Below are 56,499 nucleotides of genomic sequence, written 5' to 3' on the forward strand. Positions count from 1 at the left end.
CTCCCGAGAACCAGCACGCATCCCATCGCGACCACGGACCAGTCCATGAACCGCAGCATCACATCTCCCTCGAGAACGGGGCTGCACGTTGGTCGGACGCGAGGACCGCGGCCATCCCGCACATCATGAAGATACCGCCGATGAAGCGGGCGAAGCCCAGAGGCACGGACTGTGCTCGGGCGGCTTCAGAGGCTGCACCGGCAGTAAAGATGGGCGCCCGTCAACCGCGCCCGGACCGCCAGGGTCGACCTCCTCGATCTGGTACCACTGGGCCGCCACCATCGGGACGGCGTCCACAGGAAGGGCGGCGAGGATGTCCCGCCAACGATCGGGGAGTTGCTGGAGGATCAGGCCCGTGCCCCAGGGGGAGTCGGGGGCGGTGGGCTCGCCCTGGGGGTACGGCGGTTCGGGCCAGATCAGTGTCGGCGCGTCCTGCTGATCGGTGAAGGGGATGCCCTTGGCGTAGGCGACCAGTTGGCCCAGGACGACGTTCGGGTCCAGGCACTTTGCGTCGATCCAGTCCGCGCCCGTCTCCTCCAGCGACGTCCCGCGGAGCCAGTCGCCGTCGGGTCCAATGGCCTGGTTCACCGCCGTGGTGTGGTCGGTCGCGTGGAAGTAGTCGTACAGCACACCCATGTCGGTCTCCGTCGTTCACCGGGTCCTGGGCACAAGTAGAACAGGCCACACTGACACCAGGCCGGAGGAGCCGTATCCCCTCGCTCGCGGCCTGGTTGAGAACCAGCTGCGCTGAGTCCGAACCCTGGCGCCCAGAGACGGCCCGGACTTCCCTTTCCGGACCGTACGACCGCTGTTCGTCGACGCTGTCACGCGGTTACCCACGCACTGCCCCGGCACGTCAGTTGCCTGCTGCGCGACTTGGCCAGGCGTGTCCATCGGGAGATTGGTCCGCAGGTCGGCCCGCTTGAACAAAGTCGCCGTATTCGTCCTGGACCACGCTCGCATTGACCCACCTCTCCCGCACTGCGCCTGTGGCCTCCTCCGCGGCGGTCAGTGCGGTAGACGGGTCCTCGGCCGTGGCAACGACACCCTGCAACCCTACCCAGCCCGTCCGGCCTGCGGTGCTCGCCAAACTCGCAGCTTGGGAGGCTGAGGTGATCCAGGGCTCGCTGCGGTGATGACCCGCGACGGTAGGCCCCGGGAGCATGGCAGGCAAGTTCCTTGACTCCCCGCCGTTCCCCGTGGCTCCCCGCAGGATCTGGCGCGCGTCTGGCACGACGGATCCCTCAGTCTCCTCGACCTCCGTCACCCGATGGCCTGAGAAAACCAACGGTGTTGCGCCTTGCCCGTGTCTCGGAGCAGAAGAGCAAGGGCCCGGCATCGGACGACTCCGAGAGGCCGGCAAAGCGCAACACCGCTCACGGGCCTGGCTGATACCGCCTTGCGTGACGTGTGGGTGAGTCTGGGAGGGCGCTCAGTCGTCGTGCGGCAGGGACGTCCTGAACTCCGTGAGTGCCGTGAAGTCGGGCTCGCGCAGCCCGAGCCGGGGGCTCACGTGGTGCAGCAGGGCGGGGCCGGGATGGTGGGTGCGGACGTACACCGTGTCCGCCGGGCTCTGCTCGTCGTCCACCCAGGCGAACGGCCGACCGTCGGCGTACGCCACGATCGCCTCGGTCTTCCAGTGGACCCCGTCCGGCCGCTCCGCCAGCAGCCCCCGGCCGAAGTCGACGTACGGCAGCTCGGGGAGCCCGACGACGGGTGCGATCCAGCGGTTGGCCTCGGCCATCCAGGTGGTCGCCCAGCACAGGTCGTAGCCGAGGGCGAGCAGCGCCGGTCCGTGGTCCGGGTTCAGCCAGACCCGCAGGGGGCGGCCGGGGCGCACGGTCGCCCGGATCGTCGTATAGCCCTCGGGGCGCCGCTCCGGCTTCGCCGCGTACGGGTTGAGGGGGCCGTCGACGTCCAGGAACAGCAGGGGGCGGCTCACGGGGACAACGTACGGCAGCGGGCGGGCGGGGCACCGGTGAATATTTTCCGTGCCGGACAGGCATAGTGGCGCCCCTGCGCACGCGTCACCACGGGTACAGGGCCCGGACACGAGGTGGGCCCGGGGAAAGTGAAGGTGACGGTGACTCCGCCCACGCGTAGACGCGCGGGCTTCCGGCGTCGGTGGCTAGGCCACGTCGCAGAGGGCCAGCCCGGCCCTGTTGAGGATGTTCGTCGCGCCGACGTGGTCCGCGTTTGCCGTGTACCCGCACGCCGTGCACTGGAACTTCGCTTGGGTGACGCGGTTCTCCTTCGCAGCGTGCCCGCAGTCGGGGCACGTGCGGGAGGTGTTGCGCGCGTCCACGGGGATCGTGAGGCGACCGGCACTCTCAGCCTTGTCTGCCAGGATCCCGAGGAACTGCGTCCAACCCGCGTCGAGGATGCTGCGGTTGAGTCCGGCCTTCGCGGCGGCGCCGTTGGGCAGGAAGCTGCGGGGCGACGCCGGGGCGGCCCGGGGGGTGGGTGCCTTGGTCATGCCCGCCGTGTTGAGCCGCTCGTGCGCGATGAGGCCGTGGTCGTCCACCAGCGCGCGGGCGGTCTTGTGGTGGAAGTCGAGTCGCTGCCGCCGGATCCTGGCGTGCAGCTTGGCAACCTTCCGAACGGCGGCCCGATGTTTCTTGGTGCGCTGTCGGCTCCGCTTCGGGAACGTCGCAAGATGACGCTGCGCCTCAGCCAGTTCCTTAGCCACAGCATCGAGGAATCGCGGATTTGCCACGTGTTCGCCGTTCGACGTGGTCAGGAAGTACACGATGCCCATGTCGATACCGACGATTGAGTCGGTGGGTGGTAGTTCCTCGGCGGGTACGTTGTCGCATGCGAGGATCACATACCAGCGGCGTCCTTCGCGTTTGACGGTGATTGTCCTGACGCGGCCCTGCACGGGCCGGTGCTGGTGCACGCGGACGTGCCCGACACCCTGGAGACGGACGCGTGTCTGTCGGTCGTGCGGGGCGGAGCCCCAGCGGCAGCCGTCGCCGTTCTTCGGGAACATCACGCTGTCGTAGCGGATTGTCGACTTCGAGGCGTGCCGGTAGGCGTCCCGGCGCTCTTGGAGGGCGCCGTTGTACAGCGAGCGGTGGTCGGCCAGCATCTCCTGAAGGGCCTGCTCTTGGCGGACGGTGGGGCGCAAGAGGAACCTGTACGCGCGAATCATGAGCCGTCCCCTTTCCTCTTCCGCCGAAGGTGCTCGCACTGAGTGTTGATGTCTCGCTGCCCCAGCGGAGCACTTGCCGTGCCGACGTTGGCTGAGAGGTCCGACGACGATCACGAAGCCACAGGCATCGAGCGCAAGCTCGGGAACTCCTCCCGAAGCGTGCCGGGCAGGTACACGTGGTCAGGCATCATTTCCACGCCACGATTCCCCACTCCCGTTCGGCGGGCGGCCTTGGGCCGGATCGGATTCTCCGGCGATTCCTTGGCAAGCCGTAGCCGGTGGTCTCTTGCTGGGAGATCTGATGGACACTGCCTGGATACCGCTGGATCCAGACCCCTGAGCTGCGACCATATGCGCGGAAGGCGCAAGCTCGTGCTCAAAGAGCGCCGTAATCACCCCAACCGGCGAGTGTAGGAATGGGTGTTCAACTTCGTTGAATGTTGATGTTGGCGTTGTCAAGCAGTCATGAGGTGCTCATGCACCGCCCGCAGCCCGTCGGCCGTCTCCCGGCCGGCGGGTCGCAGTGGGGAGCGCACCGGTCCCGCCGGCAGGCCGAGTCCGGTGAGCAGGGCCTTCGACGTGACCGTGCCCGGCAGGCCCGCCGCCGTCATTGCCTCGATCAACGGGGTCGCGCGCAGCTGGAGTTCGGCCGCCCCGGCCGTGTCCCCCGCGTCGAACGCGTCGAGGATCGCGGCCACCCGTCCCGGCACGACGTTCGCCACCGTGCTCACACAGCCGGCCGCGCCCACCGCGTACAGCGCGAGGATGTGCTCGTCACAGCCCGCGTAGTACGCCAGCTCCGTGCGGGCCAGCACCTTCTGGGTGCCGAGGAAGTCGTACGAGCAGTCCTTCACGGCCACGATCCGGGGGTGCGCGGCGAGCCGGATCACCGTCTCCGGCTCGATCCGGGTGCCGGTGCGGCCCGGGATGTCGTACAGCATCACCGGCAGCCCGCTCGCCTCCGCCACCTCCAGGAAGTACGCCTCCAGCGCGTCCTGCGGCGGCCTGCTGTAGTACGGCGACACCACCAGGACGCCGTCCGCGCCCGCCTTCTCCGCCGCCAGCGCCAGCTCGACGGTGTGCCGGGTGTCCGCCGTGCCCACGCCCGCCACCAGCGGCACCCGCGCGCCCACCGCCTCCCGGACGGCCGTGATCAGCTCCGCCTTCTCCGCGTCCGAGGTGGTCGGCGACTCGCCGGTCGTGCCGTTGAGGACCAGCCCGTCACAGCCCTCCGCGACCAGATGCGCGGCCAGCCGCCGGGCACCGACGAGGTCCAGGGCCCCCGAGTCGGTGAAGGGCGTGACCATCGCGCAGAGGGTGCGGCCGAAGGGGCGGGGCGGGCGGGCGGTGTCGCGTGGGTTCGTCATGGGGGTAGTCTCGGCAGCGCGACAGCTTAGCTCCACTTAATTATCCTAAGGGGTATGTCTTAGGGGCGCTAAGTTGTCATTGGCCGCCACGCCGACGCCCTGTGTCCAACTCGGCCCCTCATGGGTCACTATGGGCCGGAGGGTCACCGACGGCAGGTCATGGGAGGCGCCATGAAGCTCGGCAAGGCACTGGCCACCGGGGTCGCTGAGGAGCGGCCGCCGCTCGTCCACGACGAAGAACCCGCGATCCCCGAAGACATCCACGAACCCCAGGCCGTCTCCGTGCCCGAAGAGGCTCCGGCCGGCCGATGAGACTGCGGCTCCCGGCGGAACGCCCGACGGAGCCGCCGACCGGCTACAAGATCGCCCACCCGATGCTGTCCCAGGACGGCAGCCGGGCCGGGTTCACCGGTGTGTCGCTGGGCGGCGCGCTGCCGTACGGAGTGCTGGACGACGCGTCCTGCGTCTACGGCCGACGGCACCGCCCGCCCGCGCGGCTGTGCGACTGCGGCTTCCACTGCGTGCACGAACGCGAGGCCGCCGAGGCCCTGCTGTGCACCGCCGAGCACCGGGCGGCCGTACTCCTCGAGGTCTCCGTCCTCGGCGCCTACATCCGCTTCGAACGCGGCTTCCGCTACGCCCGGCAGCGGGTGCGCACGGCCACCGTCGGGCCCTGCGCCTGCGGTGCGCCGGCCGTCGCGCTCGCCGACGCGGGCTGGGGCAGGCCCGGTTGGCGCGCCCTGGCGGCCGCCTGCGCGGGCTGCGTCCGCGCGCGTGCGTCCGTCTCGCTCGCCGGGTTCGCCCGGCTGGCCGGGCAGGGGCTGCGGGTCGTCGCCGGGGACGGAGGCGGGGGCGTCGGCGGGCCGGTGCCGGCCGGGGACTTCGGGGTGCCCGAACTCGTCGCGGAGGCCGCCCTGTTGCAGGCCCGCCTCGACTGGTTCCAGACCCAGCTCGCCCGGCTCGGGGAGCCCGGCGGCGGGGAGCGGAAGGGGCGCTCCTGACGGTTCGGACGCGGAGGCTCGCCGACAAATTCACTCGCCTGGACAAAAAAAGTTTTCGGTGAGACGGTGGAGCCATGCTGGACGTGACCGTGATCGAGGACCCCGAGGCGGCAGCCGTATCACTGGACCCCATACGGGCCAGGCTGCTCGCCGAACTGGCCGCCGAGCCCGCGTCGGCCGCGATGCTGGCCGGCAAGGTCGGGCTGCCCAGGCAGAAGGTGAACTACCACCTGAAGGCGCTGGAGCGGCACGGCCTGGTCGAGCTGGCGGGAGAGCGGCGCAAGGGCAATGTCACCGAGCGGCTGATGCGCGCGACCGCAGCGTCGTACGTCATCTCGCCCGCCGCCCTGCCCGCCGTGCAACCGGACCCGGACCGTTTCCGGGACCAGCTCTCCGCGCGCTGGCTGCTCGCGCTCGGCGCCCGCCTGGTGCGCGACGTCGGCGCGCTGGTCACCGGTGCGACCAAGGCCCGCAAGCGGCTGGCGACCTACGCGCTGGACGGTGAGGTCCGCTTCGCCTCCGCCGCCGACCGCGCGGCCTTCGTGCAGGAGCTGACGGCGGGCGTGAGCACGCTCATCCGCAAGTACGACACGCCCGACGCGGAGGACGGCCGGGACCACCGGATCGTCGTCGCGCTGCACCCCACGGTCAAGGACCAGCCCACCCCCGAACCGGATCAGTAGGCAGCAGGAGCCCCACCATGTCCAAGGAATTCGAGATCGCCCGCGAGTTCGAGGTCGACGCCACCCCGGAGGAGGTGTGGGAGGCGATCACCAACGGCACCGGCGGCTACCTGTGGCCGATGCAGCCGCCCGAGCCCCGGGTCGGCGGTTCGGCGGCCTTCGGCTCGACCGTCGCCGCGTACGACCCGCCGCACCACCTGATCACCCGCAGCGAGGACGTCGGCTTCCCGACCCAGAGCGCCAACCAGCTGGAGCACGTCATCGAGGAGCGCGAGGGCGGCCGTCGCGCCTGGGTGCGCTACGTGCACAGCGGGATCTTCACCGACGACTGGGACAACCAGTACGACGGCGCGAGCCGGCACACCGACTTCTATCTGCACACCCTGCGCGAGTACCTCACCCACTTCGCGCCCCGCCCGGTCTCCTTCGCCCAGCTCAACGGGCCGGAGGCGTCCCAGGCGCCGGACGCCTTCGCCGCCGTCGGCCGCGCCCTCGGCCTGCCGGACGACCTGGCCGAGGGAGTGAAGACGAGCGTCCACGGGCCGGGCGGGCGGGCCCTGGACGTGGTGGTCGACTACCGCAACCCCTACTTCATCGGGCTGCGCACCGACGACGCCCTCGTCCGGTTCTTCGGACGCAACCACTGGGGCGCCCCGGTCGGCATCAGCGTCCACGACTTCGCGCCGGACGCCGACGCCGAGGCGAACGAGACCGCCTGGCAGGACTGGCTGAACGGCGTGTTCAGCCGGTCCTGAACAGAAGGCGTCACGGACGGAAGCGCAGCACCTGCGGGTCGTGGTCGCTGATCTGGTCGTGGAACTCCGAGTTGATGTGCACGCTGTCGTACTCGAAGTCGCAGCCGCGCCGGATCGCCGGGCTGATCAGGATCTGGTCCAGGACCTGCTCGTTGCCCTGGTAGTCGTAGGTGTAGCGCTCGCTCCTGGGCAGCGACTGGATCGCCGACCACAGTTCGCCGTCACCCTGGAGGATCTTGGTGGTGTCGGAGAAGTCGAAGTCGTTCATGTCGCCGAGCGCGATGACGTTCGCGTTCTTCTGAACGTCGAGGATGCTCTTGACGAACGCGTTGACCAGCGTCGCCTGCGCGTGGCGCTGGGTCTCCGAGCTGCGCGTCGGGGGCTGGTACTGCGCGGTCAGCCCCTGGTCGCCGCCCTTGGAGTTCAGGTGGTTGGCGATCACGAAGACCGTCTTGCCGCGGAAGACGAACTCACCGGCCAGCGGCTTGCGGCTGCTCGTCCAGGCGGAGTCCGACGGGTCGACACGGCCCGGGGAGGCCGTCAGCTGGGCCTTGCCGTGCACCTTGGTGACGCCCACCGCGGTGGTGGAGTCGCCACCCGCGCGGTCCACGAAGGACACCCGCTCGGGGTTGAAGAGGAAGACCTGGCGGATGTTGCCGCCGGGCTCGCCGCCGTCCTGGTCGTTGACCGGGTTGATCGAGCGCCAGTCGTACTTCGGGCCGCCGGCCGCGACGATCGCGTCGATCAGCTTGTTCACGGTCACGCTCGCGTCGACCGTGCCGTCGTCCGTCGCGCCGTTGTCGTCCTGGATCTCCTCCAGGGACACGATGTCGGGCGACTGCAGGTTGTTCACGATCGCGGCGGCGTGCGCGTCGAACGTGCTGTCCGACGGGTCGAGGTTCTCGACGTTGTAGGTCGCGACCGCCAGCTCGCCGCGCGACTGCTTCTTCGTCGTCTCGCGCTCCAGGCCGCCGCTCTTCAGCGTGCCCAGCTGGCTCGCGACGAGGGTGTAGCCGCCGTACTGGTTGTAGTCCATCGGGCCGGTCGTGGTGCCGGTCAGCGTGTCGCCGACGTTCGCCACCGGGAAGTCGGCGGTCGAACCGAGCGACTGGATCTGCAGCCGGCCGGTGTTCTGGTCGGCGTAGGAGGCGTAGAGGGAGCCGCCGCGGCGGGTGCGGTTCTCGTGCGGCTTCACCGTGACCCACAGCTCGCTGTACGGGTCGGTGGCGGTGACCACACGGGTGTCCGCGACCTGGACGTTCATGCCCTCCAGGGACTCGTAGTAGTCCAGGGCGTACTTCGACGGCTCCAGGGTCAGACCGTTGACCGAGCCGCTCGCGGCCGTGTCACCCGCCGGGGCGTACTCGGCCGGCACGGACTTCGCGTCGATCACGACCGGCGCCGGCACCGCGTTGCCGGTGGAGACGGTGGTGACCGTCGGCTTGGTGATCTCGGTCAGCGACTGGTTGCCGGTGGAGGCGCCGCCCGGGACGTACTCGGAGACCGTGCCGCTCACGGTGACCGAGTCGCCGACGGCGACCTTCGGGGTGGAGCTGGTGAAGACGAAGACGCCCTCGCTGGTGGCCGGGTTGTCGTCCGGCGTCGGATCCTGGAGCCAGAAACCTCTGGAGGAGCCGTAGGTGCGGGTGGCCGTGACGATGCCGGGGACGTCGGTCACCTTCTGGCCGGCGTACGGCGATATGCGCGTGGTGCCCTGGATGTCGTGGATGCGCAGTCCGTCGGCCTGCGCCGGAGAGGTGAGGGCGACGGTGGACGCCACGCTGCAGACGGCGGCGACGGTGAGCGCGGCGAGACGCGCGGAAGACCTGCTCGGCAAGGGAATCCCTCCGGGGACATGCGGAAGTGCCGGGACGAGGGTGGACGTAAATATGAAGCGCGCATGACATATGAATGTCCTGCGGGTGACGCGGATGTGACACGCGTAGAAAGAGAGTGAACAGTTGTCCCCCCAACTTCTACGCGCGTCAATCTCCTGCCTGCTCGGGGGAGTTGTCAAGGTTTCAGCCATGCACGGGGCCCGGCCGGGAGATGAACCGGGCGGCATGGGTGGAAATCCGTCTAGGCTGAGCGGCTGAGCCGTACGGCGACCCGGGTGGTGGTCGTACGGTCGTCCGTACGGCGTCCCTGTCGCCGTACGACCGCCCAGGCGTCCGAGGAGAACCAGCCGATGTCAGACAGCGCCCCCCTGCCGCCGGTGCGGTTGCGTCCCGAAGCGGAGCTGGCGCACGCCGCGCTGTCCACACCGTTGCTCTCCCGGGCCGCCCGGCTCGCCCGCTGGGCCGGCCCCGACACCCGCGTCGACGCAGGTGGCGAACTGGTCGAGGAACAGCTCCCGGCCGCCGCCGAACTGCTCGGCCTCACCGGGGACGACGCCGCCGCGTACGCCGGCGAGGCCTGGCGGGTCGCCCTGGACGCCGGGCTCGTCGAGATCGCCGACGAGGACGCCGGGGCCGTGGCCGCGGGGGAGGAGCTGACGCTGCTCACCGGGGGCTCCCCGCATGACGTCCTCGCGGTCTGGCAGGCCGCGCTGGAGACCGTGATCGCCGACGCGAGCGTGCCCGACCTGGACGGAATTGTCGACGCGCTCGACGAGGGCGGCGAGGTCGATTTCTCGTCACTCGGCTGGGACCCCGAGGGGGAGGCCGACTTCCTCGACGGCGTCCTCGGCAACCTCTACCTGCTGACCGTGAGCGAGGGCGGCCCCGGCGAGGCGCCGGTGCCGCTGCCCGCGCTCGCCGCGTCGATGATCGTGCCCAGCGACATGGGCGAGCCGACCAATGACGTCCTCGAACAGGTCTCCGACGCGATGATGCGGCTCGACGACCAGTTCCGGGCGCTGGAGCCGATCGGCCTGGTCGAGTACCAGCCGGTCGACGAGACGCTCATGGCCGACGTGGAGGAGGAGCCGGCGGCGGGACCGGTCGACGAGGCCGACGTCGCCCGGTACGGCATGGTGCGGCTCACCCCGCTCGGCGCGTACGGACTGCGGGCGCGGCTGCTGGAGGCGGGCTTCGTGGCGCCGGCGGTCGGGGAACTCGCCGACAAGGGCGCGGACGCGCTGCTCGACGGGACGGCCGCGTTCCCGCAGGGCGCCGCGCAGGCCGAGACCGAGCAGTGGCTGGCGAGCCGCGAATCGCTGTCCGCGGCACGGGAGTTGCTGGCGGCCGCGCGCGGTGAGGACGCCGGAGCGCCGCTGCGCCGGCTCCGCTGCCAGCAGGCGCTGTCCCTGGTCGGCCCCGAGGCCGAACCGGCGCTCCGCGAGGTCCTCGACGACCCCGAACTGGGGGGCCTGGCCCGGGTCTGGCTGGCCGAGGGCGGCGCCGCCGACGTACCGGCGCCCTCCCAGGACATGATCTTCTGGCTGACCATCGACACGGTGGCCGCGCAGCTGGCCGCCGAAGGGAACTCGGAGGAACTCCAGGCCCTGGTCGAGGGGCTGGCCCAGCAGCACGCCGGGTTCTTCGCCGAGGCATGGCGGGTGGACCACCCGGACACGGCCGACGTCCTGGAGGCGATGGGCCGCCTGCACCCGGACAAGAAGGTGGCGAAGGAGGCCCGGAAGGCGGCCTTCAAGGCGCGGTCGCAGCACGGGGGGTAGTGGCGGGTGAGTCCCGTGGGGAAAACGTTGCCCTCTATGGTGCGTTCTTGGGCGGGACTTTGGGTTTCTGCGGGGCGGTGTAGACGGGTTCATGGAACAACCGACATCGATGTAGCCCTGCGTTCAACCGGTGTTCAACGGTGGCCGGGAGCGTGTGCGCCGACTCGAGGTCCGCCACCCTCCACGGCACGCCCACCGTCACAGGAGACACCATGTCGCTCACCCGCAGGGACTTTGCCGGCAAAACCGCGCTCACCGGGGCCGGTGTCGCGCTGGCGGGCAGCGTCGGCGCCCTCGCCACCGCCCCGAACGCCCTCGCCGCCACCGAGTCCGCCGACGCCGCGTCGGCCGACGCACACGGCGGGGTCGGCTACGGCCCGCTGGTCGCCGACCCCGACGGCATCCTCGCGCTCCCCGCCCACTTCACGTACGAGATCATCACGTACAGCGGGAAGACCCGGCTGGAGTCGGGCGAGTTCACCCCCTCCAACCACGACGGCACCTCCACCTTCGACGGCCCCCGCGGCGCCACCCTCCTCGTCAACAACCACGAGCTGAAGGGCCCGCGGTCCGCCTGGGCCCACCCCGTTCCGCTCACGGAGGGCCTCGTCTACGACCCCGCCGCCTCCGGTGGCTGCACGGTCGTCGAGGTCCGCCCCGGCGGCCATGTCGCCGAGTGGGTCGGCATCGCCGGCACCTCCACCAACTGCGCGGGCGGCAACACCCCTTGGGACACCTGGCTCACCTGCGAGGAGACCGAGGACAAGGCCGGCGCCAACGGCATGACCAAGGACCACGGCTACGTGTTCGAGGTCGACCCCGAGGACCGCCGGGCCAACCGCGACCCCAAGCCGGTCAAGGCGCTGGGCCGGTACGCCCACGAGGCCGTCGTCGTCGACCCCAAGCGCGGCCACCTCTACCTCACCGAGGACGCCTCCGGCCCCAACGGCCTGCTCTACCGCTGGACCCCGCCGGAGGGCTTCCACCACGGCCGCGGCAGGCTGCGCACCCTCGCCGACGACGCGGGCACCCTCCAGGCCTTCAAGTGCTTCGACTCCGGCGGCCAGTTCGTCGACGACCTCTCCCGCGCCACGAAGACCGGCACCGTCTACGGCGTCGACTGGGTGGACGTCCCCGACCGCGACGCGCGCACGACCTCCGTCCGCAAGCAGTTCACCGCCGGCCAGGTCACCCGCGCCCGCAAGCTGGAGGGCATGTGGTGGGGCGACGGCGGCGCCTACATCGTCTCCTCCTACGCCCGTGACGAGAGCCCCGTCCAGCACGACGGCGCGGTCTGGTTCTACGACCCCAAGCGCCGCACCCTCACCCTGAAGGTCCTCATCGGCGTCAACCCGGACCCGTCCGCGGAAGGCAACTTCGACGGCCCCGACAACATCACCGTCTCCCCGTACGGCGGCCTGGTCATCGCCGAGGACGGCGAGGGCCTCCAGCACCTGTTCGGCGCCACCGACACCGGCCGCACCTACCCCATCGCCCGCAACGAACTGAACATCGGCACCGAGGAGGAGCCGGAGTACAGCGAGTTCACCGGCGTCACCTTCTCGCCCGACGGCAGGACCCTGTACGCCAACATCCAGGAGCCCGGCATCATGCTCGCGATCACGGGGCCGTGGAAGCGGCAGCGACCCTGATGAGGCGGAGTCGCTCGAACGAGTGACCTTGATCCGATTTGCTGAATCCACCCCCGCCTCGAAATAACGTTTACATCTCGCGCTGGTTGTCGATCGAGGCGGGGGACGGTTATGGGTGCGGAATCACATGGAGGAATCGCAGAGGGCTCCCAAGTGTGGCTTCCGGATGGCTTGCCCCGCCCGATCGAAGAAGTCGTCGCGCGACGCCTCTCCGTGCTTTCCTTCAGTAAAGAGTGGGATACCAGGCCGGTCCGGTACGGGGCGAATCAGGGTCCGCGAGATCATTCGGTCGGCGAGCTTGTTCCAGTTGCTCCCGGCGGCTGGTTCGACGGCGGCATGCGAGAAGTGTGCCGTATCGCCTTCGTTTCCGGTCGCGTGATCGAAGCTGCAATTGATCACCGGTGGGTGACCCAAAGGCGAACGGGGCGGCAAGCATGGGAATGGAAACGATCCGATGCTCTCGTTCCAGGTGATCGAGTACCGTTCTCATTGGCTGCTGGTTACTTTGGAGCGGGCGGGCAGGAGCGTGAAGGATATTTCGTCGGTGCCATGCTCGGCGACGGGGGCATGACGTCCTGCACTCCCGAGTTCCATGGGGATCCGTTCGGTGGCGCCGTGCAGTTCATGCGTGAGTTCGCGGTGGAACATGGATGTGGTGTACGTGAGATTCCGCAGGGTTCAATCGTACGTCTGCGGTTTCCGTTCCGAGCGGGGCATCGCAATCCGCTCACAGACTGCCTCCGTCGCTTCAAGGTGTGGGGGCAACGGTGCGACGAAAAGCGGCTTCCCGATGTCCCGCTGAGTCGTGACTTCTGGGCCGGCTGTCTTTCAGGGCTCATTGATACCGACGGTTGTGTTCGTCAGCGAGTGAATCCTCGGGGTACTCTGCACGGTTCTGTCGAGTTCGCCACCGTGTCACCCGTGCTGGCGATGCAGGTGTCTGATGGCCTCCTGCGCTTCGGCGTTGGCAACAGGGTCCGCGTCGATCAGAGAACGCATAAGCCGAGCCACTCGATCAATGGTCATGCCGTCGTGAGTCGGCGACCAATCCATATCGTGGAGGTTTCACGAGCCACCGCACTTGCCCGCCTCGGTGGCATCCTGGATCTTCGCATTGGCTACAAGGCATCCAGGCTGAAGCAACTGGTGACCGCTGTCGGGCACGTTCCTCCAGCGCGCAGCGAAATGCATGGGTACGACCAGTCTGTGGCGCTGGATCGCGTGAAAAGTATTTCTCCGGCCGAGCCTCAACGTGTGTACGGCGTAATGACAAGCCCCTCCGGCCTGTTCGTGGTGAATGGTCTTGTTGTCGGTGCCGACTTACTGTCCTTTCCAGCGGTGCCGCTGGAAAGGACAGTAAGTGGAACCTCACAGTGAGGTGATGTGCGGCCCGCTGGTTACTTCCTGCTGCGGATCCACCCAAGGATTGCCTTGGAGAGCGCCTTCCGGCAGCAGAACGCTGCCGTGATCAGCATGACGATGAGGTATGCCACGTTTCCGGAAGCGTTGACGTGAACTTCGAGCATGGGTCCCGTCCAGATGTGTTGGAGGAGGGCCTCATGTCTGAGATCAGGACGAGCTCGCCAGCTCACGCACCAGGCATAGAGGTGAAGATCAAGCTACATAAAAAGATAGGCGTTGCCACACCGTAGCAGATATTCCGTCGCTAGCCTCAATACCGGTAACTTAGGGGCAATTCGGTCGTTGTTGGTGTGGCAAGAGCGGGTCAACTGAAGTCATCTGGTGAGCGGTTGTCGGACCGGGTCGCGGTCGGGGTGCTGACCAGGCGTTTCCCCAGTCGTTCGTGGATGAGGTGCTGGCGGAGAGGGGCGGGTGCAGCGGCGGAACCGGCTGTTGCCGGCCCGACTGGTGGTCTACTTCGTGTTGGCGATGTGTCTGTTCTCCGGGCAGAGCTATGAGGAGGTCGCGCGAATGCTGACCGCGGGTCTGCAGGATGCTCGGCGTTGGCGTACGTCGTGGGTGGTGCCGAGTGCGGCGGCGATCTGGAAGCCAGGTCCCGGCTGGGGGTGGCGCCGCTGCGGGAGCTGTTCGTGCGGGTGTGCCGTCCTGTTGCCGCGCCGGACACTCAGGGCGCCTTCTACCGCGACTGACGGCTGGCCGCGATCGACGGCACCACGTTCGACCTGCCCGACACGAAGTCGAACGTGGAGGCGTTCGGCCGCCCACCTCGCTCCGGGCGCGGTGAACAGGACGTCGGCTACCCGCAGTTGCGCATGGTGGGCCTGGTGGAGTGCGGTACCCACGCCGTCTTCGGTGCTGCGATCGGAGCTCTGCGCACCGGAGAGCAGGCTCTGGCCCGGGCGGTCCTGGTGTCCTTGCGGCCGGGGATGCTGCTGCTGGCCGACCGCGGCTTCTGCAGCGTGGACCTGTGGCGCGCAGCCGCGGCCACGGGGGCGGACCTTCTGTGGCGAGTACGCAAAGACCTCGTGCTGCCGGTGGTCGAGCAACTGCCGGACGGCTCCTACCTCACCGAGATCTTCGACCTCAGCGACATCCACCACACCCGTCGCGGGGTGTCCGTACGTGCGGTGGAGTACACCATCGCCGGCCGTGAGGGCGTCTACCGGCTCCTGACCACGATCCTCGACCCGCGCATGGCCCCGGCCGCGGAACTGGCCGCCCTTTATGCTCAGCGATGGGAGTTCGAGTCCACCCTGGACGAAATCAAGACCCACCTCGGCGGGCCGCACCTGGTACTGCGTTCGCAGCACCCTGAAGGGGCCGAACAGGAACTTTACGGCTTCCTGCTCGTCCACCATGCCATGCGGCACCTGATGCACCAGGCCGCACGGCAAGCCGACCGGGATCCCGACCGGATCTCCTTCGCCCGCTCACTGCGGGTTGTGCGCCGCCAGGTCACCTACCAGGCGGCGTTTCCCCCAGCCGACTCCTCCGCGCCGTCAAAGCCACCCACGCTGAACTCCTGGAACGCCTCCTGCCACGACGACGCCACCGGGCCAACCCTCGCGTGATCAAACGCAAAGTCGCCGGCTGGCCCCTCGAACGTGCCGTCCACCGAGCCGCAGATCGCCCACCCACCACGGCCATCACCCTCATTGGCGCCACCAAACCCAAACGGGTCAAGCGAACACCAAAGCTCCAAGTTACCGGTATTGGGGCAAGCCCGAATGGTTGCAGGCCCGGCGCCTGCATCGTCTCATCGGACGGGGCGTTGCCGCACCGGCCCGGAAGCCAGCCTCAGACGATCTTGAAACGCACGTGGGGCTTGCGATATCGTCGAGATCGTTCATCCGGAAATCCGAATTTGCTGAACCTCGAATAGGGGATCATTTATGAATCGGAAATTCAAGAAGGTGCTCCAGGTCGCCATCACGACAGGCGCGGCCATGGCCGTCAGTGCAGGGCTGTTCGCACCCACTGCAAGCGCGACCGGCGATAACACCTATGTAAAGGACTACTGGTACGGTCGGTGCATAACCGGCAATAGCAATCTCTCCGTGTCTTTTATTCCATGTGGCCAAGACTACGAAAATCAGCTGTGGGACCGAGTGGGGGCCAATATCGTAAAGGCCTACACGCATCAGTGCCTCGACAGCAACTCATCCGGCGACGTGTACTATCTGGAATGCAACGGTGGTAATTACCAGAATTGGGATTACACTGACGCGGGCAATGGCTATGTTTACGTGCAGGATCGGCAGACCGGCAGATGGTTGAACGCCCATCTTGCGAACGACGGGACCACCTACGTGACGACCGATTCTAGCAGCACGTCGAAGTGGTCCTTCTACGGCGGGTGACGCGATGAGCCGTTGGCCTAACCTCAATACCGGGGACTCTGTTGGTGATGTCGGCGGGGTCATGCGGCGGGTTCTGGGGGTGCTGGATATCCAATCGGAGACCCGGGTGACGTTGCAGGCCAGGGCTGTGAGGACGTGCTGGACGTGAGTATGGGCCAGGCCCCGGTAACGGGAACGGCGCAGGCCGTGAACGCGGACGTTCTGTGAGAGGGTGGCCTCGCCGCCGGCCCGGATGGCATAGCGGCGGCGCCACTCCTCGCTTTGCTGGTCGAGTCGGTTGCGCGTCTGGATCTCGTGCAGGGGCTGGGGCAGCACGGCGATGCACCGGAGCCGGGTGGCTGAAGTGGTGCACTGGGCATGGTCTGGGCAGACTCGGCAGTCCGCCTCGGCGAACCGGGCCTGCAGATAGGTGTGGTCCTTGATGTTCAGCTTGGTCCAGGACGCGCTCGTGGCTCCGCGCGGACAGGCCGCGTGCTGGTTGTCCCCGTCGATGGCGAAGGCTGCTTCACCGAAGCCCGAACCGGCCTTGGGCTGGGCACTGTGGTCGGTGACGACCGGGCCGAGCAGGGTGATGCCGTGCACGCGCTGGGCCCGGTCGATGCGTGCCGGTGAAACGTAGCCGGAATCCACGACGTGCTCCGCGGGCAGCAACTGCCGCCCGGCCAGCCCATCGTGGATGGTGTCGGTCAGCTCGATGTCCTGGCGGTGGAGATGGTGGTGGCGACATGGACCACTACCTCGGGGCGCTCTTCGTCGCAGGTTTCCGTGAAATGTGTCCGATATCCGCTCCAGGCGGTGTCCCGTTTGACGCAGCAGTGCGCATCGGTGTCATAAGGCGAGTCGAACCGCAGCGAGGCAGGTGGCAGGGCGTGGCCGTCCCGCCGGCGCAGCGATCCGTCCACGTCCCAGAAGTAGTGGTGGACCCAGACCTGGCGCAGGATCTCCACTTGCGGAAGAACCCGCAGGCGGGGTGGGGCACAGGCGGTCCAGGCGGCGGTGAGGGTCTTCTGCCCGTCCCGGCCGAACTCCTCGGCCCGGGCGGTCACGGCCGCCTTCCCGCCCGGCAGCTTCCCGATCTCCACCCGGCGCCCGTACCGTTTTTGGCCCACTCGGGCTCGATCAGCGGTGCCAGCCAGGTGGGAGCGGCCTCGGCCAGCTCCTCCAGCGCCGCCCGAAGTGCCTCCCCGACCAGCTCCAGGTAGCTGAGGCGGCGCACCGCGGCCAGCACATGGATGGCATCCGTGCGCTGCCGGCCCCCGGCCTTGAGCAGACCGGCCTCCGTCAGACGCTCCAGCATCACATGCAGCAGTCGGTCAGCGGCGCCGTCCTGTTCAGCCAGTCGCGCCCGGAACTCGCACAGCACCGAGTGATCGAACCCCGGATCCTCCAGCTCAAGGCCGAGTGAGTACTTCCAGTCGATCCTGGTGCGGACAGCGTCCGCCGCCCGGTCGGAGAGGTTCTCCGCGAACTGCAGCCCCAACACCAGCGCCAGCTGCCCGGGGACAGCCCCGGCCTGCCAGCGTCGGGATACAGTCCGGCGAACTCCTCGTCCCCGAACAGGACATCGAGCCGGTCCCGGATGAGCATCGCCGCAGTGCCCTTTGGGCACGCTGCTCGCGCTGTCTGCACCGTCCTCACCGGAATCCGCTGAAAATTCCTCGGCTGCAACGACATCGCACCCACACCCCAGAACCCGAGGGCACCCCGCACATGCTCAGCGAAGCCCCCCCACGGCTGAGGCTCAGAGCCTCGGGCCAGCCGAGTGCCAAGGATGCGCCTCGCCCACCAAGCCTTGCCTCGGCAGCAAACTGACATCTAACATTTCAGTTCATGGAGGCCCTACAACCCCTGCCCCGCACCCTGCTCCGGGACCGCGCCTACACCGCGATCAGGGACGCCATCGTCGCCGGCGAGATCGAACCCGGCGCGGTGGTCCGTGACGCCGAGTTCGCGGAGCGGCTCGGGCTGTCCCGGGCGCCGGTGCGGGAGGCGTTCGCCCGGCTCGTCGACGAGGGGCTCCTGGAGAGCAAGCCGCAGAGCTACACCCGGGTCACCCCGGTCGTGGCCGCCGACGTACGGGACGCGGCGGCCGTGGTCGGCGCCATGCACGAACTGGTCACCCGGGCCGCCGTACCCCGGCTGCGGGACGCCGACCTGGACGTGATGCGCGCGGCCAACGAACGGTTCGCCGCCGCCGTACGCGCCGGTGACGTGGACGAGGCCCTGCGCGCCGACGACGAGCTGCACGACGTACTGGTGCGGGGGAGCGGCAACCGCGCGGCCGCCGCCACCGTCGCCCGCTACACCCCGCTCATCCGCCGTCTGGAGCGCCGCCGCTTCGGCGAGGGCGGCTCCTGCCGCTCGGCGGGCCTGCACGAACGGCTCATCGAGGCCTGCGCGGCCGGTGACACCGAGGCGGCGGTCCGGGTCACGGCCGACATCTGGAACACCCTCTCCGACCTGGTCGACGACGACACCACCGACTGACCACCCTGCCAGGAGGCGCCCCATGTCCCTTTCCTCCTACGACCGTTACCCGCTCCTCTTCGGCCCCTCGCCCGTGCATCCGCTGGAGCGGCTCACCGTCCACCTCGGCGGCGCCGCGCTCTGGGCCAAGCGGGAGGACTGCAACTCCGGGATCGCGTACGGCGGGAACAAGACGCGCAAGCTGGAGTACCTCGTCGCGGACGCGCTGGCCAAGGGCTGCGACACCCTCGTCTCCATCGGCGGGGTGCAGTCCAACCACACCCGCCAGGTCGCCGCCGTCGCCGCCCGCGCCGGGCTCAAGTGCGTGCTGGTGCAGGAGAGTTGGGTGGAGTGGCCGGACTCGGTGTACGACAAGGTCGGCAACATCCTGATCAGCAGGCTGGCCGGGGCCGACGTACGGCTCGTGCGGGCCGGGTTCGGGATCGGGTTCAAGGAGAGCTGGGAACTGGCGCTGCGCGAGGTCGAGGAGTCGGGCGGCAAGCCGTACGCCATCCCGGCCGGCGCCTCCGACCACCCGCTCGGCGGCCTCGGTTTCGCGGGCTGGGCATACGAAGTCGCCGAGCAGGAACAGCAGTTGGGCGTCTTCTTCGACACGGTGATCGTCTGCTCGGTGACCGGGTCGACCCAGGCCGGCATGGTCGCGGGCTTCGCCGCGCTGGCGGAGGCGGGCGGCCGCGCCCGCCGCGTCATCGGCATCGACGCCTCGGCCAAGCCCACCGAGACCCGCGAACAGGTCGCCCGGATCGCCGACCGGACCGGGCAACTGATAGGCCTCAAGCGCGAGTTGACTGTCGACGACGTCGAACTCGACGAGCGCTACCACGCGGGCATCTACGGCATCCCGGACGACACCACCCTGGCGGCGATGCGCCTCGCGGCCCGGACGGAGGGCATGGTCACGGACCCGGTGTACGAGGGCAAGTCGATGGCGGGCATGATCGACCTGGTCGAGCGCGGCGAGATCGACGCCGGTGCCACGGTCCTTTACGCCCACCTGGGCGGGCAGCCGGCGCTGAACGCGTACAGCGCGCTGTTCTGAAGGGATCCCGGATTGTGCGCCATGGTTGATCAACCAGGGGTCAGCGAGTCCAGGAGTTCACGGCCGTACTGCCACGAGCCCAGGCCGCCGGCGGAGTTGATGTGGCCGCACGCGCCCGCCGGATGCCATCCCGCCTTCCACCGTGCCGCGAAGCCGGCGGCTGCCTCGGGGGTGCAGTACGGGTCGTTGGTGCTGCCCACCACCAGGGCCGGGCACGACAAGGGCTGTGCCGACACCTCGGTGAACGTCGCAGCCGCCTCGCGCGGGAACGCCGGCCCGGACGGGTCGGGCGGCGCGACCAGGAACGCGCCGCCCGTCGGACTCGAAGGGTTCCTGGTCAGCCAGGCGGATGCCGCCCAGCAGCCCAGGCTGTGGGCTATCAGCACCACCCGGCTGTTCCGCCGGGAGGCTTCGTCGTATGCCTCCTGGACAGCGTCGATCCAGTCCGGCAGGTCGGGGGCGGACCACGAGGCAGGGGCGATCCTCACCGCTGAGGTGCCCCACTGCCGCTCCCACAAGGTCTGCCAGTGCTGTTCGTCCGAGCCGTCGATGCCCGGGATGATGACGTACGCGACCACTTCCCACCACCATTTCACTCGTCGCTCCCCGGGACCGCGGGGGCGTCTGGCTCCGATTCTGTTGGATGCATCAGGACTGCGGCAGTGGCGCAAGTGATCTCAAGGAAAGTGGTGCGGACGACAATGGAATCACTCGACCGGATAGACCGGGACATCCTCGCCCTGCTCCAGACCGACGGCAGGCTGACCGGCGCGGAAGTGGGACGCCGTGTCGGACTCTCGCAGCCCGCGGCCGGCGCGCGCATCCAGCGGCTGGAGAAGAACGGGGTCATCACCGGTTACCAGGCCGCGGTCGACCCGGTGGCCCTCGGTCTGAACATTCACGCGGTTGTCCGGCTGCGCACTACGCACGCCCACCTCGCGCGCGCCCTGGACTTCGCCTCCCGGACTCCTGAGATCGCCTCCACCCTCAGAGTCACCGGGGAGGACTGCCTCATCTTCGACGTCTACTGCCCGCAGGCAGAACGGCTCGAAGAAGTAGTGGACGCGCTGGCCCGTTACGGCCCGGTCACCACGTCCCTGGTGCTCCGCGCCTACCCTCAGAAACCACTGACCGACGCCACGTCAACAACGTCATGACCCGCAACAACAGTTCACCGTGGTGACCGGGACGGAGCCGGACCGATGAGTTTCCCGCGCCGCGCCGGTCTGTACGTGTGAGACCGACTCACGGAAGGCCGGCGCCATGCGGAAACTGATCTACGCCATGAACCTCAGCCTCGACGGCTACATCGCCGCGCCCGGCGACGACATCGGCTGGAGCGTGCCGAGCGACGAACTGTTCCAGTTCTGGTCCGACCAGTTGCAGACGACCGACCTGTCGCTGTACGGGCGCAAGCTGTGGCACACGATGAGCCCCTACTGGCCGACCGTCGACCAGCAGCCCGGCGCCACCCCGGCGGAGATCGAGTTCGGCCGCCGCTGGCGGGACATGGCGAAGGTGGTGTTCTCCTCGACGGTCGACAAGGTCGACTGGAACACCCGCCTGGTCACCGGCGACGCGGTCGCCGAGATCACCCGGCTCAAGGCCGAGGACGGCGGCCCGATGGACATCGGCGGCGCGACGCTCGCCGGGGCGGCCATGCGGGCCGGGCTGATCGACGAGTACGTGCTGGCCACCGCGCCGGTCCTGGTGGGCGGCGGCACACCGTTCTTCACCGCGCTGGACAGCTGGGTGAACCTGAACCTGGTGGAGACGCGGACGCTTCCCTGCGGCGTGATCCTGACCAGGTACGAGACGAGGCGCTGAGCGCCCCTCGCGTGACGCGATCCGGGACAGTGCTTCTGCCCCTCATACCGACGACTCCTGGGGCCGAGCCTCTGCGGAACGGCCGGCCCCCACCCGCCCGCAGACGGCACACGGCCGACCAGCGATACAGTGCACACCGTGCAGGCGGACGATCAACAACGGAAGTCGCGCGCCGGGCAGCCGGACGGCTCTCCGCGTCGCGCCACGATCCATGACGTCGCCCGCCTCTCCGGCGTCTCCCGCCAGACCGTCTCCCGCGCCGTCAACGACAAGGGCGAGATCGACCCGGTCACCAAGGAACGCGTCCTGGAGGCGGCCCGGCTGCTGGACTACCGGCCGAGCCGCTTCGCCCGCGGCATGGTCCGCAAGGGCGCGGTGACCACCGGGCTGGTGATCCCGGACCTGATGAACCCCTTCTTCCCCGAGGTCGCCGCGGGTGTGCTGGAGGCGGCGGAGCAGCGCGGCTGGCAAGTCGTGGTGTGGGACTCCCGCACCGACGCCGACCGCGAACGCGAGGCGCTCGACGTGCTCTCGCACCAGGCGGACGCGGTCGTGGGCTACTTCAAGAACGACGACGCGGAACTCGCCCGCCTGCTGGGCGGGGTGCCCCTCGTGCTGCTCGAACGCGGGCCGCAGCAGACCCGGTTCGGCGCCGTCGGCATCGATGTCGCCGCCGGTCTGGAGCAGGGCGTCGCCCATCTGGTCGCGGCGGGGCACCGCCGGATCGGCCTGCTGGACGGCGACGGGCTCTCCGCGCCCGGCCCCCGCCGGACGGCCTTCCTCGACGAGGTCCGGCGCCACGGCCTCCCCGTCGACAAGGACTGGATCGTGCTCTGCCCCGAGCACAGCGTGGCGGGCGGCGAGGCCGGGATGGCTCGACTGCTGGCCAAGCAGCCCGAGGTGACCGCCGTGGTCGGCTTCAACGACCTCATCGCCATCGGCGCGATCCGGACCGCCCGGCGGCACGGGCTGCGTGTGCCGGACGACCTGGCCGTGCTGGGCTTCGACGGGCTCTCGCTCGGCGAGCTCGTGGAGCCCGCGCTCACCACCCTGCACATCGACAAGCGCCGCCTCGGCCGGCTGGCCGTCGAACAGCTCGCCCGGCTCAGGGCCGGCGAGGAGCCGCTGACCGGCGCGGACGCCTGGGTGATCCCCGAGCTGGTGGTGCGCGCCTCGGCCTGAGGCGTCGTACACCTCTGACACCACGTCAACAGATCGCGCTTGCACGTCTCTTGACTGACCTTTTCGGCCACCCCAATACTCGTCGGCAACGTTCACGTGAACGTTCACGGGGCCTCCGACATCGTTGTCCTCCCCTTGCTCCGGAAAGGCGAGTGCGCGCCCATGGCACCACACCGAACGATCTCCCGCAGACGACTGCTGGGGGCCTCCCTGGGCGGCGCGGGTGCCGCCCTGCTGGGTCTGTCGGGATGCGGGACGGGCAGCGGCTCGATCTCCGCGGGCACCGACCACCTGACGATCTGGTACTGGAACGGCTCGTTGAGCGACAGACTGCTCGCCACCTCCGCACGCGGGGTTCCCGGAGTCCCCGGGCTGAAGGTGAAGGGCGCGCCGATCGCCGGCGACTACCGGGGCAGGCTGCGCACGGTCATGGCGGCCCGCGCCTATGTGCCTGACCTGGCCTGCCTGAACTCCCCGATCGGGGACTACTTCCCGGACGAGAACGAGTTCCTCGATCTGAAGGACCTCGGCGCGGAGGCGGTCCAGGACGAGTACCTGGCCTGGAAGTGGAAGAGCTGCACCAGCCCGTCCGGCCGGATGATCGGCTTCCCGCTCGACGCCGGCCCCACCGCGCTCTACTACCGTCGCGACCTCTTCGAGAAGGCCGGTCTGCCCACGGAACCGGCCGACGTCGCGGAGGCCACCTCGACCTGGGAGAAGTACCTCGACGTCGGCAGGACGCTCAAGGCGAAGGCGCCCGGCAGGCCCTACCTGATCTCGCAGATCGCCTACGTCTTCCGGATGGCGCTGTACCAGAGCCCCAAGCAGTTCGTCGACGCCGACAACCACTTCATCGGCGACCAGGAGCACGTCAAGCGCGCCTGGGACCTGGCCGTGGAGACCTGCCGGCAGGGGCTGAGCGCCCGCACCCTGGACGCCACACCCGACTTCAACTCCGCGCTCGGCGGCGGCCGGATCGCCACCATGAACACCGCCGTCTGGTACATCAACGGCCTCAAGGACACCGCGCCGAAGACCTCGGGGAAGTGGCGGCTGACCACGATGCCGGGCGGCCCGGCGAACTACGGCGGTTCGTACGTCGGCATCACCCGCTACTGCCGTGACCCGGAAGGGGCGTTCGCCTTCCTGAAGTGGATGCTCGGGCCGGAGAACCAGCTCAGGAGCTATCAGGAGATGGCGCTGTTCCCCACCACCCCGGCCGCCTACGACAAGCCGGCGATGCGCAGGCCCGACCCCTTCTTCGGCGGTCAGATCCCCGTCGACGTCTTCGGGCCGGCCGCCGAGAAGGCCCCGGTCATCTTCTTCAGCGCCTACGAGAACACCGCCAACACCCCGGTCTACCAGGAGCTGACGAACGTGGAGACGCTCGGCAAGAACCCCGACAAGGCGTGGCGTGACGCCATGGACGCGTCCAGGACCGCGCTCGCCCAGCGGGGGGTGAGCTGACATGGCCGCCGTCGCAGAGGCACAGGCGTCCGGTGGCACCGCGCAGACGGTCCGCGCGCGGGCCCCGCGCGGCCGGTGGCGGCGCCACCTTCCGTCGTACGCCGCCATCTCGCCGTACTACGTCCTCTTCGCCGTCTTCGGCGCGTTCCCGGTGGGCTTCTCGCTGTACCTGTCCTTCCAGGACTGGGACGGCATCGGGGACATGAAGTCCGTGGGCTTCCGGCAGTACTACTGGCTGCTGCACGACTCGGTGTTCTGGCACTCGATCCTCAACACCTTCGAGATCTGGTTCCTGTCCACGGTGCCGATGCTGTTCCTGGCGCTGGTCCTCGCCTTCCTGCTGCACTCGCAGACGCGGTTCTCCGCTGCCTGGCGGGTGGCGTACTTCGTCCCGAACGTCACCTCGATGGTCGCGATGACGATCGTGTTCGGCTCGGTCTTCGCCCAGGCGGGTCTCGCCAACTCGCTGCTCAGGGCGGTCGGGGTGGACGGCGTCAGCTGGCTGACCTCGGCGCTGGGCATCAAGTCGGCGATCGCCCTCATGATCGTCTGGCGGTGGGTGGGCTACAACGCGCTGATCTTCCTCGCCGGTCTCCAGGCCATCCCCACCGAGCTGTTCGAGGCCGCCCGGGTCGACGGAGCCGGCAGCAGACAGCTGCTCTTCCGGGTGCTGGTGCCGCAGCTGCGGCCGGTGATCCTGTTCGCCGTCATCACGTCCACCATCAACGGCCTGCAGATCTTCACCGAGCCGCAGGTGCTCTTCTACTCGGACGACCCGGGCACCGCGGGCGGTCCCGGCCAGGAAGGCATGACCATCGTGCTCTATCTGTGGCAGAAGTCCTTCAACGACCACCAGTTCGGCTACGGCGCGGCGATGGGCTGGCTGCTCTTCGCGATCATCGCGCTGTTCGCGATCATCAACTGGCGGCTGGTGTCCGGCTCGGACCGCGACGACCGCCGTGGCATCCCGCTGGGCAAGGAGGCCGGCCGTGGCCGCTGAACACCCGTCCTCGAACGCGGGTCTCGCCATCGGGTCAGGCAGCCGGACCACCCGGATCGCCGTCCGCGTCGCCCTGCTCCTCGGGGTGCTGGTCTCGCTGTTCCCGTTCTACTGGCTGGTGGTGATGGCCTCCCTCACCACCCCGGACATCCTGGCCTACCCGCCCCGGCTGGTGCCCGGCGGCCACCTCCTGCACAACATGCGGGAGGTGATCCACCGGATCGATTTCTTCACCTCGCTCTTCAACACGGTCGTGGTGGCCACCGTCGGCACCCTGCTCGTGCTGTTCTTCGACTCCCTGGCCGCCTTCGCCTTCGCCAAGTACGAGTTCCCGGGCAAGAGGATCCTGTTCGGCATCCTGCTGGCCACCTATATGATCCCGGCGCAGCTGTCCCTGGTGCCGCAGTTCGTCACCATGGCCCACTTCGGCTGGGCCGGCACCCTCAAGGCGCTGATCGTCCCGGGGGCGGCCAACGCCTTCGGCATCTTCTGGATGCGCCAGTACGCGCAGAACTCCCTGCCCGACGAACTCCTCGACGCCGGGCGCATCGACGGGGCCGGCTTCTTCCGCATCTACTGGCAGGTCGCGCTGCCGCTGTTCCGGCCCGCACTCGCGTTCCTCGGCATCTTCACCTTCATCAGCCTCTGGAACGACTACATCTGGCCGCTGGTCGTCATGGTCAACCCCGACAAGGTCACCCTCCAGGTCGCCCTCGCCAACCTCAACGTCGCCTACAACACGGACTACGCGGTGGTGATGGCGGGGGCGTTGATGAGCGTGCTCCCGCTGATCGTGGTGTTCCTGATCGGCGCCCGGCACTTCCTGCGCGACCTGGCGGCGGGGGCGACGAAGATGTAGCCCCGGCTACGGCGTCCGCTCGCGTGGGCTCGTGATCACGAGCGCCGCCACCAGGAACGCGGTCACCGCGACCAGCGAGCCGATGCCGAAGGCGCGGGCGGCGCCGTGGGTGAGGATCTCGGCGGGGGTGCCGGTCGTGTGCCGGGTCACCGTGCCGTACACCGTGACCAGGACGGCGAGTCCGAGGGTGCCGCCCAGCCACTGCAGGGTCTGCAGGAGACCGGAGGCGGCCCCCGCCTCCCGGGGTTCGATGCGGGCGAGGATGGTCGCGTTGAGCGGCATGAAGCTCAGGCCGACCCCCGCGCCCAGCAACAGCAGCGGGCCGAGCAGCCCGGTGGCGTAACCGTCCCCGGGCCGCAACCGCCACAGCCAGCCGCCGGCGAGGGCGAGCAGGACGATGCCGGTGAGCATCAGCGGCTTGGCCCCGAAGCGGGCCAGCAGCCGGGGCAGCACCCGTACCACCGCGAACATCGTCAGGGTCATGGGCAGGAACGCGAACCCGGCACGCAACGGGCTGTACTCCAGGACCTGTTGGCAGATGAGGGTGAGGAAGTAGAAGGCGCCGAACATGCCCGCGGGCAGCAGCATGACGGTGAGATAGCCGCCCGCCCGGTCGCGGTCGGCGAACAGCCGCAGCGGCATGATGGGTTGGCCGGCCCGGGACTCGATCAGTGCGAAGCCGAGGAGCAGCGCGACCGCGCAACCGAACCCGAGCAGGGCCTGGGTGTCGCTCCAGCCCTCCTCGGAGACCCGGATGAACGCGTACACCAGCGAGCTCATCCCGGCCGTCCCGGTCAGCGCGCCCGCGAGGTCGAAGCGGCCCGCGTGCCGCGGGGCCTCGGCCACGAAGCGGGGCAGGGCCAGGAACAGGGCGATGCCGATGGGGACGTTGATGAGCAGGGCCCAGCGCCAGGACGCCCACGAGGTGAGCATGCCGCCCAGGACCAGTCCGACGGAGCCGCCGATGCCGGCCATGGAGGAGTAGACGCTCAGGGCGTGGTGGCGGCGCGGTCCCGGCGGGAAGTTGGTGGTGATCAGGGCCAGGGTGCTGGGGGCGATCAGGGCCGCGCCGACGCCTTGCAGGGCCCGTGCGGTGAGCAGCCAGGAGCCCTCGCCCGCGACCCCGCCGAGGAACGAGGAGAGTGCGAACAGCAGTGCGCCGGTGCCGAGCGTACGACGGCGGCCGGCGATGTCGCCGACCCGCCCGCCGAGCAGTAACAGACCGCCGAAGGCGAGGGTGTAGGCGTTGAGCACCCAGGACAGACCGGTGCGGCTGAACCCCAGGTCCTGCTGGATGTCGGGCAGGGCGACGTTGACGACGGTGGAGTCGACGCCGACCATCATGTACGCGGTGACGATGACGAGGAGGGCGGAGCGGAGCCTTGCGGGGTGCGAGGAGGCGGGCGGGCCGGCGGCCGTGGACGGTGCGGACGGGCTGGACGGGGCGGACATGAGGTTCTCCCGTTCTGGGCGTCCCCGGGCGCGGGCACGGGCGCGTACGGGCAGGCGGACTGCCCGGGGAGCACACGGCGATAACCGGGGACTGTCTCCGTTTAGTGCTCGCTAAGATACGGAGAGGGTCCCCGGTTCGCAAGGAGTAACTGGATGACGCAGGTCAGGCCGATGCGCGCGGATGCTCGCCGCAACTACGAGCGCTTGCTGAAGGTGGCCGTCGAGGCCTTCGCCGAGCATGGTGAGAACGCGTCGCTGGACGACATCGCCAAACGGGCGGGCGTCGGCTCCGGCACGCTCTACCGGCACTTCCCGACGCGGCAGGCGCTGCTGGAGGCCGCGTTGGCCGACCGGCTGGAGGGACTGGCTGCCAAGGCCGACGAGTTCGCGGCGGAGCTGGCGCCGGGAGCGGCGCTCACGGAGTGGCTGAACGAACTGTGCGTCGCCACCCTCCAGGTACGTGGCCTGAAGGCCCTGCTGGGGTCGGCGGTCACCGACGGCAGCTCGGCCATGCTCACGGCCTGCGGCACGACGGTCCGGGGCTCGGCGACGCGGTTGGCGGACGCGGCGAAGGCGGAGGGGACACTGCGGGAGGATATCGAGGCGATCGATCTGCTGCGGCTGGCGCACGGGGTGGCCACGGCGTCGGAACTGGCGAACGGGCAGGGGAAGCAGATCCGGCGGTATCTGGAGCTGCTGACGGAGGGGTTGCGGCCGTGAGTGTGCGGCCGCCGTGCGTGAGTATGTGGCCGTGAGTGCGTGGTGGGCGGTGCTGGGGCTGGGCGGGGGTGGGTGCGCTTGCCCGCGCTTGCGGGGTGCCGCCCGCGCCCACCCGTGCCGCCTGGGGGTGCCCCCAGGCCCTTAAGGCACTGGGGGAGGCACGACTGCCCGCGGCTGAGGGAACTACAGGGCTTCCGCTCCCGGCTTCACCATGTTGCGTACCGTGCGGGCCTTTACGAACGAGCCCATCGCCGTCATGTCCCATTCGCCCGAGAACTGCCGGACCAGCTTCGCCATCATCACGCCCGTCTGTGCCTCGGCGTTGGTGAGGTCGAAGCGGGCCAGTTCCTCGTCGGTCCTGGCGTCCAGGAGCCGGCAGTAGGCCTTGGCGACCTCCGTGAACTTCTGGCCGGAGAAGGAGTTGACCGTGAAGACCAGGCCGGTGACCTCCGGGGGGATCCGGCCGAGGTCGACCACGATCACCTCGTCGTCGCCGCCTCCCTCACCCGTGAGGTTGTCCCCGGAGTGCTTGATGGCGCCGTTGAGGATGGACAGCTTGCCGAAGTAGCAGCTGTCGATGTGGTTGCGCTGCGGGCCGTAGGCGATGACCGAGGCGTCCAGGTCGATGTCCTTGCCGCGGAACGCCGGCTCCCAGCCCAGGCCCATCTTCACCTGGGAGAGCAGCGGGCTGCCGCCCTTGACCAGGGACACGGTCTGGTTCTTCTGGAGGCTGACTCTGCCCTTGTCCAGGTTGATCTTCCCGGTGCCGGGGGCGGGCGGAGCGGGCGGCGCGGGAGGTGCGGCGGGGACCGGCGGGGCCGCCACGGGCGCCGTCGGCTGCGGGGCCGGTGCCGCCGGTTCCTCCACCGTCACACCGAAGTCCGTCGCGATGCCCGCCAGCCCGTTCGCGTACCCCTGGCCGACCGCGCGGGCCTTCCACGCGCCGCCCCGCAGATAGATCTCCACGACCACCAGGGCCGTCTCCGTGCCCAGCTGCGGGGGCGTGAACGTGGCCAGTACCGAGCCGTCGTCCGCGTTGCGGATCGTCGCCGTCGGCTCGATGCCCTGGAAGGTCTGACCTGCGGCGTCCGGGCTCGCGGTGACCACGATCTTCTCGATGCCCGGCGGCACGGCGGCCGTGTCGACGGTGATCGCGTCCGGGGACGTACCGCCGCCGGAGCGGTACGTCACACCCGGGCCGTTCGGCTGGTTGTAGAAGATGAAGTCGTCGTCGGAGCGCACCTTGCCGTCGCCCGTCAGCAGCAGGCCCGACACGTCGAGCCGCACCGGGGCGGCGACGTCCACCGCCACCCGGGAGACCGGAAGAGGGATGTTCGAGCCAGGGGTCATAGCTGTCATGCCGGGTGAACGAACGACCCCGCTTTACCGTTCCCTTAAACTTCCGCGGCACCGCCGAACTTCTACGGCACCACCACGATCTTCCGCCCCACCCCCGCCGCGAACTGCTCCAGCGCCTGCGGATAGCTGTCGAGCGGAAGGCGGTCGCTGATGAAGACCTCCGGGTCCAGCACCCCGTTCGCGAACAGTTCGGCCGCGCGTTCGTAGCTGTGCAGGACGGCCATGGAGCCGGTGATGGTGAGCTCCTGGTTGTAGATGCGGTACGGGTCGATGGTCACCCGGGTCGCGTAGTCGGCGACGCCGAACTGGAGGAAGGTGCCCGCCTTCGAGACCCGCTCCAGGCCGTCCTGGATCGCCGCCGCGTTGCCGGTCGCGTCGATGACGACGTCCCAGCCCTGCGGGCGGTCCAGTTCGTCGGCGTTGGCGGCGGAGGCCGAGACGCCGAGCCGCCGGGCGGTCTCCAGACGGGCCGGGTTGAGGTCGACCACGTCGACGCTCGCCGCGCCCGTGCGCTTGGCCAGCTCCAGCATCATCAGGCCCATCGTGCCCGAGCCGTAGATCAGGACATGGGCGCCCAGGCGCGAGCGCAGGACGTCGTAGCCGCGTACCGCGCAGGAGAGGGGCTCGACCAGGGCCGCGTCCTGGGTGCGGACGTGCTCCGGGAGCTTCACGCAGTTGGCGACGGGGGCGACGGCGTACTGCGCGGCGCCGCCCGGCACGGTCACGCCGATCGCGGCCCAGCGCTCGCAGAGGTTGTTGTGGCCGTCCCGGCAGTAGCGGCACTCGTGGCAGTACAGGGAGGGGTCGACCGCGACCCGGTCGCCGATCGACACCTCGGTGACCTGGGCGCCGACGCCGACCACCTCGCCGGCGAACTCGTGGCCCGGCACGATCGGCAGCTTGGGCGCGAACTCGCCCTGGAGGATGTGCAGATCGGTGCCGCACAGACCGCAGGCGGCCACCTCCACGACGACCTCGCGGGGGCCCGGGGTCGGGTCCGGGACCTCGGTGACGACGGCGCGGCCCACGGACTCGATGACGGCGGCCTTCATTTCACGGCTCCCAACGACAGGCCCTGGACCAGCTTGTCCTGGGCGGCGAACCCCGCGGCGAGCACCGGCAGGGAGACGACGAGCGACGCGGCGCACACCTTGGCCAGGAACAGGCCCTGGCTGGTGATGAAGCCGGTCAGGAAGACGGGGGCGGTCTCGGCGACCACGCCCGTCAGGACTCGGGCGAAGAGAAGTTCGTTCCAGCTGAAGATGAAGCAGATCAGGGAGGTGGCGGCGATGCCGGGCAGGGCGATCGGGGCGACCACGCGCGCGAGGATCGTCGGGAGGCGGGCGCCGTCGATCTGCGCGGCCTCGATCACCGCGACCGGGACCTCGGCGAGGAAGGACTGCATCATCCACACCGCGATCGGCAGGTTCATGGAGGTGTAGAGGATGACCAGGAACCAGATGTTGTCCAGCATCCCGGTGTTCTTCGCGAACAGGTAGATCGGCAGCAGGCCGGCGACGACCGGCAGCATCTTCGTGGAGAGGAAGAAGAACAGGACGTCCGTCCACTTCTTCACCCGCCGGATCGACAGCGCGTAGGCCGCCGGGAAGGCCAGGACCAGGACGAGGAGCGTGGAGACGATCGAGGCGACCGCCGAGTTGATCAGCGCCGGCCAGGGGCTCGCGCCGCCGCCCGCCCCGAAGAACTCGCGGTAGCCGTCGAGGGTGAGGGCGGCGCCGAAGGAGGGCGGGTTGGTCGCCGCGTCCGCCTCGGAGTGGAAGGACGTCAGAGCCATCCAGGCGATGGGGAAGAAGAAGACGATGCCGGCCAGCCAGGCCACCAGGCCGACGCCGACACCCCGGTGCTGCCGGATGCGTGGGGCGAGGGTGCTCATGCGCGGGACGCCTCCTCTCGGAACAGGGACGACACCACGCGCAGGGCGAAGGTCGCGATGACGATCGAGCCGATGACCACCAGGACGCCGGCGGCCGAGGCGAGGCCGTTCTCGTGGGCCTGGTAGAAGCTCTGGTAGACGGTGTAGGGGAGGTTGGCGGTGCCCAGGCCGCCGGATGTGATGGTGAAGACCGCGTCGAAGTTCTGGACGATGTAGATGGAGCCCAGCAGGGCGCCGAGTTCGAGGTAGCGGCGCAGGTGCGGGAGCGTCAGATGGCGGAAGACCTGCCACTCGTTCGCGCCGTCCACCCGGGCGGCCTCGATCTGCTCGGGGTCCCGGCTCTGCAGCCCGGCGAGCAGGATCAGCATCATGAACGGCGTCCACTGCCACACCAGGGCGGCCTCCACCGCCAGCAGCGGCGTGTTGGAGATCCAGTCGGGCTGCGGTCCGCCGACGTAGTGCAACAGGCCGTTGAGCAGGCCGTATTCGGGGTTGTACAGGACGTGCTTCCAGAGCAGGGCCGCGGCCACCGGGACCACCAGGAAGGGGGCGATCAGGAGGGTGCGGACGACGCCCCGGCCGCGGAACCTGTTGTTCAGGAGCAGCGCGAGCGCGAGGCCGAGCACCAGGCTGACCAGCACCACGGTGACCGTGAGGAGGACCGTCGTCCAGACCGAGTGGCGCAGGTCCGCGTCGGTCAGCACCTGGCGGTAGTTGTCGACGCCGGCGAAGTGACGGGCCTTCGGATAGAGGGCGTTCCAGTCGAAGAAGGAGATGACCACCGTGGCCACGAACGGGAGCTGGGTCACGACGATCATGAAGACCAGGGCGGGCAGCAGCGGGGCCCGGGTGGCCCAGGCGCGCAGGCGGGCGGAGGGCGGCCGCGTGGCGCGTGCGGGTGATGCTGCGTAGGGGGCTGTCGTCGCGGTCATCGTCCCTCGTACTCCTTGGAGATCTTCTCGGCGAGCTGCTGGGACTTCTGGAGGGCCGAGTCGACGGACTGCCGTCCGGCGATGGCCGAACTGATCTCCTGGGAGACCTTGGTGCCGAGATCGGTGAACTCGGGGATGTCGACGAACTGGATGCCGGGCGCGGGCCGCGGCTGTACGCCGGGGTCGTTCGGGCGGGCGCTCTCGATGGCCTCCTTGGTCATCTCCTGGAAGGCGGCGGCCGACTTGACGTAGTCGGCGTTCGTGTACGTCGACGCCCGCTTGCCCGCCGGTACGTCGGACCAGCCGCTGGTCTCGCCGACCAGTTCCTCGTACTCCTTGCTGGACGCCCAGGAGACGAACTTCCAGGCCTTGTCGGGGTTGCGGGAGGCCTTCTGGATGCCCCAGGCCCAGGTGTAGAGCCAGCCGGCGGACTTCGTCTGCTCCACGGGTGCCGGGACGTAGCCGAGCTTGCCCTTGACCGGGGAGCCGTTCGCCTCCAGCAGGCCTGCGGCGCTGGTGGCGTCGTACCACATGGCGACCTTGCCCTGGGTCATGTTGTTCAGGCACTCGGCGAAGCCGGACTGGGGGGCGCCGGACTCGCCGTGCTTGCGGACGAGGTCGACATAGAACTTCGTGGCGTTCTCGAACCCGGGCGCGGTCAGCTGGGCCTTCCAGTTCTTGTCGAACCAGGTGCCCCCGAAGGTGTTCACCACGGTGGTCAGCGGTGCCATCAGCTCGCCCCAGCCGGGCAGACCGCGCAGGCAGATGCCGCGCATGCCGGACTGGGCGCCGTCCACTTTCGCGGCGAGGTCGGCGACCTGCTGCCAGGTGGGGTGCGCGGGCATCGTCAGGCCTTTCGCGGCGAACACGTCCTTGCGGTACATCAGGAAGGACGACTCGCCGTAGAAGGGCTGGCCGTAGAGCTTGCCGTCGTCGGCGGTCAGGGACTCGCGCATCGGCTGGAGGATGTCCTGCTCGTCGTAGCCGGGGTCCTTCGCGACGTACGAGTCCATCTCGTGCAGCCAGCCGTTGCGGGCGTAGATCGGAATCTCGTAGTTGGACAGGGTGGCCACGTCGTACTGGCCGGCCTGGTTGGCGAAGTCCTGGCTGATCTTGTCGCGGACGTCGTTCTCGGGCAGCACGGTGAAGTTGACCTTGATGCCGGTCTCCTTGGTGAAGCGCGGGGCGAGCTTCTGGAGTTCCGTCATCTGGGGGTTGTTGACCATCAGCACGTTGATCGAGTCGCCGCCGGAACCGGACCCGCCCGCACCGACCCAGCAGCCGGAGAGCAGCGGGGCGAGCAGCGTCCCTGCGGCGGCCATGGCGAGGGTGACGCGCGGCCTCCGTCGGCTCGGGGTTCGCATGGATCGCTCCTGGAGGAATCGGGATATACAGGGCAGTGGTGGGTATGGAAATGCCTTGAGCGGTGACAGCGGTGGGTCAGACCCGGATGATCTGCGGGCCCAGCAGGGAGTAGCGGTGGGCCTCGGCGGTGGGCAGCAGGGTGCTGGTCACGATCGCCTCCAGGGCGCCGACCTCGGCGAAGCGGCAGAAGCTGACGGCGCCGAACTTGGTGTGCACGCCCGCGAAGACCGTCCTGCGTGCGGCGCGGATGGCCTGCGCCTTGACCTCGCCGACGGCGGGGTCCGGGGTGGTCAGCCCGTGCTCGCGCGAGATGCCGTTGGCTCCAATGTAGGCGAGATCGAGAACGAAGCCGGCGAGCATCTTCGTCGTCCAGTGGTCGACGGTCGCCAGTGTGCCGGCCCGCACCCGTCCGCCGAGCAGCAGCACCGACATGTTCTCGGCCTCGGCGAGCGCGCCCGCCACCGGCAGTGAGGCAGTGACCACGGTCAGCGGGCGGTCCGTCGGCAGTGCCTCGGCGATGAGCTGCGGGGTGAAGCCCTCGTCGACGAAGACGGTCTCGGCGTCGCCGAGGAGCTCCGCGGCGGCCGACGCGATCCGCCGCTTCTCCGGGACATGGCTGGTCGAGCGGAAGGCGAGCGTGGTCTCGAAGCCGGCGCTCTCGACCGGATACGCGCCCCCGTGGGTACGGCGCACCAGGCCGTGGTCCTCCAGGGAGCGCAGGTCGCGCCGGATGGTCTCCTTGGCCACGCCCAGGGCGTCGGCGAGCGCGGTGACGTCGACGGAGCCCGTGGCGCGCGCGGCCCGCACGATCTCGCGCTGGCGTTCCTCCGCCGTCTTCGTGCTCATCTCGTCACCCACTCCCTTGTGGAAACGCCCGCGGAAACGCCTGTGGAAACGCCTGTGGAAACGCCGTGGAACTGCCCGTTCGGGCCATGCAGCAAGTTCTACAGCGGGGGTGCGAGGCTGACCAGGTCTGTTGCGGGCCCGATGCTGCCCGGGTGTGCCCGTTTGCCGGGCGCGGTGCCCGCCTCGGACCTGCGCGCCTGCCGGGGGAGGGGTGGGAGCGGGCGGCCCGGATGCCCGAATACGACGGCGGGCGGGCCCGTTCGGTGCCCGCCCGCCGTCGTGGCCGACTGTTTTCCGCCGCCTGTGTGTGCCGTTCAGTACGGCCAGATGGGCGGGTCGTTCACGAAGCGGCCGCCCAGGTAGGTGTGGGCCGGGTTCTCCGGGTCCAGCTCGCCGTGCTCGGCGATCAGCTTCCCGGCGTACTGCTCGGAGTCGTCCTGCGGGTCGTAGCCGAGCGCCCGTGCGCTGGTCAGGTCCCACCACAGCCGGGTGTTGGCGGAGGAGCCGTAGACCACGGTGTGGCCGACCTCCTCGGCGGTCAGGGCCGCGTGGAAGAGGCGGGCGCCGTCGGCGGGGCTCATCCACACCGAGAGTCCGCGGACGTCGCTCGGCTCCGGGAAGCAGGAGCCGATGCGCACGGAGACGGTCTCCAGGCCGTGCCGGTCCCAGTACAGCTGGGCGAGGTCCTCGCCGAAGGACTTGGAGAGGCCGTAGAAGGTGTCCGGGCGGTGCGGGGTGTCGACCGGGATCAGCGGGTCGCCCGCGCGCGGGGCCGGGGTGTGGCCGACGGCGTGGTTGGAGGAGGCGAAGACGATCCGCGGCACACCGGCCTCGCGGGCGGCCTCGTACAGGTTGTAGGTGCCCTCGATGTTCGACCGGAGGATCTTCTCGAAGGGGGCCTCCAGGGAGATCCCCGCGAGGTGCAGGACCGCGTCCGCGTCCCGCACGGCCTCGCGCAGGGCCTCCTTGTCGGAGAGGTCGGCGGTGATCGCGTCCGGCTCGCCCTCGATCGGGCGCACGTCGAACAGGCGCAGCTCGTAGCCGTACTCCGGGAGCAGGGACCGCATCAGGGTGCCGAGCCCGCCTGCGGCTCCGGTGAGCAGTAGCGTGCGGGGAGTGGGCATCCACGGTCTCCTTGACTCGGCGCCGGTCGCGTACGTGCCTGATATTCACATTCGTGGACACGCTAGGGAGCTGGGGCGCATCGAGTCAAGTGTGCCGTGGAGTGCGGAAATCCGCTCGGATGTTGGTCGCTTGTCTGCTTGACCGGCCCTCAAGGGGACTCGTAACGTGGTCGCGTTCATGAATATGGACACCGATCAGAGACATGCATCGACAGGGAGCGCCCGTGACGCCAGCCCCTCTCGCCGCCCGGCTTCGTGACCCGCGCGGGCCGCTCTTCTTCCCCGTCACGGCCTACGGCCCCGACGGCTCCCTCGACCTCGACGCCTACCGCGAGCACGTCCGCCGGGGCGTCGAGGCCGGTGCCGCCGCCGTGTTCGCCTGCTGCGGTACCGGGGAGTTCCACGCGCTGCTCCCGGAGGAGTACGAGGCCTGCGTGGGCGCGGCCGTGGCGGCGGCCGAGGGCCGGGTCCCGGTGGTCGCCGGCGCCGGCTACGGCACCGCGCTCGCCGTACGCTACGCGCGTCTCGCCGAGGCCGCGGGCGCCGACGGCCTCCTCGCCATGCCGCCCTATCTGGTGGTCGCCGGCCAGGAGGGACTGCTGCGGCACTACCGTGAGGTGGCCGCGGCGACCGAACTCCCGGTGATCGTCTACCAGCGCGACAACGCGGTGTTCACCCCGCCCACGGTCGTCGAACTCGCCCGCACCGAGGGCATCATCGGCTTCAAGGACGGCCTCGGCGACCTGGACCTGTTGCAGCGCATCGTCAGCGCGGTCCGCACCGAGGTCCCGGGCGACTTCCTCTACTTCAACGGCCTGCCCACCGCCGAGCAGACCCAGCTCGCCTACCAGGCCATCGGCATCACCCTCTACTCCTCGGCCGTCTTCTGCTTCGTCCCGGAGATCGCCCTCGCCTTCCACGCGGCCCTGCGCGAGGGCGACCGGCCGACGCTGGAGCGCCTGCTGGACGGTTTCTACCGCCCGTTCGTCGAACTCCGGGCCCAGGGCCGGGGATACGCCGTCTCGCTGGTCAAGGCGGGCGTACGACTGCGCGGCCTGGACGTCGGCGAGGTCCGCCCCCCGCTGCACGAGCCGAGCGAGGATCATCTGAAGCAGCTCGCTCAACTGATCGAGCGTGGGTACGCGCTGCTGGAGGGGGACGCGTGACGGTGTCCGGAGGAGGACGGTTGAAGGCGTCCGGAGCGGGACGGCTGAAGGTCTCGACGTTCGTCTACCCCTGGGACGTCAACGGGGACCCGGAGGCCCCGGACCGCATCGCCGCGCTCGGCGTGGACCAGGTCACCCTCGCCTCCGCCTACCACTCCACCCGCGCGCTGACCCCCCGCCACCCCCGCCGTCGCATCGTCACCGCCGAACACGCGGCCGTGTACTACCCGATGGACGACGACCGCTGGGCCGGGCGGCAGCTCCGCCCCTGCCCGGCGGGCGACTGGGCCCCAGGCGACGCCTACGGGGAGGCCGCCGAGGCCCTGCACGGCGCCGGCCTGGAGGTCCACACCTGGGTGATCCTCGCCCACAACTCCCGTATGGGCGCCGAGCATCCGGAGACCTCGGTCGTCAACGCCTACGGTGACCGCTACCCCTGGGCCCCCTGTATCGCCCAGCCCGCCACGCGCGCGTACCTGACCGGCCTCGCCGCCGAGGCCGCCGTACGCCCGGGCGCGGCCGGCACCGAACTGGAGTCCCTCGGCTGGTACGGCCTGCAGCACCTGCACGCCCACGACAAGACCGCCGGGGTCGCTCCGGGGGACGCCGGCCAGTACCTGATGGCCCTGTGCTTCTGCCCGGACTGCCGGGCCGGTTACGGCGAACAGGGCCTGGACGCGGACGAGTTGGCGGCCGCCGTCCGGGAGGCCCTGGAGCCGCTGTGGCGGGGCACGGGTGACGACGCCGGCTGGCCGACGGTGGAGAAGCTGCTCGGCGAGCCGGTCGCGGCGGCCACGCGCGCGTGGCGCGACGGCCGGGCCCGCGCACTCCAGGAGGAGGCGGTCACCGCGGTGCGGGCGGCGGCCCCCGCGGGCTTCCAGGTGCTGCTGCACGCCGACCCGGTGCCGTACCACTGCGGCGCCAACGCGGGCGTGGATCCCGCCCATGTGCTGTCGGTCGCGGACGGCGTGGTGGTCCCCTGCGCGGGCGGTACGGCCCTGCTGGCGCCCTTCGCCGAGCACGCGCGCGAGGACACCGTGCTGGCCGCCAACTTCGGCGTGGTCTCCGGGATGGGCGGCAGCCCCGGCACCCTGGCGGCCGACGCGGAACGCGCGCGTGCGCTGGGCGCGACCGAACTGCGGCTGTATCACGCGGGGTTGGCGTCGGACGGCGACCTGGCGGCGGTGCGTGCCGCCCTGCGCTGAGTGAGCGCCCCGGCGGTGGCGAGCAACGCGCCGCCGAGGACCGCCAACAGCACCCGGTGGTCGACGAGTTCGACCAGGGCGGCCCCGACGGTCAGGCCGATCACGTTCGGTGCGAACATCAGCGTGTCGGCGGTCGCGGTCGCCCGCCCCAGCGCGGCGGCCGGGATCTCGCGCTGCACGGCGGTGTAGGCGGCGATCAGCACGCAGGGCAGCCCGAGCCCGCCGGCCAGGCCGCACGCCAGCAGGGACATGTCCCATGGCACGGCCCGCCCGGCCACCGCGACCGCCGTCAGCGCGATGCCGTACGCCGCGAACCGCCGCTCGCCGAGCCGGCGCAGGGCGGGCCCGGAGACCAGGCCGACGGCCACCGAGCCGACGCCCTGCACGGCGTACAGCACGCCGACATAGGCGGGGGAGCGGCCGGCGGCGGCCACGACGGCGTAGTTCAGGCTGCTGCCGAGCGAGGCGAGGCACATCGTGGCGCCGCCGGCGCGGACCAGCGGCCGCAGCACCGGGTGCGCCCACAGCAGACGGGCGCCCTCGACGGTCTGCCGCCGCCAGCTCCCGGCGGCCGGCCCGGGCCGCTCCTCGCGCACCCGGAGCAGCGTGCACACGCCCGCCGCCAGTACGAAGGTCAGCGCGTCCAGCAGCGCCACGCTCGGCCCGCCGTACGCCGTGTACAGCGCGGCGCCGGTCAGCGGGGCGACCAGCTTCATGCCCTCGCGGGCGGTCATCCGCAGCCCGTTGAAGTCGCCGAGGAGGGCGGGGTCGACGGCGGCGGCGACGAGGGCGGAGTTGGCCGCCCCCTCCACGACGCCCGCGGCGCCGTAGAGCAGGAGCACGGTGAAGAGCAGCCAGACGGAGTCGGGGGAGTCGACCGTCCAGAGCGGGAGCAGGAGGACGGCGAGGGCGAGGTTCGTCCAGATCAGCAGGGGCTTGCGGCGGACGCGGTCGGCGAGGGTGCCGAGGGCGGGGCCGAAGAGGGTGGGGGTCCAGAGGGCGGCGGTGCAGAGGGCGGCGAGGCCGTTGGACCCGGTGAGGTCCTTGACCCACACGCCCGACACCAGCCACAGCGCGGAACTGCCGAAGCCGGACACCACGACGCCGGTGAGGTAGAGCGCGGCGTTGCGGTCGCGCAGGAGCCGGGCCACGGACCAGGAGAGGGCTGTCATGCCTGGTCATCGTGGGGCTAAGGCGGGGGTGCGGGGATCGGGAAGGTGCCGTATCCCCGGGGACGGCGGTAGGTTCGCCGCCGCCTGCGCCCTCGGTATGGCGGACCGGCCGGCGTGGGGGCGGGCGCACCGATGAGTTCCGGCGGCCGCTCCGGTCCACCTCCTGAAGACATCGACCGAAGACGGCCATCGAAGATGGCGCCCCAGTCGGCAGGAGGAACCGGAATGACCGGCACGACCATGATCGACCTCGGCCCGCAGGCGAGGATCGTGGCGGCGCTCGCGGAGCGGGTGACGGACGGACACCTGGCCGGGACGACGCCGTGCCCCGCCTACGCGGTCCGGCACCTGCTGGGCCACGTGGCAGGGCTCTCCGTGGCCTTCCGGGACGCGGCCCGCAAGGACCTGGGGCCGACGACCGCCACGCCTCCCGGCACCGTCACGCCCGACATCGGGCCGGGCTGGCGGGCGGAGCTGCCCAAGGCGCTCGACGAACTGGCGGAGGCCTGGCGGGACCCGGACGCGTGGACCGGCATGACGCGTGCGGGCGGGATCGACCTGCCGGGCGGGGTGGCCGGTGCGGTGGCCGCGGACGAACTGGTCGTCCACGGCTGGGACCTGGCCCGGGCCACGGGTCAGCGGTACGTCCCGGACCCGGCCGCGCTGGAGGCGTCGTACGGCTTCCTGAGGATGGCGGCGCAGGGCGAACGCGGCCCGTTCGGGCCCGTCGTGCCGGTGCCGGAGGGGGCGCCGTTGCTGGACCGGACGGTGGGGCTGAGCGGCCGGGATCCGGGGTGGAAGCCGTAAGGGGACGCCGTGGAGGAACCGGAACGGTGAGCGGGCGGGGACCCGTATCCGTACTCTCCTCGCCATGCCACTGAGCCTCACCGTCCTCGGTACCGCCTCTCCGCACCCCCGTCCGGGCCGCCCGTGCTCCGGCTATCTGCTGCGTGGTGGGGGCGCCGAGGTATGGGTGGACGCGGGGACCGGCACCTTCGCGGAGTTGCAGCGGCACACGGATCCCGCACGGCTCACGGCGATCTGGATCTCGCACCTGCACGCGGACCACAGCGCGGATCTACTGGCCGCCGCGTACGCGTACGCCTTCGGCGGGATGACACCGGCCGCCCCGATCCCGGTGTACGCGCCGCAGGAGTGCGCACAGCGGCTGGCGAGCTTCTTCGGCCGACCGGATCTGGGCTTCCTGGGCGGGGTGTTCGACTTCCGGCCGCTCTACGACGGCCATGTCGTCCAGCACTGGAACCTGCGGCTCGGCGCCCGCGCGGTCGCGCACGGCACCGAGGCGTACGGGTTGCGCGCCGAGTGCCAGGGGAGCGTCCTCGCGTACTCCGGGGACAGCGGACCGTGCGACGCCCTGCGGGAACTCGCCACCCGGGCGGACGTGTTCCTGTGCGAGGCCGACCTCGACGAGCATCGCGATGGCGAACAGGTGCATCTGACGCCGGAGGACGCGGGGCTGGTCGCCCGGGAGGCGGGGGCACGGGAGCTGCTGATCACCCATGTGGGGCCGGCGCTCACGAGGGAGATGGCGGCGGCCCGGGCGGGTGTGGTGTTCGGGCGGGGGACGGCGGTGGCCCGGGAGGGCGAGGCGCGGGGCTTCTGAACCGGCCGGGAGCTGTCCCGTGAGCGTCACTCCGGGGCGGCTGGGCCGGGGTTCGGGAACCCTCCGCGGCGAAGCCGCGATCCGGCGCCCTCCTGACGGCGGGGATCAGGTCCCCGACCCGTGGCCCGTGCGTAACCGTCCAAGGCCCGGTGGCCGCCCTCGACGTCCTCGTCGATCCGTACCGGGACGAACGGCGCGGGGGTGATGTCCGGCCGTGAGGCGCCTCGCGGCAATTCCCTGCGGGGAATGGCCCGGGGTCCGCCGCCGCCGTTACAACAGGCCCGTGGACTTCCCCAGCGCGCTTCGCGATCGTCGTGCCCGCCGTCGGCTCAGCCAGCTCGACCTGGCGCTGCGGGCGGGCACCACCCAGCGGTACCTCAGCTTCGTCGAGTCCGGCAGATCCGTCCCCGGCCGGAACATGGTCGTACGCCTGGCCGAGTCGCTGGAACTGCCGTTGCGGGAGCGCAACGAGCTGCTGCTCGCCGCCGGGTACGCGCCCGTCTACCCCGAAAGCCCTCTGGACGATCCGGTGCTGGCCCCCGTGCGCACGGCGATCGACCACATCCTCCGCGGGCATCTGCCGTATCCGGCGCTGGTCGTGGACCGCGGCGGTGACCTGATCGCCGCGAACACCGCGTTCGACCTGATCACCGAGGGCGCGGCCGCCGAGCTGGTGGGCCCGGGCACGAACGTCTACCGTCTTGCGCTGCACCCCGACGGTCTGGCGCCCCGCATCCACAACCTCGCCGAATGGGCGCGGCACATCCTGGCCCGCCTCGGCCACCTGGAGGAGCTGCGTGCCGAGCTCGCCGGGTACGTGCCCGAACTGGAGCCGTCCGCCGGCGCACTGGGTTTCGCCGTCCCGCTCCGCCTGCGGTCCTCGTACGGAGAGCTGCGCCTGATGACGACCGTGACGACCTTCGCCACCGCCGTCGACGTGACACTCGCCGAGCTCAAGCTGGAGGCGTTCCTGCCGGCCGACCCGGCGACGGCCGAGGCGCTCTCGGCCGCCGCCGGGTCCGCTTCCGCCGGTCAGGCCCCCGGGAACATGTAGTCGGTCTTGATCCGGCCGTCGTCGTCGAGCACGAGAACCTCCAGGCCGCCGCCCACGACGTCACCGGTTCCGGCGGACACCGTGTCCCAGCCGAACCTGACCACGCCGTTGAGGCGTACCGCGTCGCCGCGCGGCCGAAAAGTGAAGCCCATCTTCTCGACGAACCGCTCGTAGCTCCGTGTCACCCGGGTCTCGATGGCGTCGTAGCCCTGGGCCTCCAGAGTCGTGTGGTCGAAGCCGAGTTCCGCGGCGATCTCCCGGATCGCCGCGGGCGGCTGGAGGACGTGGGTGGCGTCCTCGGCCCACAACCGCTCGATGGCCGCGCGGCGTCCGGCGGCGTCCGGCACGGTCCACTGGGCCAGGTAGCGGTCGGCCAGGCACTGCGCGTCGATCTCGATCATGTACGTCTCCTTGCCGGCGGGTCGTTGCGCACCAGAGCCTGCGGCGCGCGGCCGCGACCGGCAATTCCCGGCAGGGAATGGACACCACCTTTGTCAGAAGCATTGACGAAACACAGCCGTCCTCCTACCTTCATCCGCGTCGTACTTCGTACGTCATATATGAGACGCGATACGCGAGATCAGATACGTCAGATCAGGTCCCCGGACCTGGTACGTGACCCCGAGAGGCGCGCATGACCTCTGTGCCCATGCCGATCCCGTCCCGCACGCAGTTCGTGCTGGACGCGATCAAACACCGCATACTGACCGGGCAGCTGACGCCCGGTCAGGCCCTGGTGGAGACCGAGCTCGCCGCGCAGTTCGGGGTGTCCAAGACCCCCGTGAGAGAGGCGCTCAAGACCCTGGCCGGGACCGGGCTGGTCGTGATGAGCCAGTACAAGGGCGTCACGGTGCGCATGGTGGACGCGGACATGGCACGCGAGGTGTACGACGTACGGCTGCTTCTCGAACCCGAGGCACTCCGGCGGGCGGTGCGGCGCGGCGCCTCCCTCGACGCCGCCCGCGACGCCCTCACCCGCGCCGACGACGCCACCGACACCGCCGAACGCTCCCTCGCCAACCGGGACTTCCACCGCGCCCTCTACTCCCCGTGCGGCAACCCGCTCCTCGGCCGGATGCTCGACGAGGTCCGCGACCAGGCCGCCCTCGTCTCCGCCGTGGCCTGGGCCGCGTCCCCCTCCTGGGAGCGTGAGGCCGACGAGCACCGCGAGATCCTCCGGCTCGCCCTCGCGGGAGACGCCGACGGCGCAGCCCGTGCCCTGCACGGTCACATCGCGTCCTTCGTCGAGCGCGCGTACCCCGAAGCCCAGGCAAAGGAAGGACAGGAATGAGCAGCGTGGCGTTCGAGACCCAACGTGCGGCCCTGGCCGACGTCGTGGCCATCCCGGTGACCCCCTTCGCCGAGGACGGCAGCGTCGACCGGACCGCCCACCGGGCCCTGCTGCGCCGCCTCGTCGACGGCGGGATCCGCACCCTCACCCCCAACGGCAACACCGGCGAGTTCTACGCCCTCACCCCCCAGGAGCGGCAGCTCGTCACCGAGTTGACCCTCGAAGAGGCCGGGGAGCGGGCCACGATCCTGGTCGGCGTCGGGCACGACGTGCCGACCGCCGTCGCCTCCGCCCGGTACGCCCGTGAACGCGGTGCGCAGATGGTCATGGTCCATCAGCCCGTCCACCCGTACGTCTCGCAGTCCGGCTGGGTCGACTACCACCGCGCCATCGCCGAGTCCGTCCCCGAGCTCGGGGTCGTCCCCTACGTCCGCAACGCCCAGCTCCCCGGCGCCCGCCTCGCCGAACTCGCCGACGCCTGCCCCAACGTGATCGGCGTCAAGTACGCCGTCCCCGACGCCGCCAAGTTCGCCGCGTTCGCCCGTGACGCGGGGCTCGACCGGTTCGTCTGGGTCGCCGGACTCGCCGAGCCCTACGCACCCTCCTACTTCTCGGCCGGCGCCACCGGCTTCACCTCCGGTCTCGTGAACGTCGCCCCGGCCGTTTCGCTGAACATGATCGAAGCGCTTCGATCCGGCGACTACCCGGCCGCCATGAAGATCTGGGAACAGATCCGCCGCTTCGAGGAACTCCGCGCCGCCAACGGCTCCGCCGACAACGTCACCGTCGTCAAGGAGGCCCTCGCCTCCCTCGGCCTGTGCCGCCGCGACGTCCGCCCGCCCAGCAGGCAACTGCCCGAGGAAGAGCGCGCCGAGGTCGCCGCCATCGCCGCCGGATGGTCGATATGAACGCACCCGACACGCACACCCCCCGCAAGAAGCCCGAGGAACTGCGCAGCCACCAGTGGTACGGCACCGACGGCCTCCGCTCCTTCAGCCACCGCGCCCGTACCCGCCAGCTCGGCTACCTCCCCGAGGAGCACCTCGGCAAGCCCGTCATCGCGATCCTCAACACCTGGTCGGACATCAATCCCTGTCATGTGCACCTCCGTGACCGGGCGCAGGCCGTCAAGCGGGGCGTCTGGCAGGCGGGCGGTTTCCCGCTGGAGTTCCCGGTCTCCACCCTCTCCGAGACCTTCCAGAAGCCGACCCCGATGCTCTACCGCAACCTGCTCTCCATGGAGACCGAGGAACTGCTGCGGTCGTATCCCGTGGACGGCGCCGTCCTCATGGGCGGCTGCGACAAGTCCACCCCGGCCCTCCTCATGGGCGCCGCCACCGTCGACCTGCCCACCGTCTTCGTGCCCGCAGGACCCATGCTCCCCGGCCACTGGCGGGGCGAGGTCCTCGGCTCCGGCACCGACATGTGGAAGTACTGGGACGACAAGCGCGCCGGTCTGATCGGCGACTGCGAGATGGCGGAGCTGGAGAGCGGACTCGCCCGTTCGCCCGGGCACTGCATGACCATGGGCACGGCCTCCACGCTTACCGCCGCCGCCGAGGCCCTCGGGGTCACGGTCCCGGGCGCGTCGAGCATCCCGGCCGTCGACTCGGGGCACGACCGGATGGCCGCCGCGGCGGGGATGCGGATCGTCGACCTCGTCCACCAGGACCGGCGGCTCTCCCAACTACTGACCCCCGACGCCTTCGAGGACGCGGTGACGACCGTCCTCGGGCTCGGCGGCTCCACCAACGCCGTCATCCACCTCATCGCCATGGCCGGCCGCGCCGGTGTCCGCCTCACCCTCGACGACTTCGACCGCATCGCCCGCACCGTGCCCGTCCTCGCCAACGTCCGGCCCGGCGGACAGACCTACCTCATGGAGGACTTCCACTTCGCGGGCGGCCTCCCCGGCTTCCTCTCCCGCATCCCCGACCTGCTCCACCTCGACCGGCCCACGGTGTCGTACGACACCTACCGCGAGCAGCTCGCGAGCGCCCAGGTGCACAACGACGACGTCATCAGGCCCCGGGACAACCCGGTCGCGAACGAGGGCGGGGTCGCCGTGCTGCGCGGCAACCTCTGCCCGGACGGCGCCGTCATCAAGCACATCGCCGCCGAGCCGCACCTGCTCAAGCACACCGGCCGGGCCGTCGTCTTCGACGACTACCGGACCATGCAGCGCACCATCAACGACCCCGCCCTCGGCATCACCGCCGACAGCGTGCTCGTGCTGCGCAACGCCGGGCCCAAGGGCGGCCCCGGCATGCCCGAGTACGGCATGCTGCCCATCCCCGACCACCTCCTCAGGCAGGGCGTCCGGGACATGGTGCGGATCTCCGACGCCCGCATGAGCGGCACGAGTTACGGCGCCTGCGTCCTGCACATCGCGCCCGAGTCGTACATCGGCGGGCCGCTCGCCCTCGTCCGCACCGGGGACTCCATCACCCTGGACGTCGAGGCCCGCACCCTCCGGCTCGACGTGGACGACGAGGAGCTGGCGCGCCGCAGGGCGCGGTGGACCCCGCCGCCCGCGCGGTACGAGCGCGGTTACGGCGCGCTCTACGACCAGCAGATCACCCAGGCCGACACCGGCTGCGACTTCGAGTTCCTGGCCCGGCCCGGAGAAGTCCCGGACCCGTACGCGGGCTGACCACCCCCCTTTGACGACGATCGTCGAAGCGCTTCAACCGCGTGCATCGAGCAAGCGCTTCCTGCACTCCCTGTAAGTGTCTGACTGCGAACGGAGAACAAGGTCATGGCCCAAGCCGCAGCCGTGGCGAAACCGCCCGCGCCACCCCGGCGGCGCCGTGCCTCCGCGACACCGCGCAGGCTGCCGTATCTGCTGATCGCCCCGGCGGCCCTGCTGATGCTGGGCTTCATCGCCTACCCGGTGCTCAGCGTCTTCTACTACAGCCTGCAGAACTACAACCCGACCAAGCCCTGGCGGAACGGCTTCGCGGGACTCGGCAACTTCACGCAGGCCTTCGCCCACGACCCGCAGTTCTGGGACACGCTGACCTTCAGCGCCAAGTGGGTCGTGGTGGAAGTCGGGCTGCAGCTGCTGTTCGGGCTCGGGCTCGCGCTGATCGTCAACCAGACCTTCGTGGGGCGGGCGTTGGGGCGCGCCCTGGTCTTCTCGCCGTGGGCCGTCTCCGGTGTGCTGACCTCCGCGATCTGGGTGCTGCTCTACAACTCCCAGACGGGCATCACGCGTTATCTCGCCGACGCGGGGATCGGGTCGTACGGAACCAGCTGGCTGTCGGACACCTCGACCGTCTTTCCGGCGGCGGTGGTCGCCGATCTCTGGCGGGGCGTGCCCTTCTTCGCGATCCTCATCCTCGCCGACCTCCAGTCCGTGTCGAAGGACCTGTACGAGGCCGCCGAGGTCGACGGGGCGAGCCGGCTCAAGCAGTTCTGGCACATCACACTGCCGCACCTGAAGGACGCCATCGTCCTGTCCACGCTGCTGCGCGCGGTGTGGGAGTTCAACAACGTCGACCTGCTCTACACCCTGACCGGAGGCGGTCCCGCGGGGGAGACGACGACCCTTCCCCTCTACATCGCCAACACCAGCGTCGACGCCCACAACTTCGGCTACGCCTCGGCGCTGACCACCGTGGCGTTCGTGATCCTGCTCTTCTGCTCGGTCGTCTACCTGCGGCTGAGCAAGTTCGGAGGCGAGACGAAGTGATCACCGAGATCGCCCCCACCGAGGAGAACCGCGTGGCCGCCGCGCCCGCCCGGCCGGGGAAGAGGCGCCGCGCCTGGGACGAGGTCCCCCGCTGGCAGATCTACCTCCCGCTGGGGATCTACCTCCTGTTCACCCTCGTCCCCTTCTACTGGATCCTGCTCTTCGCCCTCCGCCCGGCCGGTTCCACCTCCCTCGTCCCCTGGCCGGTCACCTTCGACCACTTCCAGAAGGTGTGGACCGAGCGCAGCTTCGGCACCTACTTCACCAACAGCGTCTACGTCGGCGTCGCGACCCTGGTGCTGACCACGGTCGTCGCGCTGGCCGGCGGCTACGCCCTCGCCCGCTTCGACTTCAGGCTCAAGCGCGGCTTCATGCTGGCCCTGCTCTGCTCCCAGTTCGTGCCGGGCGCGCTGCTCCTGGTCCCGCTCTTCCAGATCTTCGCCAACCTGCGGATGATCAACTCCCTGGGCAGCGTCATCATCGCCGAGACGGTCTTCCAGCTCCCGCTGTCGATGATCCTGATCAGCGGCTTCATCCGGAACGTGCCCTACTCCCTGGAGGAGGCAGCCTGGGTCGACGGCTGCAACCGGCTCACCGCCTTCCGGATCGTCGTGCTCCCGCTGCTGCGGCCCGGACTGATCGCGGTCGGCTCCTTCGCCTTCGTGCACGCCTGGAACCACTTCCTGTTCGCCCTGATGTTCCTCTCCGACCAGAGCAAGCAGACCATCCCGGTCGGCCTCAACACCCTGATGAGCGCGGACAGCGTCGACCTGGGCGCACTGGCTGCGGGCGGCATCATCGCCGCCGTACCGGTCGTGATCGTCTTCGCCTTCATCCAGAAGTGGCTGATCACCGGCTTCAGCGCGGGGGCGGTGAAGGGATGAGACACCTCCCCGTTTCCGCAGGCCGGACGCTTACCCTGCACGCAAAGATCGACAGCGCAGGGAGGATGCCATGAGCACCAGGAGTATCGACATCGTTCTGGCGGGAGCGCGCGGCCACGGCCGCTGGCACCTGGAGAACATCCGGCGACTCCAGGAGAAGGGGGTCGTACGGCTCGCCGGGATCTGCGAGCTGACCCCGCTGGGCCCGGACGAACTGCCGGAGGGCCTCGGCGAGCCCGCCCAGTCCGCCGACTTCGGTGGGCTCCTCGACTCGACCGGCGCCGGGATCGCCGTGATCTGCACGCCGATCCCCACCCACACCGACCTGGCCCTGACGGCCGCCGAGCGGGGCGTGCACCTGCTGCTGGAGAAGCCGCCGGCGCCGTCGTACGCGGAGTTCCGGCGGATGGCCGACGGGGTCGCCAAGGCGGGCGTGGTCTGCCAGATCGGCTTCCAGTCGCTGGGCTCGCACGCCGTGCCCGCGATCCGGAAGCTGATCGGGGAGGGCGCGATCGGCGACGTGGTGGGGGTGGGCGGCGCGGGCGCCTGGGCCCGGGCCGAGTCCTACTACCGGCGCGCGCCCTGGGCGGGCAAGCGCCGTCTGAACGGCGTCGACGTCGTCGACGGCGTCCTCACCAACCCCCTCGCGCACGCCGTCGCCACCGGCCTCGCCCTGCTCGGCACCACCCACGCCGAGGACGTCACCGGCATCGAGACCGAGTTGCTGCGTGCCAACGACATCGAGTCCGACGACACCTCCTGCGTCCGCGTCAGCACCCCGCGCGGCCCGGTCACGGTGGCCGCCACGCTCTGCGCCGAGGAACCGGGGGACCCGTATGTCCTCGTCCACGGCGACAGCGGCCGGATCACCTTCTGGTACAAGCAGGACCGGGTGCTGGTGCAGCGGGCGGGCCACGGTCCGCAGGAGATCGAGTACGGCAGTACGGACCTGCTGGAGAACCTCGTCGACCACCTCATCACGGGCGCCGAGCTGCTGGTCGAGCCGGACGCGACCGGCGCCTTCATGAAGGTCGTCGAGGCGATTCGGCTGGCCGACGACCCGGTCGCACTGCCCGCCGGCACCTGGCGCTTCCTGCCCGAGGAGGACCGCCGGGTCGTGACCGGCATCGACGGCCTGGTCGCGGCCGCCGCCGACACCCTCGCCCTCTACTCCGAGCTGAGCGCCCCCTGGGCCCCGCCGAAAGAGGTGAGCACATGACGGACAGCCAGACGAACGGGCTGCTGCTGAAGGTGGCCGGGCGGCCGGTGGGCCGCTATGTGACGTACCACCGGCTCCCCGCCCGGCTCTCCCCGCGCCCCTACCTCCACCCCGTCACCACCCTGGCCGGCACGGCGGTCACCGAGCTGACCCCCGCCGACCACACCCACCACCTCGGCGTCGGTGTCGCCGTTCCCGACGTCGAGGGGCACAACTTCTGGGGCGGGCGGACCTACGTCCGGGACCAGGGGCCGACCGAGCTGGACGACCACGGCACCCAGCGCCATGTGGCCTTCCAGCTCAGCGACCCGGACGGCTTCGTGGAGGAGCTGCGCTGGGCCGTCGCCGGGGCGGACCTGCTGCGCGAGCGGCGCACCGTCGCGGCCACCGAACTCACCGACACGGCCTGGGCGTTGGACTTCACCTTCTCCCTCACCAACGTCACCGGCGGCCCGCTCTCGATCGGCAGCCCCGCCACCAACGGACGCCCCGGCGCGGCCTACGGCGGCTACTTCTGGCGGGCCCGCAAGGAGGCCGCCGCGCCGGACGCCTTCACGGCGGACCGGGAGGGCGAGGAGGCGGTGCACGGCAGCCGCGCCGACTGGCTGGCGCTGGCCGGCACCGACTGGACGCTGGTCTTCGCCGGGGCCACCGAGGACACCCGCCGTGACCCCTGGTTCGTCCGCACTGCCGAGTACCCGGGCGTCGGCTCCTCGCTGGCCCACGACGAGCGGTTGCCGATCCCTCCCCCACAGCCCGAAAGGCGTGGGAGGTGCCCCCATGGCGAGACCGTCGTACGCCGGATCGTCACCGTCGTCGCCGACGGCCGCCTCGGGCGCGGTGAGGCGGCCGCACTGGTCCGCAAGGCGGTGACCCAGTGACGACGTACACCAACCCGATTCTCGACGCCGACTGGTCCGACCCCGACGTCGTCCGCGTGGGCGACGACTTCTACCTCACCGCGTCCAGCTTCGGCCGGGTCCCCGGACTGCCCCTGCTGCACTCCCGCGACCTCGTCAACTGGACCCTGGTCGGCCACGCCCTCGAACGTCTCGAACCCGAGCAGCAGTTCACCACCCCGCGCCACGACTGCGGTGTCTGGGCACCCTCGTTACGGCATCACGACGACCGCTTCTGGATCTTCTGGGGCGACCCCGACCAGGGCATCTTCCAGGTCAACGCCCCGCAGATCAGGGGACCTTGGAGCCGCCCGCACCTGGTGAAGGAGGGCCGGGGACTGATCGACCCCTGCCCCCTGTGGGACGACGAGACCGGCGAGGCGTACCTCGTGCACGCCTGGGCCAGGTCCCGCTCCGGGATCAGCAACCGGCTCACCGGCCACCGTATGCACCCCGACGGCACCTCGCTCCTCGACGCCGGCAAGACCATCGTCGACGGGGACCGCATCCCCGGCTGGTTCACCCTCGAAGGACCCAAGCTCTACCAGCACGGCGGCTGGTTCTGGATCCTCGCCCCCGCCGGGGGAGTGGAGACCGGCTGGCAGGGCGCCCTGCGCGCACGCGGGTTCTTCGGGCCGTACGCGGAACGGATCGTCCTGGAGCAGCGGGACACCGACGTCAACGGGCCGCACCAGGGCGGCTGGGTGCGGACCCAGGGCGGCGAGGACTGGTTCCTGCACTTCCAGCAGCGGGGGGCGTACGGCCGGGTGGTGCACCTCCAGCCGATGCGCTGGGGTGCGGACGGATGGCCGGTGATCGGGGACGACGGCGCGCCCGTCGCCGTACACCCGAGGCCCGGTCTGCCGGCGCAGCCGCCCGCCGCGCCCGCCACCGACGACGACTTCCCCGGCGGGCGGTTCGGACGGCAGTGGCAGTGGACGGCCAATCCCGGTGCGGGCTGGGCCACCCAGCACTCGGGGGACGGGCTGCGGCTGGCGTGCGTGCGCTCGGGGGACGCGCACGATCTGCGGCGACTGCCGCATGTGCTGACCCAGCGGCTGCCCGGGATGCCGTGTGTGGTGGAGGTCGAACTGCGGCTGGACAGCCCGGAGTCCGGTGCGCGGGCGGGGCTCGCGGTGCTGGGGGACGCGTTCGGCTGGATCGGGCTGGAGTGCGGGCCGGACGGGTCCGCGCGACTGGTGCACCGGTTCGCCGTGGCCGCCGCCGACCGGGAACGGGACGCCTCGCGGGGCTGCCCGGCGCCCCGGGGACGGGCCCGGCTGCGGATCGAGATCGGCGCGGGGGCGCGGTGCCGGTTCTCGTACGACGTGGGGGCGGGGTTCGTGCCCTCCGGACCGGTGTTCGCCGCCACGCCCTGGCGCTGGGTCGGCGCCCTGCTCGGCCTCTTCGCCGTCGCGCCCGAGGGGCCGGGCCCCGCCGGGGCGGCCACCTTCACGCAGTTCCGGATCAGCGCCAGGTAGTCCGCACTCCTGTGGGGAGCCGCAATGCCGCATCACCGTAGCAAGCGCTTGCCGACGACACCTCCGCACACCTTCACGAGTTCATTGGATCCAGAAGAAGAGAGCCGACCGATGAAGAGCAGCATCCGCAGAAGCAGGCGCGCGGCCGTCGCCGTCGCCCTGGGCTCCGTGCTCGCGCTGACCGCCACCGCCTGCGGCGACGACGGCAGCGGCAGCGCGGGGGACAAGGGCAACGAGGGCTCCGGCAAGGGCACGATCACCTTCTGGGACAACAACGGCGGTGTCCGCACCGATGTCTGGAAGCAGATCATCGCCGACTTCGAGAAGCAGAACCCCGACATCAAGGTCAAGTACGTCGGTGTGCCCGCCGCCAGTGTCCAGTCCAAGTACGACACCGCCATCCAGGGCGGCGGACTGCCCGACGTCGGCGGGGTCGGCACCGCGATGCTCGCGGAGGTCGCCGCGCAGGGCGCCCTGGAGCCGCTGGACAGCCGGCTCGCCAAGAGCTCGCTGAACGGCAAGCTCAACGACAAGTTCCTGGAGAGCGTCAAGGCCGCCGGTGGCGACGGCAAGACCTACTCCGTGCCGACCTCCGCGAACAACGGCACGCTCTGGTACCGGACCGATCTGTTCGGTGCGGCCAAGCTGGACGCGCCGACCACCTGGACGAAGTTCTACACGGCCGCCGACAAACTCACCGACACGGCGAAGAACCGGTTCGGGTACACGATCCGGGGCGGGGAGGGGTCCATCGCCCAGGCGCTGGACGCCACTTACGGGCAGAGCGGGATCACCTCGTTCTGGAACGGCGACAAGACCACGGTCAACGACCCGAAGAACGTGGCCGCGCTGGAGAAGTACATCGGGCTGTACAAGAAGGACACCCCGTCCGCCGACGTCAACAACGACTTCACCAAGATGGTCGCGCAGTGGGACTCCGGCACGATCGGGATGCTGAGCCACAACCTCGGTTCCTACGCCGACCACGAGAAATCGCTGAGCGGGAAGTTCAAGGGGATTCCGAATCCGACCCTCGACGACGGGACCCGGGTACAGGTCTCCAACCCGGTCGACGGCCTAGGGCTGTTCAAGTCCGGCAAGAACAAGGCCGCCGCCTGGAAGTTCATCGAGTTCGCGGCTTCGCACGAGGCCAACAGCGAGTGGAACGAGTCGGCGGGGCAGGTGCCGGCGAACAACGAGGCGGCGCAGGACTCGTGGGTCCAGGCGTCGGAGCCGACGAAGCTGGCTGCCGAGGCGCTGAACGGGGCCACGACGAAGATCGTGCAGCTTCCTTATTACCTGCCCGACTGGAACACCATTTCCAAGGCCGACAACGAGCCGAACTTCCAGAAGGTGCTGCTCGGGAAGATGACGGCGAAGGAGTTCCTGGACACGTTGGCCGATCAGATCGACAAGGCGCAGGCGGACTGGAAGGCCCATCACTGAGAGCTCGGGTGGTTTCGGTTGTGGGGGGCTGCCGGTTGGTTGTGGCTGGTCGCGCAGTTCCCCGCGCCCCTGAAGAACCTGAAAGGTGGACCCTCGTGTCACTCACCCGTAGGCAGGTCGCAGTGGCCGGCCTCGCCGCCGTTCCTCTCGTCGGGCGTTCTCCCGAGAAAAACCGGCGCACCCTCTATATCGCCGGTGATTCCACCGCCGCCCAGAAATACGCCGACGAGGCTCCGGAGACCGGGTGGGGCATGGCTCTTCCCTTCTTCCTCCGGAAGGACGTCTCCGTCTCCAACCAAGCGGTGAACGGCCGGAGTTCCAAGAGCTTCGTCGACGAAGGGCGGCTCGACGCCATCCTCGCCACCGTCCGGCCGCACGATCTGCTTCTCGTCCAGTTCGCGCACAACGACGAGAAGAGCGCCGATCCGACGCGGTACACCGAGCCCTGGACGACGTACCAGCAGTATCTGCGGATGTACGTCGACGGTGCCCGCGCGCGCGGTGCGCGGCCCGTGCTCGCCACCCCGGTCGAGCGCCGCAGATTCGACGCGGACGGCAACGCCGTGCCGACCCACGGCGACTATCCGGCGGCGATGCGTGCGCTCGCCGCGCAGGAAGGGGTCGCGCTGCTCGACATCGAGGCGCTGTCGCTCGCGCTGTGGCAGTCGCTCGGGGTCGAGGCGACCAAGACGTACTTCAACTGGACCGCCACCGAGCAGGACAACACGCACTTCAACCCGCCGGGGGCCATCGCCGTGGCCCGGCTCGTGGCGCAGGAGCTGCTGCGCACCCGGGTGCTGTCCCGGCACGACGTCATCCGGCTGCACAAGGACATCCCCACCTCCTGGATCACCTGGCCACCCGCAAGCTGAGGAGACCCGCACAGTGATTGCACAGAAATGTCATGGACGCGTCATAGTGGCGGTCGTGGGCTGCACGGCTCTCGTGCTGGCCGTGACCGGGAACGCCCAGGCCGCCGCCCCCCACCGGGTCGCGCCCGACCGGCAGGTGCTGGCCGCGAACGACGGCTGGGGCGCGGCCGGCACCGGGACCACCGGCGGGTCCGCCGCCGACTCCGCGCACGTCTACACCGTCACCACCTGGGACGAGTTCAAGGCCGCCCTCGCCGACGGCGGCAGCGCGCCGAAGATCGTCAGAGTGGTGGGGACCATCGACGCCGACGGGCCCAGCTGCGACTCCTTCGCCGCGCCCGGCTACGACTTCGGCGCCTACCTCGCCAAGTACTCACCCGAGGCCTGGGGACACTCCACCAACCTCGACAACGAGCCCGATGACAGCCCGGAGGGGCTGCGCCGCGCCTCCGAGGCCAACCAGGACGCGTACATCAAGGCCTACGTCCCGGCCAACACCACCATCGTCGGCATCGGCAAGGACGCCGGCTTCAAGGGCGCCAGCCTGCAGATCAAGGCCGTCGACAACGTCATCGTCCGCAACCTGAGCTTCGAGAGCCCCCTCGACTGCTTCCCGCAGTGGGACCCGACCGACACCGCCGACGGCAACTGGAACTCCGAGTACGACAGCGCGGTGATCTACGGGTCCACGCATGTGTGGATGGATCACAACACCTTCACCGACGGAGACCACCCCGACAGCACGCTGCCCTACTACTTCGGGCGGATCTACGAACAGCACGACGGTGAGCTGGACATCGTCAAGGGCGCCGACTACGTCACCGCCTCCTGGAACGTCTTCGAGGACCACGACAAGACGATCCTCATCGGCAACAGCGACAGCGCGTCCACCGCCGCCGTCGACCGGGGGCATCTCAAGGTCACCTTCCACCACAACCTGTTCTCCAACCTGGTGGAGCGGGCCCCGCGGGTGCGGTTCGGGCAGGTCGACTCCTACAACAACCACTTCGTCGCCGAGGACGGCTACGGCTACAGCTACGGCATCGGCATGGAGTCCCAACTCGTCGCCGAGCACAACGCGTTCACCCTCGCGGACGGGATCAGCACCGGCACGATCCTGAAGAAGTGGAAGGAGGCGCCGCTCACCGCCGACGACAACTACGTCAACGGCGAGCTGACCGACCTCATCGCCGTCCACAACACCGAGGTCCCCGGCGAGATCCTCCAGACCGGCGCCGGCTGGACCCCGACCCTGCGCACGAAGATCGACCCGGCGCAGGACGTGCCGCGCATCGTCGACTGTGGCGCGGGCGCCGGCCGGCTGCGCTGACACCCGCCGGGGCCGGGGCACTTCGCGTCCCGGCCCCCACCCCCCATGGCAAAGGACGTACCGCCACCCCCTCTTTCTGTCCATCGCCAAGGAGCACCCGCATGTCCTCGCCCCACCTTCCCCTGTCCAGACGGGGTTTCCTCCTCGCGAGCGCCGGGGCGGGCGCCGCGCTCGGCCTGGCCGCCCTGCCCGCGCACGCCACCGGCGGGCCGCGCCCCTTCGGGCGGTACGGCTCGCCGGAGCACCGCCTCACCCCGGGGACCCTGTACGTCGACCCGTACGGGCGCGGTGACCTCACCACCGTCCAGGCCGCCGTCAGCGCCGCCACCGGCAGCGGCCGGACCCTGGTCCTCGCCCCGGGCGTCTACCGGGAGACGGTCGCCGTCGACGTCACCCGCACCGAGGCCACCTGGATCGGCGCCTCCGAGAACCCGCGCGACGTCGTCATCGTCTACGACAACGCGGCCGGCACCCCCAAGCCCGGCGGCGGGACGTACGGCACCACCGGCTCCGCCACCGCCACCGTGCAGGGTGACGGCTTCACCGCCCGCTGGATCACCTTCGCCAACGACTGGCTGCGCGCCGACCACCCGGACATCACCGGGACCCAGGCCGTCGCCCTCAAGGTGCAGGGCGACCGCAGCGCCTTCCACCACTGCCGGTTCCTCGGCCATCAGGACACCCTGTACGCCGACTCGACGGCCCTCGGCGTCTTCGCCCGGCAGTACTTCGCGCACTGCTATGCCGAGGGGGACGTCGACTTCGTCTTCGGACGGGCGAGGGCGGTGTACGAGGGGTGCCACTTCCGCACCCTGGACCGGACCGACCTGGCGGCCCCTCCGTACGGGTTCGTCCTCGCGCCGTCGACGGCGGGTGCCAACCCGTACGGCTACCTGGTCAGCAGGAGCCGGATCAGCAGCGCGGCTCCGGACGCCGCCTACAAGCTGGCCCGGCCCTGGGTGCCCAGCTCCGACACCACCGCCCGGCCCTCGCTCGTCGTCCGCGACTCCTGGCTCGGCCCCGGCATCGACGCCGTCGCCCCCTACACCGACATGTCGGCGAGCTTTCCCTGGCAGAACCAGCGTTTCGCCGAGTACCGCAACCTCGGCCCGGGCGCCGAGATCACCGTCGCCGAGAACCGGCCCCAACTCACCGACGAGCAGGCCGAGTCCGCGACCAGGGAGACCTACCTCGGCGACTGGACCCCCTGGAAGGAGTGCTGACGTGCCGACCCGACGCGCACTGCTCGCCGCCGGAGCCGCGGTGGCCATGGGCTCGGCCACCGCCTTCACCCGCGACCGCCGTGTCCTGCACGTCCGGCCCGGTGACTCCGTCCAGGCCGCCGTGGACGCGGTGCTGGGCCCCGGCTGGACGATCGTCGTGCACCCGGGGACGTACCGCGAAGTCGTCGACGTGCCTGCGGAAAAAGGAGAGTTGACCCTGCGGGGTGCCGTCCGCGATCCGCGTGCCGCCGTCATCGTCCACGACAACGCCAACGGCACACAGAAGCCGGACGGTTCGGGGACCTACGGCACGGCGGGCTCCGCCACCTTCACCTCGGCGGCGGCCGGGCTCGTGGTCCGTGATCTCACCCTC

Annotated in this window: 54 protein-coding genes and 2 pseudogenes (2 of these 56 cut by a window edge); 36 read left to right on the forward strand and 20 right to left on the reverse strand. The window is 70.2% G+C overall.

What is annotated here, in order from left to right; translation table 11 throughout:
- From AB0D85_RS06990 to dapA, 5 genes are all read right to left on the reverse strand, one after another.
- Positions 1-59 carry the 5' portion of a hypothetical protein gene (locus tag AB0D85_RS06990; RefSeq protein ID WP_362314729.1) on the reverse strand. It extends 256 nt beyond the left edge of the window, so 59 of the gene's 315 nt are visible here — the first part of the coding sequence; the start codon lies at positions 57-59; the stop codon falls past the left edge of the window.
- A 64-nt stretch (positions 60-123) separates the two neighbouring features.
- Positions 124-636: a hypothetical protein gene (locus AB0D85_RS06995; protein WP_362314732.1), complete on the reverse strand. Its 513-nt coding sequence runs from the start codon at positions 634-636 to the stop codon at positions 124-126.
- A 796-nt stretch (positions 637-1,432) separates the two neighbouring features.
- On the reverse strand, positions 1,433-1,942 hold the full coding sequence (locus tag AB0D85_RS07000; RefSeq protein ID WP_362314735.1) for a hypothetical protein: 510 nt from the start codon (positions 1,940-1,942) through the stop codon (positions 1,433-1,435).
- Positions 1,943-2,128: 186 nt separating this feature from the next.
- Positions 2,129-3,154, reverse strand: a complete 1,026-nt coding sequence (locus AB0D85_RS07005; protein WP_362314738.1) for a transposase — start codon at positions 3,152-3,154, stop codon at positions 2,129-2,131.
- Positions 3,155-3,609: 455 nt separating this feature from the next.
- Positions 3,610-4,521 (reverse strand): 4-hydroxy-tetrahydrodipicolinate synthase, encoded by a 912-nt coding sequence (gene dapA / locus AB0D85_RS07010; protein WP_362314741.1) that lies wholly within the window; start codon positions 4,519-4,521, stop codon positions 3,610-3,612.
- Positions 4,522-4,692: 171 nt separating this feature from the next.
- Between dapA and AB0D85_RS07015 the strand changes: the two genes are divergently transcribed.
- From AB0D85_RS07015 to AB0D85_RS07030, 4 genes are all read left to right on the forward strand, one after another.
- On the forward strand, positions 4,693-4,833 hold the full coding sequence (locus AB0D85_RS07015; protein WP_362314743.1) for a hypothetical protein: 141 nt from the start codon (positions 4,693-4,695) through the stop codon (positions 4,831-4,833).
- On the forward strand, positions 4,830-5,522 hold the full coding sequence (locus tag AB0D85_RS07020) for a hypothetical protein (protein ID WP_362314746.1): 693 nt from the start codon (positions 4,830-4,832) through the stop codon (positions 5,520-5,522). Before AB0D85_RS07015 ends, AB0D85_RS07020 begins: the two co-directional genes overlap by 4 nt.
- Positions 5,523-5,596: 74 nt before the next feature.
- A complete protein-coding gene (locus AB0D85_RS07025) occupies positions 5,597-6,205 on the forward strand; it encodes a helix-turn-helix domain-containing protein (RefSeq protein ID WP_362314749.1) in 609 nt (202 codons plus the stop codon).
- A gap of 17 nt (positions 6,206-6,222) precedes the next feature.
- Complete coding sequence (locus tag AB0D85_RS07030) at positions 6,223-6,960, forward strand: SRPBCC domain-containing protein (RefSeq protein WP_362314752.1); 738 nt, start codon at positions 6,223-6,225, stop codon at positions 6,958-6,960.
- Positions 6,961-6,970: 10 nt separating this feature from the next.
- Here the strand turns inward: AB0D85_RS07030 and AB0D85_RS07035 are convergent, their stop codons facing one another.
- Positions 6,971-8,797, reverse strand: coding sequence for an endonuclease/exonuclease/phosphatase family protein (locus tag AB0D85_RS07035; protein ID WP_362314755.1), 1,827 nt, complete (start codon positions 8,795-8,797; stop codon positions 6,971-6,973).
- 351 nt (positions 8,798-9,148) lie between these two features.
- On the opposite strand from AB0D85_RS07035, the gene AB0D85_RS07040 reads away from it, so the two are divergent.
- The 5 genes and pseudogenes from AB0D85_RS07040 to AB0D85_RS07060 all read left to right on the forward strand — a co-directional run bounded on the left by AB0D85_RS07040 (position 9,149) and on the right by AB0D85_RS07060 (position 16,013).
- Positions 9,149-10,579 carry a hypothetical protein gene (locus AB0D85_RS07040; protein WP_362314758.1) on the forward strand — a complete coding sequence of 477 codons (1,431 nt, stop codon included), beginning with the start codon at positions 9,149-9,151 and terminating at the stop codon, positions 10,577-10,579.
- Positions 10,580-10,791: 212 nt separating this feature from the next.
- A complete protein-coding gene (locus AB0D85_RS07045) occupies positions 10,792-12,231 on the forward strand; it encodes an alkaline phosphatase PhoX (RefSeq protein ID WP_362314761.1) in 1,440 nt (479 codons plus the stop codon).
- Positions 12,232-12,384: 153 nt separating this feature from the next.
- A complete protein-coding gene (locus AB0D85_RS07050; protein ID WP_362314763.1) occupies positions 12,385-13,608 on the forward strand; it encodes an LAGLIDADG family homing endonuclease in 1,224 nt (407 codons plus the stop codon).
- A 335-nt stretch (positions 13,609-13,943) separates the two neighbouring features.
- Positions 13,944-15,224: pseudogene (locus AB0D85_RS07055) on the forward strand (IS4 family transposase).
- A gap of 375 nt (positions 15,225-15,599) precedes the next feature.
- Positions 15,600-16,013, forward strand: a complete 414-nt coding sequence (locus AB0D85_RS07060; RefSeq protein ID WP_362315235.1) for a ricin-type beta-trefoil lectin domain protein — start codon at positions 15,600-15,602, stop codon at positions 16,011-16,013.
- A gap of 111 nt (positions 16,014-16,124) precedes the next feature.
- Here the strand turns inward: AB0D85_RS07060 and AB0D85_RS07065 are convergent.
- The 3 genes and pseudogenes from AB0D85_RS07065 to AB0D85_RS07075 form a co-directional block, all read right to left on the reverse strand.
- Positions 16,125-16,643 (reverse strand): annotated as a pseudogene (locus AB0D85_RS07065) (transposase); the annotation flags it as partial.
- A gap of 56 nt (positions 16,644-16,699) precedes the next feature.
- Complete coding sequence (locus AB0D85_RS07070) at positions 16,700-17,095, reverse strand: hypothetical protein (RefSeq protein ID WP_362314765.1); 396 nt, start codon at positions 17,093-17,095, stop codon at positions 16,700-16,702.
- Positions 17,056-17,622, reverse strand: coding sequence for a transposase (locus AB0D85_RS07075; protein WP_362314769.1), 567 nt, complete (start codon positions 17,620-17,622; stop codon positions 17,056-17,058). Before AB0D85_RS07075 ends, AB0D85_RS07070 begins: the two co-directional genes overlap by 40 nt.
- Positions 17,623-17,843: 221 nt before the next feature.
- Here AB0D85_RS07075 and AB0D85_RS07080 point away from each other — a divergent pair, with 221 nt between their 5' ends.
- Together AB0D85_RS07080 and AB0D85_RS07085 are read left to right on the forward strand one after the other, a co-directional pair.
- On the forward strand, positions 17,844-18,500 hold the full coding sequence (locus AB0D85_RS07080; RefSeq protein ID WP_362314772.1) for a GntR family transcriptional regulator: 657 nt from the start codon (positions 17,844-17,846) through the stop codon (positions 18,498-18,500).
- Positions 18,501-18,522: 22 nt separating this feature from the next.
- Entirely contained in the window at positions 18,523-19,539 is a 1,017-nt protein-coding gene (locus AB0D85_RS07085; protein WP_362314775.1) for a 1-aminocyclopropane-1-carboxylate deaminase, read from the forward strand.
- A gap of 29 nt (positions 19,540-19,568) precedes the next feature.
- Here the strand turns inward: AB0D85_RS07085 and AB0D85_RS07090 are convergent, their stop codons facing one another.
- On the reverse strand, positions 19,569-20,117 hold the full coding sequence (locus AB0D85_RS07090; RefSeq protein WP_362314778.1) for an alpha/beta hydrolase: 549 nt from the start codon (positions 20,115-20,117) through the stop codon (positions 19,569-19,571).
- A gap of 123 nt (positions 20,118-20,240) precedes the next feature.
- Between AB0D85_RS07090 and AB0D85_RS07095 the strand changes: the two genes are divergently transcribed.
- From AB0D85_RS07095 to AB0D85_RS07120, 6 genes are all read left to right on the forward strand, one after another.
- Positions 20,241-20,696 carry an Lrp/AsnC family transcriptional regulator gene (locus tag AB0D85_RS07095; RefSeq protein ID WP_362314781.1) on the forward strand — a complete coding sequence of 152 codons (456 nt, stop codon included), beginning with the start codon at positions 20,241-20,243 and terminating at the stop codon, positions 20,694-20,696.
- Positions 20,697-20,802: 106 nt separating this feature from the next.
- Positions 20,803-21,366 carry a dihydrofolate reductase family protein gene (locus tag AB0D85_RS07100; RefSeq protein ID WP_362314784.1) on the forward strand — a complete coding sequence of 188 codons (564 nt, stop codon included), beginning with the start codon at positions 20,803-20,805 and terminating at the stop codon, positions 21,364-21,366.
- A 138-nt stretch (positions 21,367-21,504) separates the two neighbouring features.
- A complete protein-coding gene (locus tag AB0D85_RS07105) occupies positions 21,505-22,548 on the forward strand; it encodes a LacI family DNA-binding transcriptional regulator (RefSeq protein ID WP_362314786.1) in 1,044 nt (347 codons plus the stop codon).
- A 162-nt stretch (positions 22,549-22,710) separates the two neighbouring features.
- Positions 22,711-24,015, forward strand: coding sequence for an extracellular solute-binding protein (locus AB0D85_RS07110; protein WP_362314789.1), 1,305 nt, complete (start codon positions 22,711-22,713; stop codon positions 24,013-24,015).
- 1 nt (position 24,016) lies between these two features.
- On the forward strand, positions 24,017-25,015 hold the full coding sequence (locus tag AB0D85_RS07115) for a sugar ABC transporter permease (RefSeq protein ID WP_362314792.1): 999 nt from the start codon (positions 24,017-24,019) through the stop codon (positions 25,013-25,015).
- Positions 25,005-25,874: a carbohydrate ABC transporter permease gene (locus tag AB0D85_RS07120; protein WP_362314795.1), complete on the forward strand. Its 870-nt coding sequence runs from the start codon at positions 25,005-25,007 to the stop codon at positions 25,872-25,874. Before AB0D85_RS07115 ends, AB0D85_RS07120 begins: the two co-directional genes overlap by 11 nt.
- Before the next feature lie 6 nt (positions 25,875-25,880).
- Here AB0D85_RS07120 and AB0D85_RS07125 read toward each other — a convergent pair whose 3' ends face one another.
- Positions 25,881-27,326: an MFS transporter gene (locus tag AB0D85_RS07125; RefSeq protein ID WP_362314798.1), complete on the reverse strand. Its 1,446-nt coding sequence runs from the start codon at positions 27,324-27,326 to the stop codon at positions 25,881-25,883.
- 153 nt (positions 27,327-27,479) lie between these two features.
- On the opposite strand from AB0D85_RS07125, the gene AB0D85_RS07130 reads away from it, so the two are divergent.
- The gene (locus AB0D85_RS07130; protein WP_362314801.1) at positions 27,480-28,046 is read left to right on the forward strand and encodes a helix-turn-helix domain-containing protein; all 567 of its coding nucleotides are present in this window, start codon (positions 27,480-27,482) and stop codon (positions 28,044-28,046) included.
- Between the two features lie 183 nt (positions 28,047-28,229).
- Here the strand turns inward: AB0D85_RS07130 and AB0D85_RS07135 are convergent, their stop codons facing one another.
- From AB0D85_RS07135 to AB0D85_RS07165, 7 genes are all read right to left on the reverse strand, one after another.
- Positions 28,230-29,396 (reverse strand): TerD family protein, encoded by a 1,167-nt coding sequence (locus AB0D85_RS07135; protein WP_362314804.1) that lies wholly within the window; start codon positions 29,394-29,396, stop codon positions 28,230-28,232.
- Positions 29,397-29,467: 71 nt separating this feature from the next.
- Positions 29,468-30,457 (reverse strand): zinc-dependent alcohol dehydrogenase family protein, encoded by a 990-nt coding sequence (locus tag AB0D85_RS07140; protein WP_362314807.1) that lies wholly within the window; start codon positions 30,455-30,457, stop codon positions 29,468-29,470.
- Positions 30,454-31,299, reverse strand: a complete 846-nt coding sequence (locus AB0D85_RS07145) for a carbohydrate ABC transporter permease (protein ID WP_362314810.1) — start codon at positions 31,297-31,299, stop codon at positions 30,454-30,456. Before AB0D85_RS07145 ends, AB0D85_RS07140 begins: the two co-directional genes overlap by 4 nt.
- Complete coding sequence (locus AB0D85_RS07150; RefSeq protein ID WP_362314813.1) at positions 31,296-32,231, reverse strand: sugar ABC transporter permease; 936 nt, start codon at positions 32,229-32,231, stop codon at positions 31,296-31,298. Before AB0D85_RS07150 ends, AB0D85_RS07145 begins: the two co-directional genes overlap by 4 nt.
- Complete coding sequence (locus AB0D85_RS07155) at positions 32,228-33,595, reverse strand: sugar ABC transporter substrate-binding protein (RefSeq protein ID WP_362314816.1); 1,368 nt, start codon at positions 33,593-33,595, stop codon at positions 32,228-32,230. The genes AB0D85_RS07150 and AB0D85_RS07155 overlap by 4 nt, the downstream gene beginning before the upstream one ends.
- Before the next feature lie 76 nt (positions 33,596-33,671).
- Complete coding sequence (locus AB0D85_RS07160; RefSeq protein WP_362314819.1) at positions 33,672-34,442, reverse strand: DeoR/GlpR family DNA-binding transcription regulator; 771 nt, start codon at positions 34,440-34,442, stop codon at positions 33,672-33,674.
- Positions 34,443-34,756: 314 nt separating this feature from the next.
- Positions 34,757-35,566 (reverse strand): NAD(P)-dependent oxidoreductase, encoded by an 810-nt coding sequence (locus tag AB0D85_RS07165; RefSeq protein ID WP_362314822.1) that lies wholly within the window; start codon positions 35,564-35,566, stop codon positions 34,757-34,759.
- 224 nt (positions 35,567-35,790) lie between these two features.
- Between AB0D85_RS07165 and AB0D85_RS07170 the strand changes: the two genes are divergently transcribed.
- On the forward strand, positions 35,791-36,732 hold the full coding sequence (locus AB0D85_RS07170) for a 5-dehydro-4-deoxyglucarate dehydratase (protein WP_362314825.1): 942 nt from the start codon (positions 35,791-35,793) through the stop codon (positions 36,730-36,732).
- 44 nt (positions 36,733-36,776) lie between these two features.
- Positions 36,777-37,937: a hypothetical protein gene (locus AB0D85_RS07175; protein ID WP_362315237.1), complete on the forward strand. Its 1,161-nt coding sequence runs from the start codon at positions 36,777-36,779 to the stop codon at positions 37,935-37,937.
- Here the strand turns inward: AB0D85_RS07175 and AB0D85_RS07180 are convergent.
- Complete coding sequence (locus AB0D85_RS07180) at positions 37,880-39,109, reverse strand: MFS transporter (protein ID WP_362314827.1); 1,230 nt, start codon at positions 39,107-39,109, stop codon at positions 37,880-37,882. The genes AB0D85_RS07175 and AB0D85_RS07180 overlap by 58 nt on opposite strands.
- A 225-nt stretch (positions 39,110-39,334) precedes the next feature.
- On the opposite strand from AB0D85_RS07180, the gene AB0D85_RS07185 reads away from it, so the two are divergent.
- The 3 genes from AB0D85_RS07185 to AB0D85_RS07195 all read left to right on the forward strand — a co-directional run bounded on the left by AB0D85_RS07185 (position 39,335) and on the right by AB0D85_RS07195 (position 41,787).
- Positions 39,335-39,916: a TIGR03086 family metal-binding protein gene (locus AB0D85_RS07185; protein ID WP_362314830.1), complete on the forward strand. Its 582-nt coding sequence runs from the start codon at positions 39,335-39,337 to the stop codon at positions 39,914-39,916.
- A gap of 64 nt (positions 39,917-39,980) precedes the next feature.
- Complete coding sequence (locus AB0D85_RS07190; RefSeq protein ID WP_362314832.1) at positions 39,981-40,733, forward strand: MBL fold metallo-hydrolase; 753 nt, start codon at positions 39,981-39,983, stop codon at positions 40,731-40,733.
- Positions 40,734-41,016: 283 nt separating this feature from the next.
- Positions 41,017-41,787 (forward strand): helix-turn-helix domain-containing protein, encoded by a 771-nt coding sequence (locus AB0D85_RS07195; protein ID WP_362314835.1) that lies wholly within the window; start codon positions 41,017-41,019, stop codon positions 41,785-41,787.
- Here the strand turns inward: AB0D85_RS07195 and AB0D85_RS07200 are convergent.
- The gene (locus tag AB0D85_RS07200; RefSeq protein ID WP_362314837.1) at positions 41,766-42,188 is read right to left on the reverse strand and encodes a hypothetical protein; all 423 of its coding nucleotides are present in this window, start codon (positions 42,186-42,188) and stop codon (positions 41,766-41,768) included. The two genes, AB0D85_RS07195 and AB0D85_RS07200, sit on opposite strands and share 22 nt — an antisense overlap.
- Positions 42,189-42,421: 233 nt before the next feature.
- On the opposite strand from AB0D85_RS07200, the gene AB0D85_RS07205 reads away from it, so the two are divergent.
- The 13 genes from AB0D85_RS07205 to AB0D85_RS07265 all read left to right on the forward strand — a co-directional run.
- Complete coding sequence (locus tag AB0D85_RS07205) at positions 42,422-43,078, forward strand: GntR family transcriptional regulator (RefSeq protein WP_362314839.1); 657 nt, start codon at positions 42,422-42,424, stop codon at positions 43,076-43,078.
- Positions 43,075-43,986: a dihydrodipicolinate synthase family protein gene (locus AB0D85_RS07210; protein ID WP_362314841.1), complete on the forward strand. Its 912-nt coding sequence runs from the start codon at positions 43,075-43,077 to the stop codon at positions 43,984-43,986. The genes AB0D85_RS07205 and AB0D85_RS07210 overlap by 4 nt, the downstream gene beginning before the upstream one ends.
- Complete coding sequence (gene araD / locus AB0D85_RS07215) at positions 43,983-45,731, forward strand: L-arabinonate dehydratase (protein WP_362314844.1); 1,749 nt, start codon at positions 43,983-43,985, stop codon at positions 45,729-45,731. The genes AB0D85_RS07210 and araD overlap by 4 nt, the downstream gene beginning before the upstream one ends.
- A gap of 105 nt (positions 45,732-45,836) precedes the next feature.
- The gene (locus AB0D85_RS07220; RefSeq protein WP_362314847.1) at positions 45,837-46,772 is read left to right on the forward strand and encodes a sugar ABC transporter permease; all 936 of its coding nucleotides are present in this window, start codon (positions 45,837-45,839) and stop codon (positions 46,770-46,772) included.
- Positions 46,769-47,656: a carbohydrate ABC transporter permease gene (locus tag AB0D85_RS07225; RefSeq protein WP_362314850.1), complete on the forward strand. Its 888-nt coding sequence runs from the start codon at positions 46,769-46,771 to the stop codon at positions 47,654-47,656. The genes AB0D85_RS07220 and AB0D85_RS07225 overlap by 4 nt, the downstream gene beginning before the upstream one ends.
- 70 nt (positions 47,657-47,726) lie before the next feature.
- Positions 47,727-48,875 (forward strand): Gfo/Idh/MocA family oxidoreductase, encoded by a 1,149-nt coding sequence (locus AB0D85_RS07230; protein ID WP_362314853.1) that lies wholly within the window; start codon positions 47,727-47,729, stop codon positions 48,873-48,875.
- Positions 48,872-49,756 (forward strand): PmoA family protein, encoded by an 885-nt coding sequence (locus AB0D85_RS07235; RefSeq protein WP_362314856.1) that lies wholly within the window; start codon positions 48,872-48,874, stop codon positions 49,754-49,756. Before AB0D85_RS07230 ends, AB0D85_RS07235 begins: the two co-directional genes overlap by 4 nt.
- Positions 49,753-51,255 carry a family 43 glycosylhydrolase gene (locus AB0D85_RS07240; protein WP_362314859.1) on the forward strand — a complete coding sequence of 501 codons (1,503 nt, stop codon included), beginning with the start codon at positions 49,753-49,755 and terminating at the stop codon, positions 51,253-51,255. Before AB0D85_RS07235 ends, AB0D85_RS07240 begins: the two co-directional genes overlap by 4 nt.
- Before the next feature lie 111 nt (positions 51,256-51,366).
- Positions 51,367-52,701, forward strand: a complete 1,335-nt coding sequence (locus tag AB0D85_RS07245) for a sugar ABC transporter substrate-binding protein (RefSeq protein ID WP_362314862.1) — start codon at positions 51,367-51,369, stop codon at positions 52,699-52,701.
- Between the two features lie 95 nt (positions 52,702-52,796).
- On the forward strand, positions 52,797-53,573 hold the full coding sequence (locus AB0D85_RS07250) for a rhamnogalacturonan acetylesterase (protein WP_362314864.1): 777 nt from the start codon (positions 52,797-52,799) through the stop codon (positions 53,571-53,573).
- A 55-nt stretch (positions 53,574-53,628) separates the two neighbouring features.
- Positions 53,629-54,903, forward strand: coding sequence for a pectate lyase (locus AB0D85_RS07255; RefSeq protein WP_362314867.1), 1,275 nt, complete (start codon positions 53,629-53,631; stop codon positions 54,901-54,903).
- 101 nt (positions 54,904-55,004) lie between these two features.
- Complete coding sequence (locus AB0D85_RS07260) at positions 55,005-56,126, forward strand: pectinesterase family protein (protein ID WP_362314870.1); 1,122 nt, start codon at positions 55,005-55,007, stop codon at positions 56,124-56,126.
- A 46-nt stretch (positions 56,127-56,172) separates the two neighbouring features.
- Positions 56,173-56,499 carry the 5' portion of a pectinesterase family protein gene (locus AB0D85_RS07265; protein WP_362315240.1) on the forward strand. It continues 663 nt past the right edge of the window, so the window shows 327 of its 990 coding nt (coding positions 1-327); its start codon is at positions 56,173-56,175; its stop codon lies beyond the right edge, outside the window.

The organism is Streptomyces sp. NPDC048277, assembly GCF_040652235.1.
Lineage (GTDB): Bacteria > Actinomycetota > Actinomycetes > Streptomycetales > Streptomycetaceae > Streptomyces.

Bases quoted from the DNA above. Each gene is read 5' to 3' on its own strand.
- AB0D85_RS07230 (WP_362314853.1), top strand. From the start codon at position 47,727: ATGAGCACCAGGAGTATCGACATCGTTCTGGCGGGAGCGCGCGGCCAC.
- AB0D85_RS07030 (WP_362314752.1), top strand. From the start codon at position 6,223: ATGTCCAAGGAATTCGAGATCGCCCGCGAGTTCGAGGTCGACGCCACC.
- AB0D85_RS07025 (WP_362314749.1), top strand. From the start codon at position 5,597: ATGCTGGACGTGACCGTGATCGAGGACCCCGAGGCGGCAGCCGTATCA.
- AB0D85_RS07115 (WP_362314792.1), top strand. From the start codon at position 24,017: ATGGCCGCCGTCGCAGAGGCACAGGCGTCCGGTGGCACCGCGCAGACG.
- AB0D85_RS07080 (WP_362314772.1), top strand. From the start codon at position 17,844: ATGGAGGCCCTACAACCCCTGCCCCGCACCCTGCTCCGGGACCGCGCC.
- AB0D85_RS07040 (WP_362314758.1), top strand. From the start codon at position 9,149: ATGTCAGACAGCGCCCCCCTGCCGCCGGTGCGGTTGCGTCCCGAAGCG.
- AB0D85_RS07140 (WP_362314807.1), bottom strand. From the start codon at position 30,457: ATGAAGGCCGCCGTCATCGAGTCCGTGGGCCGCGCCGTCGTCACCGAG.
- AB0D85_RS07020 (WP_362314746.1), top strand. From the start codon at position 4,830: ATGAGACTGCGGCTCCCGGCGGAACGCCCGACGGAGCCGCCGACCGGC.
- AB0D85_RS07150 (WP_362314813.1), bottom strand. From the start codon at position 32,231: ATGACCGCGACGACAGCCCCCTACGCAGCATCACCCGCACGCGCCACG.
- AB0D85_RS07210 (WP_362314841.1), top strand. From the start codon at position 43,075: ATGAGCAGCGTGGCGTTCGAGACCCAACGTGCGGCCCTGGCCGACGTC.
- AB0D85_RS07205 (WP_362314839.1), top strand. From the start codon at position 42,422: ATGACCTCTGTGCCCATGCCGATCCCGTCCCGCACGCAGTTCGTGCTG.
- AB0D85_RS07095 (WP_362314781.1), top strand. From the start codon at position 20,241: ATGGAATCACTCGACCGGATAGACCGGGACATCCTCGCCCTGCTCCAG.
- AB0D85_RS07185 (WP_362314830.1), top strand. From the start codon at position 39,335: ATGACCGGCACGACCATGATCGACCTCGGCCCGCAGGCGAGGATCGTG.
- AB0D85_RS07005 (WP_362314738.1), bottom strand. From the start codon at position 3,154: ATGATTCGCGCGTACAGGTTCCTCTTGCGCCCCACCGTCCGCCAAGAG.
- dapA (WP_362314741.1), bottom strand. From the start codon at position 4,521: ATGACGAACCCACGCGACACCGCCCGCCCGCCCCGCCCCTTCGGCCGC.
- AB0D85_RS07015 (WP_362314743.1), top strand. From the start codon at position 4,693: ATGAAGCTCGGCAAGGCACTGGCCACCGGGGTCGCTGAGGAGCGGCCG.
- AB0D85_RS07145 (WP_362314810.1), bottom strand. From the start codon at position 31,299: ATGAGCACCCTCGCCCCACGCATCCGGCAGCACCGGGGTGTCGGCGTC.
- AB0D85_RS07245 (WP_362314862.1), top strand. From the start codon at position 51,367: ATGAAGAGCAGCATCCGCAGAAGCAGGCGCGCGGCCGTCGCCGTCGCC.
- AB0D85_RS07135 (WP_362314804.1), bottom strand. From the start codon at position 29,396: ATGACCCCTGGCTCGAACATCCCTCTTCCGGTCTCCCGGGTGGCGGTG.
- AB0D85_RS07125 (WP_362314798.1), bottom strand. From the start codon at position 27,326: ATGTCCGCCCCGTCCAGCCCGTCCGCACCGTCCACGGCCGCCGGCCCG.
- AB0D85_RS07160 (WP_362314819.1), bottom strand. From the start codon at position 34,442: ATGAGCACGAAGACGGCGGAGGAACGCCAGCGCGAGATCGTGCGGGCC.
- AB0D85_RS07110 (WP_362314789.1), top strand. From the start codon at position 22,711: ATGGCACCACACCGAACGATCTCCCGCAGACGACTGCTGGGGGCCTCC.
- AB0D85_RS07100 (WP_362314784.1), top strand. From the start codon at position 20,803: ATGCGGAAACTGATCTACGCCATGAACCTCAGCCTCGACGGCTACATC.
- AB0D85_RS07180 (WP_362314827.1), bottom strand. From the start codon at position 39,109: ATGACAGCCCTCTCCTGGTCCGTGGCCCGGCTCCTGCGCGACCGCAAC.
- AB0D85_RS07130 (WP_362314801.1), top strand. From the start codon at position 27,480: ATGACGCAGGTCAGGCCGATGCGCGCGGATGCTCGCCGCAACTACGAG.
- AB0D85_RS07190 (WP_362314832.1), top strand. From the start codon at position 39,981: ATGCCACTGAGCCTCACCGTCCTCGGTACCGCCTCTCCGCACCCCCGT.
- AB0D85_RS07220 (WP_362314847.1), top strand. From the start codon at position 45,837: ATGGCCCAAGCCGCAGCCGTGGCGAAACCGCCCGCGCCACCCCGGCGG.
- AB0D85_RS07260 (WP_362314870.1), top strand. From the start codon at position 55,005: ATGTCCTCGCCCCACCTTCCCCTGTCCAGACGGGGTTTCCTCCTCGCG.
- AB0D85_RS07200 (WP_362314837.1), bottom strand. From the start codon at position 42,188: ATGATCGAGATCGACGCGCAGTGCCTGGCCGACCGCTACCTGGCCCAG.
- AB0D85_RS07235 (WP_362314856.1), top strand. From the start codon at position 48,872: ATGACGGACAGCCAGACGAACGGGCTGCTGCTGAAGGTGGCCGGGCGG.
- AB0D85_RS07045 (WP_362314761.1), top strand. From the start codon at position 10,792: ATGTCGCTCACCCGCAGGGACTTTGCCGGCAAAACCGCGCTCACCGGG.
- AB0D85_RS07085 (WP_362314775.1), top strand. From the start codon at position 18,523: ATGTCCCTTTCCTCCTACGACCGTTACCCGCTCCTCTTCGGCCCCTCG.
- araD (WP_362314844.1), top strand. From the start codon at position 43,983: ATGAACGCACCCGACACGCACACCCCCCGCAAGAAGCCCGAGGAACTG.
- AB0D85_RS06995 (WP_362314732.1), bottom strand. From the start codon at position 636: ATGGGTGTGCTGTACGACTACTTCCACGCGACCGACCACACCACGGCG.
- AB0D85_RS07165 (WP_362314822.1), bottom strand. From the start codon at position 35,566: ATGCCCACTCCCCGCACGCTACTGCTCACCGGAGCCGCAGGCGGGCTC.
- AB0D85_RS07155 (WP_362314816.1), bottom strand. From the start codon at position 33,595: ATGCGAACCCCGAGCCGACGGAGGCCGCGCGTCACCCTCGCCATGGCC.
- AB0D85_RS07060 (WP_362315235.1), top strand. From the start codon at position 15,600: ATGGCCGTCAGTGCAGGGCTGTTCGCACCCACTGCAAGCGCGACCGGC.